Below are 57,671 nucleotides of genomic sequence, written 5' to 3'. Positions count from 1 at the left end.
AAACCCATTGCGCAGCCTGCCATAGAGATAACGCACAAGGGCAAAAACACTTCCCTAACCTTATCGACAAAGAATGGATGTACGGCGGAGATGATGAGGCCATCATTCATTCCATAGCGAAAGGCCGTAACGGTGCGATGCCCGGCTGGGTTGAGGTGATGAGAAAAGACGAAGTGGACAAGATTTCTTACTATCTTGCGTCGCTCAATCAACGCCACAGCAACGTACCTGAAGTGAAGATCGAATTGGGTAAAAACCTATTCGCTCAATACTGTTCTTCTTGTCACGGCGATGGCTCACTTGCCAATCAACAAACTGGTGTTCCAGATTTGTCAGACAGCGTATGGCTTCATGGTGGCAGTATTGAAGAAATTCAACACACCATCAATTACGGTTTAAATAACTTGATGCCAGCGTTTGAAAACCAACTCTCAGAACACGAAATCATGGCGATTGGTGCCTACATCCGCAAAGCCAGCGAAGAGGAAGAGCAGAAACTTGCAGCACTTAACGCTCAATCTGTCGAGCGTGGTGAATATCTGGCACACGCGGGGGACTGCGTGGCTTGTCACAGTGCAGAAGGTGGTGAACCCTTTGCCGGCGGTCTACCGTTTGTTACACCATTTGGCACCATCTATTCGACCAATATTACTCCTCACGCCAGTGAAGGGATTGGTGAATACGACTACGACAACTTCCGTGATGCTTTGGTACACGGTAAAGGCAAGCATGGTTACTTGTACCCGGCGATGCCCTACACCTCTTATCAATACCTCACGGAACAAGATATGACGGATTTGTGGGAGTACATGCAATCTATTCCTGCCGTGGCGCGTCGTAACGATGAAAACCACATGATGTTCCCATCGAACATTCGTCTTGGTCTCCTTGGCTGGAACATTGTCTTTATGGACACCGACCCTATCGACTACAGCCTACCTTCAGAGCTTGAGGGTACGGTGGATGACGTAGAGAAGTGGCAGAAAGGCAAATACTGGGTTGCAGGCTTAGGACACTGCTCTGAGTGCCATACGCCGCGTAATATTGCGCAAGCATTGATTCCTGAGCGCATCTTCCAAGGTAACTTGATAGACGGCTGGAACGCACCTGACATTACCTCTACGGAGCTGTACGTGGGTGGTTGGGATGAAAAGACACTGACCGACTTCTTGCACACAGGTCATTCAGACAAAGGCACTGCTTTTGCCGGGATGGCTGACGTGGTCAAAAACAGTTTGAGTTTAATGACTCGTGAAGACGTTGAGTCCATGTCCTACTATCTGCTCAATGGGGACGTAAACAACTTCATTGCCACAGATGCTGTTCCTTTGGAGCCTAGAGGGTTTGATGAAGCGGCTTACCAAGAGCCAATCTATGCCACCTACAAGCAAACATGTGGAGCATGCCATGGTAACGATGGTAAAGGGCGAGATCCAATAGCACCAACGCTCCTGAACAACGGCATCATCATGCACAGTGACCCGTTCAACACTATTGCGGTAACTGTACGTGGCCTACAACCAACTTACATCGACCCAGAGCGCAACTTCATGCCAATGGCAAGTTTTGAGGACATCCTCTCTGACGCTCGACTGGCAGAGTTGATTACCTTTGTGCGTAAACACCTTGGTGACCAGCAAACGCCAGTCACAGCTGCTGACGTTCGTGATGTGAGGGAAACCTTGGAGGAAGCGGGTTACGCAGGCGGTCTACACACCACACCGGAAATGTACGACAGACGCGACAACAACATACATATCAAGTAACACACCACCGAAAGAACGTGTTGTTTCGCTTAACATAAAAAAAGCCCTTTCCAACCGGAAAGGGCTTTGACTTAGTTCCCAAAATTTTTGCCGTTTTACAGCAGTTCCACCGACTGTTGAGCGATAACCCACTCTTCATTGGTAGGAATAACTAGCGCTTTCGCACCAAGCAACTCAGATGTAGCAACAACACCTGCGTTACCAAATCGAGCGTCTTCGTTACCTTTTACATCTTCAACGAAACCTAGAAGGTTAAGGTTCTTCAGGATTTCACTACGGATTGGCATTGAGTTTTCGCCGATGCCGCCTGTGAAGATGATGCCGTCGAATGAATCAAGAGCAGCAAGGTAAGACGCAATGTATTTAGACACACGGTATGTAAATACTTGGAATGCTAGAGTTGCACCTTCGTGACCCTCTTCCATCGCTTCCAAAATACCGCGTGCATCGCTTGTTAGGCCAGAAACACCTAAGAAGCCAGAAGCTTTGTTCAGAGAGTTGAACACTTTCTCTTGAGACCAACCTTTCTTAAGAAGGTACTCAATGATGCCTGGGTCAAGGTCACCACAACGTGTGCCCATCATTAGGCCAGACAGAGGCGTGAAGCCCATTGACGTATCAACAGACTCACCGTTGTTAATTGCACAAACAGAAGCACCATTACCTAAGTGAACAGAAATGAAGCTAGATTCTTCCACTGGCTTGTTAATCATCTTCGCAGCTTCACGGCTTACGAAGTAGTGGCTAGTGCCGTGGAAACCGTAACGACGTACGCCGAAATCAGTGTAAAGTTCTTTCGCGATTGCACCAGTAAATGCGCGTTGAGGCATTGTTTGATGGAATGCAGTGTCAAATACAGCAAACTGAGGAAGGCTTGGAAACGCTTCGATAGCAGCACGAATACCGATAGCACCTGCAGGGTTATGTAGTGGAGCAAGGTCTGCAAGTTTTTCGATTTCAGCCGTTACTTCTTCAGTAATGCGAACAGTTTGTGTGAACTTCTCACCACCGTGAACGATACGGTGACCTACAGCCACGATGTCTTGAGCCAGACCTAACTCTTCGGTTAAACCTACCAGCTTACCAATAGCGATCTTGTGATGGCTATCGTCGCCTTCGATTGCGACTTCCTTTTTCTCACCGTTGAATTTCCAGCTCATACGAGCGTCTGATAGACCAAAGCATTCGCCCAGACCACTTAGCACAGCATCGCCAGATTGAGAGTCGATTACTGCAAATTTTAGTGATGAGCTACCAGAGTTGATCACCAGTACAAACGAATTAGACATGAAATAGTTTCCTGTTGTGGAGCAGAGGTTGTAATTGCGCTTCCGCGCTGCGTACTTCTTGTTTGTGCCTTCTATTATTCAATAATTTTTTAATCTTTCAACTATCTTTTAGTGTTAGTTGTTCGTTTGCGTAATTTTTGTTGATCTATCGCAAGTTTAAAATTTATTTTAACCGTGAAATATATCGCCTCACTCAACTAAAGTGGAATCAGACACTTAAAAACATCAATAAATGAAGAATAAAGCAAAAATATTACGAATTTTTTTGAATGAGTAGAGTATAGAAGAGCGGAGACAAAAAAGCCGAGCTAAATGCTCGGCTTTCAAATTCAACTATTTTTTAATGCAATAGAGTGCGGATATTATGCGTCTTGCGTGCGACGACCACGGCCGTGACCACGTTCACCACGGTGCGCACCACGGTGATCACCACCACGGTTGCGATCGAAACGACGTTCGCCACCTTCACGGTTACCGTTACCATCACGGTTGCCATCGCGGTTACCACGGAAGCCACCTTCGCGACGACCGCCTTCACGACGTTCACCACCACGGTTGCCGCCTTCGCGGTTGCCACGGTAACCACCGCCATCACGACGACCACCATCGCGACGACCACCGTCACGGCGACCACCACGAGACTCGCGGAAGTCATCGAAGTCACATACTACAGCACCAACATCTTGTTGACGGATACGTAGCTTGCTTAGCTTGTTCGCAGCATCTGAAGTCATTGCTTTAGGTAGCTGAACGAATGTGTGACCTTGCGCTAGCTTGATCGCACCGATAGAACCTTTACCAAGACCTAGTTCATTTGCTAGAGCGCCAACGATGTCTTTAACTTGAACACCTTGCTCACGACCAACTTGAAGCTGGTAAGTATCCCAATCTTGAGTGTTGAAGCTACGGCCGCCTTCACGACCACCTTCACGGCGCTCTTTACGACGTTGCTTGTCACGCTCAATCGCTTCAACCATTGGGTCTTCGCCAATGTAGAATAGAGGACGTTTACCTTGCTGACGCTTAAGAAGCATTGCAGCAAGCATCGCTGGGTCGATCTCTAGAGAAGTTTGTAGTTTCTCTACTAGCTCAGCGAACTTGTCTAGTGACTTGTGCTCTTTCTCAGCTTCCAGCTCAGCTGCTAGCTTACTTAGACGAGCTTCAGCAACTTGGTCACGTAGAGGAAGTTGGATTTCTTCCATAGATGACTTAGTTACGCGCTCGATAGTGCGAAGCATGCGGATTTGGTTAGTGCGAACTAGAAGGATCGCTTTACCTTTACGTCCAGCACGGCCAGTACGACCGATACGGTGGATGTAAGACTCAACATCGAATGGGATGTCGTAGTTAAATACGTGAGTAATACGTGGAACGTCTAGACCACGTGCAACAACGTCAGTTGCAACTAGGATGTCGATAACACCTTGTTTGATGTGATCAACAGTACGCTCACGTAGAGACTGAGGAATATCACCGTGCAGTGCAGCAGCTTTAAAGCCACGTGCAGATAGCCAATCAGCTAGACGCTCAGTGTCTTGACGAGTACGTACGAATACGATTGACGCGTCAGTTTCTTCAGTTTCAAGAAGACGAGACATAGCTTCATCTTTCTCTACGCCCTTCACTACCCAGAACTGCTGTTGAACTTTGTCTACAGTGTGGTTCTTACCAGCAACGTCAACTGTTACAGGTTCACGTAGGAAGCGCTCAACAATGTTTTTCAGCATTGGAGGCATAGTTGCAGAGAATAGAACGCGTTGAGCTGATTCAGGAGCGTGCTCCATGATCGCAGTTACGTCGTCTACGAAACCCATGTTTAGCATTTCGTCCGCTTCATCAAGTACGAAAGTATTTACTTCGTCAAGATGTAGACGTTCACGGTTGATAAGGTCTTGAACACGGCCAGGAGTACCAACAACAACGTGTGCACCGTTTTTAAGAGCACGCATTTGATCGACGATAGATGCACCACCGTAGATTTCTAGAACTTTAAGACCCTTGATGTTTTTACCAAGGTTTTTCATTTCAGCCGCAACCTGGATCGCTAGCTCACGAGTTGGAGCAAGAACGATTGCTTGTGGTTTACGTTGATCAAGATCTAGCTTGTTTAGAAGAGGCAGAGAGAATGCTGCCGTTTTACCTGTACCCGTTTGTGCCTTGCCCAGCGCGTCAGCACCTTCCAATAGGTGTGGGATTGCCGCAGCCTGAATTGGAGTTGGTGACACGAAACCCATTCCGTCTAGAGCAGAAAGGATAGAATCATTCAGAGATAAATCGCTGAATTGAATAACAGAATCTTGCATTGGGATCCTACTTAATTAAACAAAAAAACAGTCCCATATGCTCTTCCAATTCGATACTGATCCATCCAGTTACTAAATCCATTCAGACAGGAATTAGCACAGTACACAACCGCGATAAGCCATTAGGGACGACTAAGGGAGGCGGATTATTCCTTAAATGCATAAAAAAAGCTAGAAAAAATTGAATTACATCACAATTTATTCTCACTAATGGTATTATTCGCATAAATTTCCACCTCTCCCCCGATTCTCCGGAGAGAAAAGCACCAACAAGCTGTTCAATTCATCAATAATTCACAGCGAATTTGTGTGCTTTAGGTAGTAATAATAGTGCGCAATGATTATAGTGTGCCCAATTCCATTGGTAAGTTAAAAAAAGATGTTTCAAGATAATCCGCTATTAGCTCAGCTTAAGCAGCAAATCCAAGAAAACCTGCCTAAAAAAGAAGGCTCAATCAAAGCAACTGATAAAGGCTTTGGCTTCCTGGAAGTGGACAGTAAAACCAGCTTCTTCATCCCACCAGCGTACATGAAAAAGTGCATGCACGGCGACAAAGTAGTTGCCATCATCCGCACAGAAAACGAACGCGAAGTCGCAGAACCACAAGAGCTGCTAGAACAAGCCGTAACTCGCTTTATTGGCCGAGTAAAAATGTTCAAAGGCAAGCTAAACGTAGCGCCAGATCACCCACAGCTGAAAAAGCTTTCTCTTAAAGCGAAATTAAAGAAAGGTCTAAAACCTGATGAATTTGCTGAAGGTGACTGGGTTGTCGCGCATCTTATTCGCCACCCGCTTAAAGGCGATAACTCTTTCTTTGTAGAAATTTCAGAGAAGATTACCGATTCAAACGACAAGATTGCACCTTGGTGGGTAACGCTTGCTCAAAACGATCTACCTAACTCTGAGCCGGCAGGCATTGAGAACTGGGAACTGAAAGACGACGCGGATCTAGAACGCGTAGACATGACTCACGTTCCTTTCGTGACTATCGATGGTGAATCAACCAAAGATATGGACGATGCACTGTACGCGAAGAAAACAGAATCCGGCGATTTCGAGCTGACTATCGCAATCGCAGACCCAACAGCGTACATCACACCTGAAGACGATATGGATAAAGTGGCTCGCGAACGTGGCTACACTATCTACCTACCAGGTCGTAACATCCCAATGCTGCCTCGCGATCTAGCAGATAACCTATGTTCTCTGATTGAAGGCGAAGTCCGCCCTGCTATTTGCTGTACAGTAACTGTAAGTAAAGATGGCGTGATTGGTGATGACATTAACTTCTTTGCAGCAAACATCAAATCACACGCTCGTCTAGCATACGACAACGTATCTGACTGGCTAGAAAATGGCAGCTCAGAGAAATGGCAGCCATCAGAAGAGATTGCGACGATTGTACACGACCTATTCGACTTCTCTCGCGCTCGTGCTGAATGGCGTGAGAAAAACGCAGTTGTGTTCCCAGATCGTCCTGACTACCGTTTCGAACTAAGCGAAGACAACGATGTGGTAGCAATCCACGCTGACATGCGTCGTAGCGCAAACCGCCTTGTTGAAGAGTCGATGATCACGGCGAACATCTGTGCAGGTCGTACTCTGCGTGAAAAGTTCGACACTGGTGTATTTAACACACATGCAGGCCTAAAAGCAGAGAAGATTGAAGAAGTGGTTGAACTGGTTAACCCAGAAGGCACACTAGAATTCACTGCAGAATCTATCGCAACACTAGAAGGCTTTGCAGCACTTCGCCGCTGGTTAGGTGAGCAAGAGACCTCATACTTAGATAACCGCATTCGCAAGTTCCAAACGTACAGTGAAGTAGGTAATCAACCTCTTCCTCATTACGCTATGGGTCTTGATATCTACGCGACTTGGACTTCACCAATTCGTAAATACGGCGACATGATCAACCATCGCATGCTGAAAGCTGTAATTTTGAACAAAGAACCTGTTCAAAAACCAGATGATGAAGTGGGCGAAGAGCTGGCTCTGCACCGCAAACATCACAAAATTGCCGAGCGAAACGTGTCTGATTGGCTATACGCACGCACTCTAGCGGACGAGCCAAACAAGAAAACGTGTTTCACAGGTGAGATTTTCGATATTAATCGTGCTGGTGCACGTGTCCGACTTCTCGAAAATGGCGCAGCAGCCTTTATTCCTGGTAGCTTGATTCTTGATAATAAAGAAAGAATTGAGTGTAACGGCGACAACGGTACCATTTCTATCGACAAAGAAGTGGTATACAAGTTAGGTGACACATTGGAAATCGTTCTAACAGACGTAAACCAAGAGAACCGCAGCATCGTTGCAAAGCCGACCCAGGTATTCGCTGATAAACCAGCACCACAAACAGAAGAAACTGTGAGTGAGTAATACCGATTGAAGTTTAAAGGTGCTCAAATGAGCGCCTTTTTTGTATGTCATACAAGAAAGATAAGAACGAATATGCCGAACATTGAGATCATTCGCTTTAATCACTTCACTGCTCGCAAAAGTGAACGCTACACCGCTACACACAACGGCTTATACGTTGTTGAAGAAGGCTCACTCGTTATTAATCAGCCTAGTGGTGAACAAATTGAACTAAACGCAGGAGACTTTACGCTTTATAACTCCGCAGATTTGCGCAGTGCTGAAGCCAAACCAGGCAATTTCAAAGCACTTGCACTCGTCTTTGATATTAGTTTGTTTAGTGAGTTTAAATCTGTGCATCCTAATGTGCAGTCAGAGACCGAAGAGCGCCGCTTCTACCCTTTCTCTTCAGAAAGCCAATCATCCATTGCACAGCTTAAAGACACGTTAATTGAGTTAGCAGACAATAAAGCACCTCAGTATGCTCAAGGTCATATTGCCCTCGCCCTACTCTCATTGATGGTCGAAGTGCAGCCGGACATTCTGTCAATCATTGATGATGCAAGCAGCCTAACCGCCTCTCAGAAGGCAATTAAGTACATCGAAAAGAACATTGAGAAAGACATCACCTTAGAAGCCTTAGCCACGCACATGAGCATGTCCATCGCGACATTAAAACGTAGGTTGGCCGCGGAAAACCTCTCGTTCTCGCACATTTTGAAGGTGAAACGTATTAACCACGCAGCGACACAACTGCGCGTATCGCAGAAATCGATCACTCAGATTGCATTTGAATCAGGCTTTAAGAGTGCCGCCCACTTCAGTACAGCATTTAAATCGATTTACAGCATTACGCCAAAAGAGTTTCGTAGCCAAATCGCAAAGTAACGATTAGCACGTTACGCACCAGCAGGTTGAGAAATCTGTTAATCCCAGAAACACGCTTGAGGGTCGCTTTCTAATTCGGCGAGAAGCACCTCAAGCGTTTCACTACTCGGTAGCTTTTCATAAGGTACCCAGACCAATTCTTCTTCACGATAGATCGGCACATAAAAGCACCAAAGCTGAGTTTTAGCATCAAATAGAATTTTAGCGATGGGAGACGTGTATTCACTGTGTTGTGAATCAAGTAAGAAGTGCGCATGATAAAGCTCGACACCGTTCTCTACAGGCTCGTATAAGCACTTCCCTAGCGCTTCGACTGGCAAATTTACATTGCGCCTAGCGCAGAGCATTTGAACCAACTTGTGCAAGCGACTGGTCGCCATTTGAGACACGGACATGAGCGTACTCCTGATATGTTGTTCTTAGTATATACCCAAGTGCCTGAGAGAGGCAGAAATCACCATCGGGGCATGCGCCCGCTCAAACCTAGAATAGCATCCCATTTGATGCCGAAAAGCTAACTGCGTCACCTCTTTCGCTTCAAATCAGTAAAACCCACCCACCCGATATTATTGATAGTTATCAACATAAAGCGAGCGCAATCGATCATTCGCTATGGATATCAATCTGCATTCACAAAAGTGTAACCTGAACGAAATATGATGAGCGCTGCTATATACCGTATATGGAGTTAAATATGTTACGTCTTTCTGTGGCGACCTTACTAGCCATGGCTCTGTCCCTTCCTTCTGCTATGGCAAAAGAAGTCAATATTTCAGGTTCAACCTCTGTTGCACGCGTAATGGATGTATTGGCTGAAGAGTATAATAAAACGCACCCTGATGATTACATTGCCGTTCAGGGTATTGGCTCAAGCGCAGGCATCACGATGGTGAACAAAGGCGTGGTTGAGATTGGCATGAGCTCGCGCTACCTAACGGAAAGCGAGAAAGGCGAAGACCTCAACGTATTCCCTATCGCTTATGATGGTCTTGCCGTTGTTGTTAACCGCACTAACTCTGTAGCCAACCTTTCGGAACAACAATTGTTTGATATCTACAAAGGTAAAGTCGACAACTGGAAACAAGTCGGCGGCAACGATCAACCTATCGCCGTGGTAACACGTGAAGCTTCTTCTGGCTCTCGTTACAGCTTTGAAAGTTTGCTAGGTCTTACCAAGATCATCAACAACCGTTTGGTTTCAGACATTAACCCAAACAACCTTGTGGTAAACAGCAACAGCATGGTGAAAACCATTGTCAACCATAACCCACATGCGATTGGCTTTATCTCGGTTGGCTCTGTTGATCGATCAATAAAAGCCATTCAGTTTGAAGGCACGGATCCAACGGCGAGCAACATCGCTAACCACAAGTACAAATTGGCGCGTCCATTCTTGGTTCTGTACAAGGTCGATGGTCTGGATAAAGCCAGCAAAGACTTCGTGAAGTTCCTGAAATCGGAACAAGGTCAAAAAGCGATTGCAGATTACGGCTACACACCAGTAAAAAGCTTTAATCAATAAACCGCAGACATAAAAAAAGAGAGCCAAATTCGGCTCTCTTTTTTTGTTTGAATCTTAGAATGCAATTAGAAGTGCAATTGAATCACTGAAACAACCACAGCGCCTGGTCGACGAATGCCTTCAATTTCTACTTTGATTTCACGCTCAATCTCAAGACCTTTCTTGATTGGCGTGATTTTAGTTAGTGTACTTGACGCACGTACGTTGTTGCCTGCTTTCACTGGGTACGGGAAACGTACTTGGTTCAGACCTAGATTCACCACCAATTTCGCTGTTGGGAACATTGGATTTTCTGGATCAACAGAATCGGTCAACTTAGGCAGAAGTGCCAACGTAAGGAAACCATGAGCAATCGTAGTTTTAAATGGGGACTCTGTTGAAGCACGTTCTGGGTCAGTATGAATCCATTGCATATCTTCAGTTACCGAGCCAAATTGGTTGATACGCTCTTGAGATACATGAACCCAATCACCCACATGAATCACTTCGCCCACTTTCTCGCTTAGCTCATCAAATAGAACTTGCGCTTCAGGTTTTAGGACAATTGGATCTGGTTGAGAAATGACTTCCTCATTTACAGCTGGCTGCTGGTGATCACGCACTTTAGAAAATAAGAAGCTGCTTTGTGCTCGACCTAAAAAGTCACCCCAATAATCGCGTAGCGTTGGAGACATCCAATTCATAAACTCTGATTGGTGAGCGGAAATCGCACCAACTTTGTCTTTAAATAGATTCGTGACTTTCATAAAAACCCTTCGATAAATTCAAGCACAACTGGCTATACCAGTTAATTTTGAATTAACTCACACTATGTTGCAAATACTTTCGGGCGAACACATGTATACTCAAAGTCATTTACTTCTTACTTTTCATAAAGATAGCAATAAAACACTATTTTATTAAGTAACCACAACATAAAGTAAATAATCTACAAAATACTGTAACAACTACCCTTTTTGATGCTCTTTCGTACCAATCCTCTCTATGGATGTGACCACAAAACAAGCAAACAGTTCTTTTTCATTAAAACAATGCTTTACAACGTTTCTACCTCACCCTATTATACGTCCCGCAACGGAGAGATGGCTGAGTGGTTGAAAGCACCGGTCTTGAAAACCGGCATACGTTAATAGCGTATCTAGGGTTCAAATCCCTATCTCTCCGCCACATTCCAGTAAAGAGCCCGCTAAGAGATTAGCGGGCTCTTTCGTATTTCAGTGATTTAAAGGGATTAACCCAAATCCCTCCTTGAATGCAAGCCCAGACTAGGCGTCCCCGAACTCCCCCCACATTTAGAAAGCCCGTTGAGAAATCAACGGGCTTTCGTCGTTTTGAATCTTGTGAAATACAGAACAGCTTGTTCCCTCTTGGTTTGCTCCCCCACTACGTACTCTTACCTTTCACTTTCCTATAGATTTACTGACCAACTCCGCACTTATCGCAATCGACGAAAAAATCCGCACATCAATTCGTTCTATGAAGACTCAAGACTTGTTATAACTAGGAGCAAGATAACAATAAATCATGGAAGACAGACACAATGCCGATTCAATTTCATCAGCTCACTGCAAAGGAAAACACTTCTACTCTCTCTATCGACGATTGGCAGATTGAAGCCGGACAGTCATGGGGTATTTTTAGCTCTGAGGGCGATATTAGTTCGATGCTTGGTGACTTACTGTGCGGAGAAATTAAGCCTGAATCCGGTCAACTGAACATTGAGGGTTGCCATATTACTCAGGTATCCCTTTCCGAGCAACAACGATTGTTGGAACTCGAGATAGAAAAGGACGATACCGACTTTCTTGACTGTATTGACCAAGGCAGTTCCGTTTACCAGTTGATTTTTGAAGTCTGCCAAGATGAAGTCTTCACACAGACTCTGATTGAAGATCTCGACCTTTCACACTTAACTGAAAGCGGTTTTCGAGTGCTTTCAACAGGCGAAACACGACGCATTATGCTTGGCCGAGCGCTTGCGGCTAAACCTGACCTCGTCCTGCTAGATAACCCATTCACTGGTTTAGATATCGCTCACCGTGCGTCATTGGCTACTTACCTTCAAACACTCTCTCAATCAGTACAAATGCTGATTACCTTCTCTCGTGAATCTGACATGCCTGACTGGATAGAGCGTATTGCGCTGTTTAATGGTGGCAAACTCGATAGCACCATGGACAAGCAAAGCTGGGATAAACACCCTATCATCGCACAGATCAAATCCCAGTCTGAAAAACAAAGCGAAGAGATGATGACGTTGATTCGTCAGCATCAACATTCAACGCACTTCGATAATCCTATCTTTGAGATAAAAAACGGGAAAGTGGAATACACCGAGAAGACCATTTTCACCGACCTAAACTGGCGTATCGATAAAGGTCAACACTGGCAAGTGAAAGGACCAAATGGTTGCGGGAAAAGCACGTTATTGGGACTGATCTTTGGCGACCATCCACAGTGTTACAGTAACGACATCCACATCTTTGGTAAAAAACGCGGCACTGGCGAGACCATTTGGGAAATCAAACAACATATTGGTATGGTGTCTTCGGCATTGCACCTCCAATATCGCGTCAATTGCAGCGCTTTAGAGGTGATCTTATCCGGATTTTATGACTCAATTGGTCTCTATTCCCAGCCAAGTAAAAAAGAAATCAACATCGCGAAAGAATGGCTGTCGATTCTCCACATGGAGCAGTACGAGAAAACCTCTTTTAAGCAACTCGAATACGGGCAACAACGTTTACTACTGATTGCACGAGCCATTGTAAAACAACCGACGCTGTTGATTTTGGATGAACCATACCAAGGCTTGGACTACTTGGGGCGAGTGCTGGTGAAAAACACGCTAGAGCTAATTGCCAAAGAGAACCTAAGCCAGCTTCTTTATGTTTCTCACTATCAAGAAGATGGCTTGGATAGCATTCATAACTATCTTGAGTTTAAGTTCGATGATCAAACTCAGTGGTACAAGGGTTACATCGATTAAAGCCCTATTTACTGCCGACCACTTCTGCGTATGGGAGTGGTTTGGCATATAAATACCCTTGATGCAGTTTCACGCCAAGCATGTTTAAATATGCCGCCTGCTCTCGGGTTTCTACACCTTCGGCAATCAAATCGACTCGCAAATCCCCTGCTAAACGCACAATCGCATTTAATACTGTAGAATTCACGCTCTCAATACCAATTGTGTCTATGAAGCATTTATCTATCTTCAGATAATCAACCTTCATGTGTTGAAGTACCGCCAGTGCGGTCTGCCCTGTACCAAAGTCATCAATGAGCACCTGAATACCATGTAGCCTTAACGCTGTAATATGGTTGCGTGCGTTGCCATCAATCAATTGCCTTTCGGTAATCTCAATGCTGAGGTCAACGTTGTACGCTTTCAACTTGCGATGAATCGTTTCAATTTTTCTTATTATATGAGAACCCGTGAAATAGCCCGGAGGGACATTCACACCAAGATGAATCGGATGATCAAACTTTTCCTTTGAGAAGTCCTCACACGCTCTATCCAAGACAAAGTCGGTAAGCAATTCAACCAAGCCGCTCTCTTCTGCCGCAGGTACAAATTCATCAGGAGAGATGAAGCCTCGCAGTTTATGCGGCCAGCGGATCAAGGCTTCATAACCAAACGTCTCTCCCGTACTGGTATCTACTTGAGGTTGGTAATACAACACGAGTTCACGCTTCTTCAGTGCTTTTTTAAGTTCGGAGACAAGACTTCGCTGAGGGTCGATAAAGCGATTAATTATGAAGATCAAAAGGTAAAACGCGAGCAAAATAGGAATGGCAGAAACGATATAAGAAAAGCGTTTTTGCTCAACGTAAAAGTCACTGGCTTCCACTAATGCCTTATAATCAAACAGCTTTGAGGAGCCGAGCGACACGGCATTTTCGCCCTTCATAGAAGCATCTTTAGGTGCAGAATCCTTACCAACAAACATGGCCGAACGCTTTAAACGTACATCACTACGATAGCCAATAGTCGCGCCAAAGTGGTCTCTATCAACGATAGTAACGGCTTGGTATTCCGGAGCATCCTCTTTTGGTGTGATCAGAAATAAGACTTGGTCAGGGTAGCCTGTAATATGGCCTAAAGTGAGCTCTCCTTTACGATATAGCTGGACATAATTGTCCATCGGACGATCCATTGCTCCTAACTTCGAGGAGCAAATAATCTGGCCATCTTTTACAATCAGGGTCTCGTCGATGTGCCTTTCAAACATCAAATTTTTTTGTATCGCTTCACAACTTTCCGGATTAATCAGAGCGGTCCGATTCTCTGTCTCTATTTGAAACAGAATTTCATCCGCAACTTGGAGGTTTTTATCAAGAATATGGTCTAGATTTCGCTGGACGCTTTGATGCGCTAAATAGAACACCTCCGCGACGATAAGAGGTAACGGGAGCAAGTATATGATGGCTTTTTTAAAAAGCTCTTTATTTATCATCTAGAAGTTATCTCTTATCTTTAAGAACAAGGAAGAAGAAAGCCATTAACACTTACTCATCAAACACTTAAAACACTCCAGAGTAAGCAGAGGCATTAATCAGCGCTACAGATTGAGTATGGTTAACAAGCTACAAAGGTGCAAACATAACAATGAGTTATTGATACATGGCTCATTTCAGAGACAGAGTGTATCAACATTCTTGCTTTCATAGAGATGAGTGAAGAGAAATTCACACAAAATTTGCCTATCTCCCTTCTTCCCAAGTCGTTCATAGAGACATGGATACCTTGTCAGTCAGATTCCCGTTGGCACCCAACTCAGGCAAAGAAAACATTAATAGGCTATTTTCTCACTGTGTGAGAATATCCATTTCTAATTATTTTCCTTTTCTCAGCTATTAAGAATTATAGTTGTTGCCTACCCATTATCACGTTACAACACGCTCATGACGACAAACAAAGCCAACGCTAATCAGGTAAACGAAAAGGCGCTGCAATTGCTAATGCAAGTCGCAGTTAGTCAGTTCCCAGTCTCTGCGAAAACGCTCAGTGAACAACTGAATGTACCTTTGAGCAGTCTTTATCGACACTTGAAGCTACTCAAAGAGTGGAACCTGATTGAAGAAAGCGTACACGACAAAACATTTGTAGTTGGTCCTGCCGCCCTGCTGTTAATGCACAGCTATGAAACCGCTCAGCACGGTTTGGATATGGTGGAAACCATCCTTGCTCGCTTGGTTCAACAAACGGGTGAAATGGCGGCTTATATGGTGCCATCTGGTTATCGTGCGCTTTGTGTCAGACAAAAAGAGAGTATGCAGGCGCTTCGATGCAGCTACGTCCAGGGTCAAAGTCAACCATTGCTTCGTGGCGCCTCATCTAAGGTGATGCTGGCTTTCATGCCTCAAAGCCGTTGCGAAAAAATCTTGCGTCATTTTGGGCAAGATCATCGTCTCAGCGAGTGGGAACAAGAGCTCAGCACCATCCGTAAGAACGGATACGCTGTTAGTACATCAGAAATTGATCCTGGTGTATCTGGCATCAGCGCACCAGTCATGAAAGGAAGTAAGCTGATTGGTGCAGTCTCTGTGATGGCTCCGGCCCACCGAGTCGAAAAGGATAAGCAGCGTATCATTTTGCATGTGTTGCAGGCAGCGAGGGCGTTGCCGCCAGAAAGGTAATTCACCATGTTGAGCTTTTTCAAACGTTACAAACTTCATCGAGCTAGTAAACCTATCCACCACTACCCTTTTTCTTTTATGACGGTATGTGAGCATTTAGCCCCGATGAGCCATGGAACGTTTGAATTAGCTGACCAAAGTTTAGAAAATGCCCGTGATTGGCTTTACCAACAACATGATCAGGTCTCTGCCGCTAACCTTGGCCATTTTTCTCATCACCAAATCGATAGTGGTGACTTTCAAGAAGCCCTCAGCTTATCTTTGTCACGCCATTCTATTCCGGTCGTTCTATCAAATTGCACAGAAGCTATTCTGTCGATGTTACCGGTCGTTGTTTGTGATAACGATGAGATAGGTATCATCAATATTGGCCATAAAATAAACCTCAATGCGACACTGGAACCGCGAATTGGCTCAGCCTTTCACTTTGCCTTGTCTCGTTACCAAAACGTCCATCTATTTTTCGCTGGTGTGAGCGAACAAGAAACCAAACAAGAAGCATGGGAATACGCCGAAGACCAAGGTTGTGATTGGGTAACAGACCGAGAGTTTACTTTCCGTTACCGCAACCATCTTAAGCAACATGTGGGCAACTATCTTGATCATTGCGATCAAATCGTCATGTCGATTGATTTGGCATCACTATTAACGAAAAACAATTTAGACGGCACGCCTGCGTTGGATATTCAGATGGTACTTCGTACCATTCGTCTGTGTTTGGTTTCAGGAAAGATAAAAGCGATTCAGTTAATCGGTGATCGAGATCGTCTTATTTACTCGAAGCAAACCAAAGCAATTCTTGAAGAGTTGTATCAAATGGCACCATTGATTGACCACGCCGCTTAGTCAGTTTTATAGAGATAGAGCCATTGTCCGATTTGGCTTAATCTCTAACCTTTAGCTATCACCTCTAAATCACCCTTTCTTATTATTTTCTAACAATTTATTCCCTCAAAAGTGCGACACACTTCAGGCTCAAGACTTGAACTCAGATCACATTCAAGCTTTAATACCTGACATATGAACTTGGTATAACATACGAATAAAAAAACACCGCAGTTCAATAAGTAAGCGACACATAAAATCAAAATAAGAACGCTTATGCCTTTTCTGTGAGTACTTTACTCACTCTCGCTTGGTGCCATTAAGTTCCACTAGATTTAGGATACTTGATGATGCGCTTTATTAGCCTTTTAGGTACAGCACTTCTCTTCCCTGTTTATGGTCAAGCGACGACTTATGACGTCGCTGATCTCACACAACTTAACGTAATCTGCAGTTCAGCATCGGGCTTCACTATTGAAAATGACGGTACTACTTACTCATGTAGTGGCAAGATCGAATTACCTGTTGGGCACGCGATTATTTCATCTCTGCCTACCGCAAGAATTACTCTAAAATCCCATGCGGGTATGACTTTTGAAGGCAACAACAAAATTGGCTCTTCGGACAAACCGATCGACCTTACCGCTCCAGCAGCCGCGATCAAAGTGTTAAACCAAGACGCCAACAATATTGATGACTATCGTGCCAAGCACAGCGTTATCTTCGGTAACCTTAAAGCCTCATACCCTATGTCAATCAAAAACCTACTGCTAGAAGGCAAGATCGATCTTATAGGCTCTGCTTTAACGGTTACCGGGCAATACAACTCCATTATCGGAGATATCGTCACTCATAGTACAACTAAGCTAACCAACACAAACGTATGTGGGAATGTCGAATCTAATGGTCACTTGTTCAAGATGGACACCTCGAATTCATTAACCAAACACTATGTTGTTGGTGATATTGTTGCTCACAGTACCTTAGAGCTCAATGGTGTTACGGCTTACGGCACGGTTCAATCTAAAGGCGCTTCAGCCACGATTGGTGGAGCCGTTTATGATACGGACACTTCGGTTAAGTACTTTCAAACACTTAACTTTTTGGCTGATACCGAATTATGTGGTGACGTACTAAAACTACCAACGGTACCAGGCTTTTCTCAGATTATTAACGGCTCACCTCAACGCTATTGTGGTATTGGGTTATCTAGTTGTGACTATGCTTCTGATGTGTGCCCTATTACCGCAGAAGACATTCCAGTATGTAGCATGCTTCCCCCAACCGAAGATGACTTCGACCTTGTTGTCACACCAGCAGAAGACATGGCGTTAATGTGTGGTGATGAGTTGCCTCAGTTTACTGTAACCACAACCAACAATGGTGAAGTAACCAGTGCTCAGGTGTTAGCTTCCCTTTCCGATCCTGACCTATTCACGCTTGAGATGGTTGAAGGAAAACAGAAAATTGATGATTCCAACTTCATCTCAAAAGACGACGGTACGTTAGTCGTCAAAGTCGAATCTAACGATATCGACGCTATCTCGCTCGATTCAAATTACACCCTCAGTTTTACAATTGTCGATGACATGAAAAAGGCGCAGACGGTGCAGTTTATGTTTACGCCATACATGTTCGAAGCTTATGCAGAGGATCTGAGTTCACTTGATGAAATCCATGTTATTGCTGGTAAATCAAAAACCGTGAACACACGTTTATTGGCTTGTGCTGCAACGGGTGAACAGGTTATTGCGACAAATTACGACGGAACACCCCAAGTCACCCATCCTCTCATCAAACCTGTAGGCGGCAGTGAAGGAAACTTCAGTTACTCTGCCGAGTTCAAAGACGGCCTCTCTAGCCATGGTTTAATTACCAATGAATCAGGTTTGTTCTCCGTCAGGCTCTCCGATACGTTCGAATGTACGGGGTTTCAGGAGTGTCCAGATGAAGGTTCGGTAAAGGTTGAAGGAACATTTGATGTGAAGTCACGACCTTGGACGCTAGCCATCTGTGATGGTTCAACAGCACTGGCCTCCGGCACTTCCGAAAGTGGACCGGGCTTTATTGCTGCTGGCGAACATTTCTCTCTCACAGTGAAACCGATCGTCTGGCAAAGTGGAGGCTCATTAACTAAAGAAGTAAATACAGAAAACTACTGCAGTGCTGACATCACCCATAACTTCATGTTGGAAGATGCCCCAGCAGCCAGTATCGTTTTAAGCAGTAAGCAAAAAACACCCACCGAAACCGCAAGTCAGACGAAGAAGTTATTGGAAAGTACTTTATCACTCACTCGTAGTCATACCGAAAGCGAGAACTCTCAATACACCTTCTCCGACTTGTACTGGGAAGAAGTTGGTAGTTTGAAGATTAAAGCGAAATTAGACAGTCAATATTTAGATATGACAGTCAACACAGGCTATCGAAATGTTGGCCGCTTTTACGCTAAGTACTTCAAGGCGCGTGAAGCCAAATGGACATACCCAACAAAGCAAGACTTCATTTATATGAATCAGCCATTTGAGCGTGTAAGTTATGACGTGGTCGCACTTAATGCAAAGAAAGAAGATATTCAGAACTACGTGTATTTCAATGCCAGCCTTCGTGAACATTTTCATTTAGGTGAACTAAGTAACTACGTTAATCGCTTTATTCCACCAGCTGCTAACTCAGTAGAATGGAACTTGGTCGGAGACGCAAGTATCGGCACGTTCACAATCGAAAAAGCCTCAGGAAATCCGAATTGCGACAATAGCCCTTGCTGGGAAAAAGATGAAACAGACGGAAACTACCCTGATGGTCCATTCAACAAAGACTCGAACTCAACCAAAAGCAAAATTGGTTTAGCGTTTGTTGAAGAGGTTGATGAGATAGATTTCTATGACGATTTACATATCTTAAAACAGCAGCCAGATATCCGTTTTGGCAGACTCAACTTTAAAGACGTTGGTGGCAACCAAGGTATGACAATCAAGGTTCCACTGGACGTCGAAGTATGGCAAGACGGTCGCTTCGTGACCCACTTTGAGGACAGCGCAACCACGGCCAATGGGCAGCATCATACACGCACGCCAATTTGGTCTAATTCTCCGGCTGATAACACTTTATTATCCGGAGAAGGCACCATGCTTGCGGGCAGAACCTACGATATCGTAGCCAGCCAAGTAGATTCAGCACGAGAGCAAGTTCGCTTCCATTTAGACTTGAGCAGTGCAGGCAATAACTTACCTTGGCTCAAGTACAATTGGGATAAGAGTGACGCAGACGAAGATAACCCGCCGACAGTAGTCACGTTCGGAATTCATCGTGGGAATGACCGCATTATTTATCGTGGAGAACCCAACTTCATTGGGATGAACTAAGAGCTTACCAACACAAACAAAAACGCCCCTCTCGTGAGGGGCGTTTTTGTTCGTTACTTAGTTGAACGACGCGCTTTCAGGCGTTTTACCATTGCTAGGCGACGCTCTGCAGAACCTTGATCTGTTGCCGATTGGTTCGGGTTGTTACGACGACCTTGACGGTTCTTGAAAGCTGGTTTTGAGTTTAGCTTTTCAATGTAAGATTCACGTTGCTTTGGTTCATAGCCCGCTAGTTCAATACGACGGATGTGTTGTTGAATTAGGTTTTCAACCTGCACTACCGTTAATTCTTCTTCACGGTTAACAAACGAAACGGCATGACCTTGTTTACCAGCACGACCCGTACGACCAATACGGTGAACATAATCTTCTGCAAGGAATGGCATGTCGTAGTTCACTACGTGCGGTAGGTCTTCTATATCCAAGCCACGCGCCGCGACGTCAGTTGCAACCATCACACGTACTTTGCCTGTTTTGAACTCTTCAAGAGCACGACGGCGAGCACTTTGAGCACGGTCACCGTGACAAACAACCGCTTTAATGCCATCGAGTTTCAACTCTTTTACTACGTCGTTTGCGGTTTCTTTGTAGTTCACAAACACCAATACCTGTTTCCAGTTTTTACGACCAATAAGTTCAGAAAGCAGCTCTGTTTTACGTTCTTGATCAACTGGGTAAAGTACGTGAGCAACGGTTTGTGCTGTTGTGTTCGCACGTTCTACTTCAATACGCTTTGGCTTACGTAGAATATCTCTTGCTAGTACATTCAATTGGGTAGAGGTTGTCGCAGAGAACATCATGATCTGAGGATCGGTATCCACATCTAGCATGATTTTACGAACGGCATTGATAAAGCCCATATCCAAGATTCGATCGGCTTCATCAAATACAAGAAACTCGATGTTTGCTACTGAAACGTTCCCTTGCTCAATGTGCTCTTCTAGACGCCCTGGTGTTGCAACCAGAATATCTACACCGCTCTCAAGAGCCGTAATCTGAGAAGACATTTTACGACCACCAAAGATCGCCGCAACTGAGAGGTTCGTGTACTTAGTGTATGCTTTGATGTTATCTGCGATTTGCTCTGCTAATTCACGAGTCGGAGCCATGATAAGTGCACGTGCTGTCTTGCGAGAAGCATTACGACCACTGTCCAACAAACGTTGAATCATTGGCAAAGAGAAGGCCGCGGTTTTACCCGTACCTGTTTGTGCAGTAGCGAAAATATCATGACCTCGACGAGCCATTGGAATCGCCTTCTGTTGGATTGGCGTTAACTTCTCATAACCGCATTCTGCCAGTGCTTTAACCACTTCTGGCGCAAAACCTTGAGATGAAAATGACATTGAGCGTATTCCTTAAACAAACCACTAGATAGCTTTGAAAATTTAGCCGTGCACTATACCCGAATTCAAGTGATTTATCTCACTTTTTCTTCTTCACATCCTTTAGATATTCACTTCTTTTGAACTTCTAAATTAATCAATAGCCCATCTGTTATTCATAAATTAGCATTTTATAAAATCTTTTTTCATAATGCCTACCACTTGATAAATATCAAACCAGTTGCACATTTAAAGACATACGCTGCGCACTATTTAATCACTAACTCATATACCTTAAGAGAAAGAAACCATGAAATATTATCTATTAGCTCTCGCTGTTTTTTCATTGAATACTTACAGTGCAACTGCTCCACTAACATGGTCTGGCTCTGTGCCTTCAATTGGACAAGCCCCGGCCAATGTTGAATTACAAAAAGATAAGGTGAACTTTGTTCTGTATAGCGAACACGTTGAATTATCAGCAAAGAATTTCGATAAGGAACAGATTATAGTTATGGAGTTAGGCATTCCGACACTATCACTAGATCTATAATTTTCTGCCAGGGATTGGCTACTTTCCTTTCTGCTACTCGCATCTATCCGACAATTAACACATAAGTCTTTAACTTTTTCTCGCTCCCTGTCGCCTCAAATACACACGCCCATTACCAGTTACTCACCTCTAACTGATATCAAATTTATCACTTAAGGATTTTTATTTTCGGTCGATGTAGAATCGTAAGACAAACAAGGAGAGTTATCATGAACAAAAAACTTTTAGCTGCAGTGCTAATGAGCCTTTCAATGAATGTGAGTGCTGCAGGTATAGCATTAAACTGGTCGGGACAAGTTAAGTCGATTGCTACATCCCCTACTAACGTTGAAGTTAAATCTGGTTATGTTGATTATGACATCGACCAAAGTCATGTCCGAGAGAACTTGGAACTAAATAATCCAAAATCAATGAAGAAAGATCAGCTGATCGTCTTCGAATCAATGGTACCGATGTTATCTCTGGCACTTTAAACATCAACACAGAGTCTGTGCCGAACACCAAAGGCGTATAAGGCTTTCCCATCCTACATACGCCTTCTCATTCTGGCTTCAAATAAAGAAGTATTGGTTTTTACCCGCCTTCTTCGCCTCGTACATTGCCATGTCTGCCTGATGCATTAACTCTTCTAGAGTGCAATCTTGCCCTTTTGTGTAACAGCCGCCAATCGAGGTTGTCACTTGATGGAAGGTATCAGGTAACACTTCTATTGGGTCTTGAATCAATTGAATCAAAGACGCCGCATAGTGCTCTGGATTTTGCATATGCTCTTGAGAACTCAACAAGATAGCGAACTCATCACCGCCCAAGCGTGCTAGTAACGCTTTGCTTCCAAATATACGATTCATGACAGATGCGACATGTTCTAAGGTTTTATCGCCTGCGGCATGCCCATATTCATCATTGATGAACTTGAAGCCATCAAGATCAAGATAGACCAAACAAACCTTCTTCCCAGTTTTAACACTCTGCGATATGGTTTCTGTCGCACCAGTTTGAAACGCTGCTCGGTTTAAAAGCCCCGTTAGACTGTCATGATGAGCCAAATGATGAATGCGTTGGTTGTCTACGAATGCGCGAAGCTGAAAACGCGCGATAAAGTAAGCCAGAATAATGCTCATAACCACGCCAACTTGCATTAGCCATTTTCGCTCGTATTGCGAACTGGCGATTTCTTTCCTTTCACTGAAATCGACGTAAGAAACCAACTTCCATGCCGTCGAGCTGTTCTCGCTGACGTGATAATCCTGAAAGCAGTATGGATTTATGCGGTCTACGGCACCAACAGACTCAATCGTCATAATACCTTTATCAGTCTCTATCTGCCCTGACAGCGTATTACGAATTTGTTCCGCCAAATCTGGAAATCTATTGTAGATCGTCTCATCACTTCGATGATCGTACATAAACGCAAATTCGGTATCGCGATGTTCTTTGTTAAACAAGAAGTAACCGTCTTTATTGAGCAGCATGTAGTTGGTGCCCATATCGAGATTAAACAGCGCCATACCTTCCATAAGGTACTTCGCAAGATAGTTAACCATAACGATCCCGCGCTTTTTCCCCTCCTCGTCAAAAACAGGTGTTGCCAGACGAATCATAGGCTTGAGCGGTACTTCAATCTGACCATGCTCGACGTTTAGGTCTAAAGGCGATACGTAGATTTTTCGACAACCTAGCTGCAATGCTTTATTGAAGTAATAGCGATGACGTTTGTTTTGTAGCTGCTCTTCGGGTACAACCTGAGAATGTCCATCGTTAAAGTTGATACGAACCACTTCATTGCCTTCCAAGTCCAAGTAACGAAGTTGGTCATACACCTCTTTTCTTTGACTAACGGCCTCTAAAATTGTGCTTAACCGCGCCAGTTCGTCATCCCTTTTAGCTTCAGGAAGCAACTCAACCATGTTGTACACTTGTCTTGCTTCCATAATGTCGGAGAGCAAAGCGGTTTCTCTTACAACAGAGCCCATCACCCACTCAATGTATTGTTTCTTGCCTTCTAGAAGCGCTTTTTGTTGAACACGAATATTGCTCTTCTCTGCTTCTTCTGACGCAGACTTGTCGTAATGGATAATGGCACCAAATACGGTGACAAGCAGAAAGAAAATCGCGACAAAACGCAAACAAAAGAACTTCAATTCAGAGAAAGTAAAGGCAGGATTCAAGTGGTCTCCGGTTTCTTGTTGTATGAGAAAAGCCGGCGATTATAGTGATACAAATCACATATATATAGATTTGACACGATGATAGTTTTCTATCGTCTCAACAACGAAAATTTATAGAAAAAGACCCAAGCATCTGCTCGGGCCTCGTTTGATATTCGTGCGTGCTTATTCAGCAATGCCACAAAGCTTGAGTAGGATCGCTTCCAACTGCTCCCAAGGCATCAATTGTGAGTCAATCACTTCGATGCGAGACTCAAAACCTTCTAAACTCATCTGATTTACAGATACGATGCCATTCGCAACATTGAATGCGTAGCAGCCTTGGTCAGTATTCATTACGGCTTTGACACGCTCTGCCGTAAGATCAGACAGCATTGAGAACAGTTGGTCGAAGTTAAAGGTGTATTCTGCTCCGAACAACCAACCGCAGCTAAAGTAACCCTGCCCTTTGTTCTCTTTACGGATAAAGGCTTCACCAGGAGGTAATTGGAATTGTGGTTCTTGATGCGCATGGTCGTGATGATGAGCTTCAATGTGGGAAGATGCACTGCCGTGTACGCGTTCGATATCCAACACTTCAATTGGTAGGTCACCATCATGAATCAGTTTGCTGAACACTTTAGAAGGCGTTTGATCGGTTACCCAATCGTTGAACACATCAATGTCATGGCTGGTACACAGGTCAACCTTGCTACCGATAACCACATCAGCGCTGTCTAATTGATCAACAAAGTTCTTGTTTGAAAGGTACTTTTCGTCACTTAGGTTACGTGGATCCACCAGCGCGATCGTTGCTTTAAGATCAACGTAAGGCAGATATTGCTCAGACGTTAACGTCGCAACTACTTGCTTTGGATGCCCCAACCCCGTTGGCTCGATAAGAAGGCGATCTGGATTTTGACGTAGCAAAGCCGTGATACCAACAGACATAGGAACGCCCGCTGTACAACACATGCAACCACCCGGAACTTCTTTAATCATCGCTCCTTGGTCAGTCATCATCGCCCCATCGATACCTATCTCACCAAACTCATTCACTAATACAGCCCAGTTTTCGTTTTCTGGTTTGTTTTTCAGTAAGTTCAGAATAGTTGTGGTTTTACCGACGCCCAGAAATCCCGTCAGTATGTTGGTAGGTACTCGATGTGACATGCTTTTCTCCGACAAGCTTGTGCTTTAAATGCTTTGCCAAAGTATACGGAGAATGTGACATGCTTCAACGCTTTTTATCGCGAGGGTCTAAGCCTTTATGCAGTGCTTTCGCTTTGGTTTGTTGTGATTGTTGGTAATAACCAAATGCATCCGCATTTTTAACACCAGAGAGGTGCATGCTGGTATGAATCACGCAGGTAAAGAATGCGACAATCGCAACGAGGATAGGAAGTAGTCCGAGGGTGTTTTCGAATTTTAGAGCGGCAATAGCCAAAGCAAAAACAACCGCAGAGGAAAGGGCAATGATCTTACTTCTATTGCTTTTCATGATAGTTCGCCTTTTTTATTGAACGAGAGTTCCAAGTGAATACATGTGACTTTTCACTTTATAGCTCGATGCTACTCCTTTCATAACACACAAAATTTGAGCGACTTAACAGATACAAAAACACCGAGCTTGATGGTGCTCGGTGCTCATCTAAGGATTTGAATTTTGCTTGTGTATCAACAAATTTGGCCAGCGGTGACGGTGATGTCAGATTCGTTATCAATCGCAGCTTGAGCTAATAGCGCTAACCCTTCGACGATGACATCTAACGACATGGTTGGCTGGTTGCCTGAAGCATCTTGTTCTGGCAAAAGAGGAATATGCACAAAACCATGACGTACCGATTTATCACGCAAGTAATGCTGGATACCATAAAACAGGTGATTGCACACAAACGTCCCTGCCGTATTTGATACTTGGCATGGAATGCTCGCGTTCTGTAAAGCGTTTGCCATCGCCTTGATGGGTAGCGTTGTAAAGTAAGCGTCTGGACCATCTTGAACCACTGGCTCATCGATTGGTTGATGACCGCCATTATCAGGAATACGGAAGTCGTCTACATTGATTGCCACACGTTCTGGTGTAATCGCAGCTCGTCCCGCGGCTTGCCCTACTGTGATGACAATGTCTGGTTGGTATTGCTCGATAGCCTTAACCACGGTGTCAATGGATTCATAACGGGTTACTGGCACTTGGCAAATCACCACTTCACCACCGTTGAGCTTTTTGCCTTCTAATCGTTTTACCGCTTCTAATGCAGGGTTAACTGACTCGCCACCAAATGGCTCAAAACCGGTGATTAACACTTTCTTCATCAATGTGACTCTTTGTAATTTTTGTTCGACGTATGATTGGAATTCGAATTTACAACAATTTAGCGTGACAACGCCAAGCATTATTGTATGCAAATCCTTCCTTGGTTTCTGCAAGCAACTTAGGTAGAGTACGCGACCATTGAATATCGACAATTCGAAGAGATTGAAGACGATGAACATTGATAATCACGTAATCGAAACATTGGAAGAGCTAGAAGCTTTCCTACACCTAATTGAAAGTGGCGCACTAGGTCTTGAAGGCGTAACAGGTGTCGCATTGGCTACAACCAACACCGATGGCCGCCCTTTCGTCGCTGTATTAGGTGACCAACACCAACTCATCATGGGTCGCTGGGTTTCTCAGCACGTTTACGACAACGGTAAAGACATCGTTCGTAACGGCCCACAACGCAAACATTAATTCGCGTTTCTGACCTGTCCTGATATGGGTTGACATTTTTAGTTAAAAAGCTCGCTCAAGTAGCGAGCTTTTTTTATGCCATTTGTAAGTGTATTAAGCGCATTCCTACAACGCTCGCCTGCTTTATAAGCTATTGTTCAAAAATAAAAAATAAGCTTGTCAGCATGGTATCGAGTCGTGACATTTTGCTGACAAAACCGGACTAGAAACTCCTAGAATTTATCTCGGAAGCGATGCTAATTTTCGTTTCCGGACACCATCGCAGAGCAGTTATCCTAGTTGCTCTGTTTGCCCCGTTTAGCCCGCTTGACAGCCTTGGACTAAACGGGGCTTTTTTAGAGGCATCTATCTACTTGTTGTTGCAACTTACTGTCGGACGCAAGCGTATCTACAGTTGGCTGGCTAAATGTCAGTAAATGGCGCAGAATTATCGCCTTTAACAACTAAATTTCTCCGACGCTCTGCAACTGATAATGATAGAATCCCCGCATCAAAATTATCGAGCAACTCTATGTTTATCCATCATGTTAACGGCATCGACTGGCTGGTGATTACAGCCTTTGAAGAACTGAAACCTATATTCATCGAAGACGCTGGTGCGATCCCCTCTTGCTTCTCTATCGACAGTGAATTGAGCCTGATTGATCAAGCCAAACGGACTTATGGATATTTGCCTGCACTCGACGGTGTAATCACGGATACCGGCACGTTTGAAAGCCAAGCTAACGAAGAAGATTTAAACCCACAGCTAGCATGCTTAGTCGAGGGACGCGGGCGAGTGTTTATCTATCACGGCGGATTTGTTGCTTTTGTGGATGATGAGCAGACGTTTATAACCCGAATGAACTGAAAATTATTCCATGAGAAGGGCAATGCTGCGGTTAACTGGCGAGCAGTATTACTTGCAATCGAGGGGTAAAAAAGAGTCAGCCTGCTAGTCTGACTCTTTTGTATGAAACTGAGGGTATTACGAGAAAGGTTGAAGGCAGTTGAATCGGTTGAATCCGCTTATTATTGAGGCTGGTGACCAGTCTTCTTTGCAAACTCCTGCATCGCTTCAGCAAACGTTGTGGTCCCGCCTTTAGCTTGAACCTGTATCACCTTGTACCCCATCTTTTCCAGCGCTTGGCGTTCTGCTAAAACCGCTTTGTCATCTTGCTGACTGCCCTTTGCAGGTTGATGAAGGTAGCACCCTTCTAGTTGACCATCTTCGACCAGTTGGTGGTGTTTCAGTGCATTAATATCAAAATTCATGGTAATTCTTTAAATCAAAAATAGGGAGTTTCTGTGGCAGGTTACATGCGCTTTAAAGGCTTAACAACACTATCTAAGCCTTCAATTTTAAGTGCTAGGCAGAGTTTTAGCAGTTCACCTAGCTCCCCTTCAGGAAAGCCTTTTTTATCAAACCAGAGTAGGTATTCTTCTGGAAGATCAATCAGTACTCGCCCTGCGTATTTGCCAAACGGCATTTGCATTCGAGCGAGTTTGATTAAATTTTCTTTTTCTAACATGGCGTTTTGTCTAACGACCTAGATTTGGGTAACTTGGTTGTCGAAAGTAACAAATAATCGATTAACCCACCAGTCGATTGCGTCTTTCGCTCCACTTAACCCGTCAACAATGTTATCCAAATCTTTATCGCCAACATGTCGGTCTATCACCGCAAAGATAGGTTCCGCCATTTTAGAGTCGCTTACCAGTAATTCAATGGTCGCCTCTCCCACATTGGTGTGCTCGCCCGTTGTTAGCTTGGATATTGTAGAAACACCAATACCAAAAGGCAGTACAGAGCTTGTTACCGCTAAGATCGGATTGGGCGTTTCCACATTACTGATCGCGATACTCAAACGAAGTGTTGAGTCACTTGGCTCATCCACAATGCGTTTATTGGTCGAGATCTTCTCTTTGAGCCTCATCACCATGTAGTCAGACAACTCATTAATGCTCTCATCATCCAACTCAGCATCTTTCACCACCACAAAAACACGATCCACCAGTACGCTGTCGTATTTATCTAGAACGGCTTTTAATGTTTGCGCATCTTTAATGTCATCTCTTGCCCACACTAGATCGACTCTGCCTTCAGGACCCGGTCGAAAATCCTCATACGACGTAAATTTCGTCTCATCGACTTGTGGACCTCTGGCACAACCAGCCAAAAGAACGATAAAAACAGACAAGGTGATGCACTTAAAATACAGTTTAAACATGATGCCTCCAACAATTGAATATACAGTTTATCATTCCATATAAATTTGACCAGTATTTATTCACTCAATGGATATTTTGTTGAATCAAGTATTGAGCTTCCCGCTGCACAATTTCATGTTAAAGTACGCCGCTTATTGGAAAGCATAACGAGAAGAATAATGAAGTCACCTTGCCGCGCAGCCTGTAAAAACAACGGCGGAATCTGTTCTGGCTGTCACCGAACCATGGAAGAAATCGTGCAGTGGAAAGATAAGTCTGATGCTCAACGAGACGCGATCATCAAGCAATTGGTTGGAAATGATTCAACCCACTCTTGTCCTGAGTGTGGCACGAACGCGCACTGCGATATTGCTGCGGGGAAAGAGACGTGCTGGTGCTTTGATATTGAGACCAGAGATTTACCAAAACCAGATGCGGGGCAGCTTTGTTTGTGTCGTAAATGTTTGGAGAAAAAGCCAGTCGCCTAGCCTATCGAATATAGGGGATAACGGACTGGCTATCATTGAAATGAGGGTGAGTTCTGCGAACTATTTCTGCGCTAACGCGTGGGATTCGAACTTCACACCATCCCAGCCTGTCACCATAAAGTTACGAATGTTTTGATGGTCGTTGTTCTCTGGATGTGCTAATACGTCTTCACGGTAGAAGCGACCAAAACACGCCAACGTTGCTTCTTTGCTTAGGTTGTTCAATTGACCAAACGCGAAGATCTTGCACGAGCCGTTGTTCTCACCGGCATTATTTTGCGTTTCACCATTCACAAAAGCCGCTGGCGTAAACGCGTAGTTTGCCTCTATTGCTGCCATTGTCGTTTCAAATTCTACTGTCTCAGGTGATGCCGCTAACGCATCCAAAAATTCTTTAAGTTCCATTATTTCTAGTTCCTAGTGTCTTTTCATCTTAGGTGTTCGACATACGTTCAGATTAAAACTGACACATTTGTTTCATCAAAAGCCAATATAAGAGTCATAAATCATAAATATATTCAGAGCCTTATTTAATAACACATCAATCAATGCGATATTCCTCACTGTTGTAGTGAATGAATAGATATCTAACTTAGGTGCATTGAGCAACATTGTATCTGCTTAATAAGGAAATATCATGACCACCCCATTTAAGGCAATAGGCGTATTGGCATTATCTTCACTTGCCATCGCATGTTCATCTCAACCTGACGATTCTCTCTCTTCGTTTGCAGCCCAATGTAAAGCATCGCTAGCACCTGTTGCTGGAGAGACATCCATCCAGGGTTTGACCTTTATGGGAACGTCTATCGCTGACGCACCATTCGATACATCGGCAGCAGAAATCGTTCAATATGATGCGTGTACTGACAAGCTTTACGTGGTCAACGCTCAAGCAAAACGTGTCGATGTGCTTTCTATGGATGACAACGGCGCACCAACGCAAACTGCATTCATTGATCTCAACAGCGCAGGCGAAGCGGCAGGCGTTGAAATTGGCGCGGCAAACAGCATTGCAGTCTTTAATGGTTTAGTCGCTGTAGCGATTGAAAACAGCAATAAGCAGGCGAATGGCATTGTTGGCTTGTACCGCTCGGATGATTTGTCGCTTATCACCACCTTCCCTACTGGCGCATTGCCAGACATGGTTGGCTTCTCAAAAGATGGCAGATACATTGCGACAGCAAACGAAGGTGAGCCAAATGGTGACTACAGTGTCGATCCAGAAGGCAGCATCACATTAATCGACGTGAGCCAAGGCGTAAAACAAGTAGAAGTCACGCAGATTGGTTTCAATGAGTTTGATGGTGCACGTAAGTCTGAGTTACCTGCAGATGTTCGAATCTCAGGTCCAAATGCAACAGTGGCGCAAGATCTAGAACCGGAATACCTCACCTTTGCTGACAACGGGAAAATCTACGTTGCGCTGCAAGAAAACAACGCGATGGCAATTGTAAACCCTGAAAGCAAATCGGTAGAGAAGATTGTGGATCTGGGCGAGAAATCTTGGTCGGACTCAAAACTGGATGCTTCGAACAAAGACAAAATCATTGGCAACTTTAAGAGCTACCCTCAACTGGTTGGTCTGTACATGCCAGATACCCTCGACAGCTACTCGGTAGGTGGCAAAACTTACATCCTCTCTGCCAACGAAGGTGACGGTCGTGAATATGGCTTCAAAACAACACAAGCTCTATGTGACCAAGCAGGCTTTAAGTGGGATGAAGACGATTACCTCGGTACAGATGAATATACTTCTGAGCAAGGCACCTGTTTAAGCCATATTGATGAGGTGCGCGGTAAGAAGCTGAAAGTCGCAGCAGATCACCCGCTGGCAGAGGCGCTAAAAGACAACAAGCAACTCGCGCGTCTAAAAGTGATTAAGCCAGAACAAACGCTTTCTGCGCAGGACAATGTTCAAGCCTTTGGCGCGCGTTCGTTCTCTATTTGGGATGAAAACGGTGAGTTGGTTTTCGATAGTGGTGACGATTTCGCGACCATCGCATTAATGAATGAAAGTAAGAACTTCAACAGCACCAACGATAGCAATGACAGTGGCGATGACCGCAGCGACGACAAAGGCATTGAGCCAGAAGCGATTGAAGTAGCACAAATCAATGGTCGTCATTATGCGTTCATCGGTTTGGAGCGCCAAGGTGGCATCATGATTTATGACATCACAGACCCGAAACAAGCGCAGTTCCTGCATTACGTAAACCGTCGTGATTACAGCCAACCAGTTTGTACAGAGGTGGAAGATGGCGAATGCACGAACGACACTTACAATCCAAAAGCAGGTGATTTGGCTCCAGAGTCAATCAACTACTTTGCTCGTAACGGACAACACTTTATCGCGGTTGGTAATGAAGTATCAGGTACGACATCTGTGTTTCGAATTGAGCTTTAATACCCACTCTTCAAGAGAACAAAATAAAAAAGTAAAGCGCCCGAACTTAAGTCCGGGCGCTTTTTGTTTATAACGAGTGAGCATTGTTTGGCATTGAGATTCCCGACTCGCTCCTTCGTCGCTCTCGAGAATGACGAAAGCTAGCCTAACAAAGAACATCCTGCAGCTCCGAGTAACCTCACACTATAACGTCATTCCGGAATCTCTCTTTAATCACTCAGCTCTATTCTTCAATAGCCAATGCGTCGCACTTCGAAGCACAGATAAAGTCGTTCTTATGCAGACCTTTAATAGAATGGCTCCACCACGTGATGGTCACTTTGCCCCACTCCAGCAAGATAGATGGGTGATGGAATTCATCTTCTGCAAGCTCGGCAATCTTGTTGCTAAACGCCCACGCTTGTTTGAAGTTCTTAAACTTGTAGACCTTCTCAAGTTGAGGAATCTCATCTCTCTCAATGATCTGCCAATCAGACAATTGCAGCAGCAAAGACTGTTGTTCCTCTTTACTAAGTGCAATGGCATCGATACTACAAGCTTCGCATTTTTGTTCATTCAACATGAGCAGGTTCCTTTGGTTCAAAAAGTGGTGGAAGCAATCCGGCTTCAATCGCTAGATCGGCTTGTTTCAATAAATTCAGTTGGCTAATTTGGAAAAGCTGGGACAAATCTTCAATCACGTAGTATTTCGGCTGCATGATGTCGATGCGATAAGGGGTTCTTAGCACAGTTTGCAGGTCAAACTCGTCTCTAATCGCGATGTCGCTTTCCAATGAATAGATGGTTTCTCCCGGAGATGAAAGGATGCCGCCACCGTAGATCTTGGTTTTGTTACCCTCTAGAACCAAGCCGAACTCGACTGTAAACCAATATAGACGCGCAAGGTACCCTCGCTGCTTTGGTGTCGCGGCTTGTCCAAGCTGTCCGTAGTGCTCGGTAAAGGCGGCAAAATCAGGGTTGGTGAGCATGGCACAATGACCAAAAATCTCATGGAAGAAATCTGGCTCTTGTAGGTAATCAAACTCTTCTCGCGTTCTCAAAAACGTCGCGACTGGGAAGCGTTTATTGCCAAGCAAATTGAAGAAACGATCAAAATCGATCAACGCGGGTACTGGCTCCACTTGCCAGCCCGTTGTTTCCATCAAAACACGATTAATTTCGGGCAGTTGTGGCACGCGGTCATGAGGTAAATCGAGTAACTTGAGTCCATGCAGATACGCGTTGCATGCACGGTCTTGAATCACGCTCATTTGTCTTGTTACCAAGTCGCGCCAAATGGCATCTTCTTCATGGCTCCATTCTACCCTTCCATCCTGAGCGACGGGTTTTGAATGATACTGAGTCATTGCACATCTCCGTTAACAAATCCTTTACATTAAGCCTATCTACACTCTTTTGTCCTTCCAATCCCCTGACCATTTTCCACTCAAAATTCAGGTGTAACATTTTCTTTACATTGACACCTAACGCATTGATATACATAAGGAGCCAGTTTCTCCAACGAGTTTGACTTTATTTCTGGTTCACCTCAGACTAAAAACGTTAAAACTTTGTTATAGAGGGAGCTATGCGCGAGAGCAACAAAGTCTGGCAGCCGACGGAAGATCGAATCGAGCAAGCCAATATCACGCAGTTTATCGAGCACATTAATCGGCAGGGTTTCGAGCTCAAAAACTACTCTGATTTGCACCAATGGTCTTTGGAGCATAATGAGTATTTCTGGAAAGAGGTTTGGCAGTTTTGCGACCTAATTGGCACGCAAGGCGATACCGTTAAAGCGCAAGGTGAAAGCCGTTGGCAATCACCAATGCAAAATCGAGATGCCGTGTGGTTCCCTCAAGCTCAAGTTAACTACGCAGAGAACTTGCTCAGTTTGTCAGAGCAACAAGCGGATGAGCTGGCAATTTGGTTTGAAAACGAGCGCGGTGACAAACAGATTTACACATGGAAACAGCTTTGTGATGAGGTCTCGAGCGTTCAGCAATGGTTAGTCGAATGTGGCATCAAGCAAGGTGATGTGGTTGCAGGTTATTTACCACATATGCCACAAACCGTTATTGCAATGCTTGCTACCACCAGCTTAGGCGCGACTTGGACGTCCACCTCCCCTGATTTTGGCGTAGAAAGCGTTATTGAGCGCTTCGGGCAAGTGAAGCCAAAGGTTCTCTTTACCTGCGATGGTTATACCTTTAATGGCAAAACCTTCGATATGTCGGAGAAGAACCACCACATCGCGGATCATCTTGATGGACTGAAACAAGTGTGCCAGATCGGTTACCTCAAACCGCATGTGTTCGAATGCGATGTTTGTACTCACGATTGGCAAAACATCATTAATCAGTATTCCCCCGCTCCGTTGCATTACACTCGCGTGGAATTCAATAGTCCGCTGTTTGTGCTTTATTCCTCTGGCACGACGGGCAAGCCTAAGTGTATCGTGCATTCTGTTGGCGGTACGATTCTTAATCATCTTAAAGAACATCAACTTCATTCAGATATTCAGCCTAAAGACCGCGTCTTTTACTACACAACTTGTGGTTGGATGATGTGGAACTGGCACGTATCTGCTCTAGCAAGTGGCGCGTGCTTGGTGATTTTCGATGGTAGCCCGGTTTACCCAGCACCTCACGTATTATGGGATTTAGTCCAGCGAGCAGAAATAAGTCTCTTTGGTACTGCCGCTAAGTATCTTGAGGCGATAGAAAAAGCCGGAATGTCACCTATCAAAGATTACTCACTCCCAGCTTTAAGAACCCTATGCTCTACGGGCTCAGTGCTTTATCCAGAGCAGTTTGATTACGTGTATCAACACATCAAGCAGGATTTGCACTTGGCTTCTATTTCAGGCGGAACAGACATCTGTGGCTGCTTTGTATTAGGCAACCCTATCTCGCCTGTTTATCGTGGTGAATGTCAGTACGCTGGCTTGGGGATTGATGTTCAAGTGTTTGACTCGCAAGGTCAAAGCGTCAATGAACAACGTGGTGAGCTCGCCTGCACCAACTCTATGCCTAACTTCCCTGTCGGTTTTTGGAACGATACAGGGGAACGCTACCACAAGGCGTACTGGGACAAGTTCGATGATATCTGGCATCACGGTGATGATGTCGAACGCAGCGCCAAAGGTGGGTTTATTTTTTACGGTCGTAGCGATGCATTGTTGAATCCTGGCGGTGTGCGCATCGGCACAGCGGAGATTTATCAGCAGGTAAATGCCATTGAAGGTATCGTCGATTCCATTGCCGTTGGTAAAGAGATCGAGCGAAACGAACAAATTTGGCTGTTTGTTCAGACCGCTTCGGGTGTCACGTTAGATCACGGATTAGTATCAGAGATTAAGTCGCGCCTCAAAACGTCCTGCTCGCCAAGGCACGTGCCAAGCCAAATCTTCGCCATCAGCGATATTCCTAAAACGCGCTCGGGAAAGTTGGTAGAACTTGCGGTCAAACAAGTTATAAATGGTAAGGAAGTCGAGAATTTAGGTGCGATTGCGAACCCGGATGTTTTAGAAGAAATTCGACAACTCACGTTTGTCTAGCAAATCAAAGGAAGCAAAAAAGCGAGCTAAATAGCTCGCTTTTCTTATGTTCTTTGTCGGGGATTAACGGCGACCTACGCCCATTAATACTGACATTGTGTGACCGTCTGACGTGATTTCGAAGACCTTCTTCGTTTCTACCTCAGTAAAGCCTGCTTTGATGAGTGCGTTCTCTGATTTCGCTAGCGTGAAGCCTTCTTTTGCTGAATCTGCGATCCAATCAAAATGCACGAAGTGACCACCAGCGTTAAGTAATGAGTGAGCAATCTCTAGAGACGTTTCGTAGTCTTCGATAAAAGCCAGAACTGAAGAAGCAACGACTAAGTCAAACTGACCACGGAATGCTGGGTGCTGAGCAACTAGACCACGCGTCAATGCGTCAACAACTGGTTCTACATTCTCTAACTCTTTCTTATCAAGCTCTTCAATCATGGCTTCAGATGCATCCAGCGCCACAATCTCTTTTGCGGATGGCGACAACAGTTGGCTTAACTGCCCTGTCCCACATCCAAAATCCAATACTTTAATGCCATCAAGCTGAGTAAGCTGTTGTAACTGTGCAAACACCGACTGAGCAAATTGATCTGTTGCTGGGTTAGATTCCCAATTCTTTGCTAAGCCGTCCCAATCTTGTGCCATCGTGGCCTCCATGTTCACTTCTTGTAACTCCCATAGATTACCGCAAAAACGCCAAAACACCAAAACACCAAAACACCAAAACACCAAAACACCATAGACTTATCTGGCGAATCCGTGTTTTTTTCGATAATCTTTCTAAGCGTCAGTACGCTCATTCATCTACGTTATCGATTCTCATCTTTTTAGTTTAGGTCTTTTTTAATCATGAACTTAACTCAAGTCGAAGCTTTTTGTACCATCGCCGAATATGGCTCCGTATCGGAGGCTGCGCGTCAACTCGATTGCAACCGCACCAAACTCAGTATGGCAATTAAAGCGCTTGAGAAAGACTTAGACGTCGAGCTATTCACTCGCACAGGCAATCAACTAACGCTCTCGGAAGCGGGGAAAGCCATCTTCAAAGACTGCGAAAACCTGCTCGTAACCGCACAACGAATCAAAAAGACCTGCGCTCAAGTTTCTGACGGCTTCAACGCTGAGGTCTGGGTGGCACGTGACGACTCGCTGCCAGACGAACTGTGGCAAGAGCTATCTCATACTCTAAACAATCGCTTCCCATCCACCACATTCAACCTGATTCTCGCTTCCAGTGGTGACTTAGCTAATTTGGTCAGTACTCAACAGGTCGATTTTGCATTTGGTGTTGATTACGAGCGCGTGGATGACCCACACATCGTTTACAATCCACTTGGTAAAATTCGTATGATGTCGGTCTGTAGCTTCGATCACCAACTCAGCAAAATGCGTCGCGTCACCGATGAAGATTTGCGTAACCAGATGCAAGCTTTGATGGTGTATTTGAATGAGAAAGACAACCCCGAGCTACAACCCTTTTCTACTCGATACATTGGCTTCTCCAGTTTTGACTACATGCTGAACACTATTTTAGAAGAAGATGCATGGGGCGTATTACCAGAGCCATTGATCCGACATTACTTGAGACATCAGAAACTTGCGGTGATCAAACACACCTATGGTTTGACGCAAGAAGACTACTGTATGTTCGTACCAAATGGACAAACAGAGCACCCTGCAATGAGTTGGTTGGCCGATAAGTTAAGCGAGTATTTATTCGACTTCTAAACATATTGCAGTGAGCGTCAATTATATTGACAGCAAAATTTAATGTTAAGTCATTGAAAAATAAAAGCATAATTCAAAACCAACATTTTATCGTTTAAATGTCACACAGTTTTCATTTGCTTAAATTTGCCCTAAGGAGAAGAATGTAAGGGTGTAATAATTTAAGGCATCTTTTATGTGTGACAGGACAAGCAAAAACGAAAACCGTATCCTAACCTTCTCAGCCCTTTTAGCATCTGGGTTTGCAATTGGAGGGATGGTACTTGGCTTGCTTGTTGGGTCGATCGTCATCGTTTTTGACGGTGTTTATTCTCTAGTCAGTCTGCTGTTAACTTTATTGTCACTGGCAGCTTCTTACTACATCAGCAAGCCATCAAAATCTATTTTTCCTTTCGGCAAAGCTGTACTTGAACCTATCGTTATCGCTATTAAAGCCGCTGTTATTTTAGTGGTGGTTTCTTTCTCATTATTTTCAGCGGTAACCGCGTTGATGACAGGCGGTCGTGAGGTAGACGCTTCCATCGCAACCATCTTCGGTGTCGTTAACGTGATTGGTTGTGGTTACGCTTGGTGGTTTATGGCGAAGAAAAGTCGTCGTTTCTCATCAGGTTTGATCGAAGCCGAGAAAAAACAATGGCAAATGGATACGTTGTTAAGCGTGGCAGTAACGGTTGGTTTTATCGCTGCATGGCTAGTATCGCTAACACCATACGCACACTACGCGGTCTATGCAGACCCTATGATGATGGTCTTGATGGGCTTCTACTTCCTTAAAGTACCATTTGATATGCTAGTTGGTGCCCTACGCGAACTGTTAATGATGACACCAAGCAAAGAGTTGTGTCAGAGCGTTGGTAAAGACGTTCTTGAGATTGAAAAAGTGACTGAGCACCAATTGAAACTGGCTGGCGTAACTAAAGTTGGTCAAGAACTGCGAGTAAATGTGGACGTGCATGTGGATGACGACACGCTAGAGCTTGATACGCTAGAACACACTCGTAAGCAGCTTACTAAGCGACTATCGAAGCACAGATTCAAGCTTCAACTGCACTTGAACGTCGCTTATTAGAGCGCCACCAAACAATCATTAGAACTCAAAAGAAAAGCTCCCAATCTCGGGAGCTTTTTTCTTGCTTTGATTTGAACCTGAAAGACACTCAAGCGTGCTCTACATATTTCTATACCAGCGTTCATCCCGCCGCTTCGCGCTTCTCTTTGGTGACCAGCCAACACATCAGCGAACCAACCGTTACCATTACGACTCCTTGCCAGAAGCTGTGGCTTAGAGTGACGCCTAGAATAAGAGAGGAAAACAGAGCAGAAAAAATCGGCGTAAAGTAAGACAAGGTTGCGAGAAACACCATATTGCCGCCCACAATCGCGATGTTCCACAATCCGTAACCACCCGCCATTAAAGCTGCAGAAGCCACTAAGTACCCCATCGCTTGCCAGCTGAATGCCATTGGCGGCTCATCAGTAAAGGCGTATTTGATCCACAAAGAGATGGCTGTCGCGATAAAAAACAAAGTAATCGCGTTGTGCTTCGATTGTTGTCTTTGAGTCAGATTGCAATACACAGCCCAGATGACTGCGCCTGCAAATGCCATGAAGTAAACAATCGGATTGCTACTGATGTTCGCCACTAACTGCGTCGGTGATAAACCGCTATCACCACTGACCGTCCACGCGACACCAATGAATGCCAACATAACTGCCGGGTACAGTAACCAGTTCGGCTTTTTGTTACTGCCCAATACCGCAAACAAAACGGTTAGTGCCGGCCATAGATAATTGACGATGGAAACTTCAATCGCCTGAGAACGAGAATTGGAGTAGCCCAATGCCAGCGCGAGGAATATCTCGTAGCAAACAAACATCGCTCCACCCAGAACTAAATACTTGGGTGAGAAATACGACAGTTTTGGGATGCCAACCACAATCAACAGAAAAATGGAGCTCAGAGAATACAGCATGGCTGATCCACCCACGGGTCCCAAACTTTCTGTAACCAATCTTGCGATGCCTAACAAACAGCTCCAAGAGAGAATGGCGATACAACCATAAAGGGTGAAACGAAACTGATAGGATTGCATGTTATCTATGTGACCTACTGCTCATGAATGCCAAAGGAAACTGCAGCTTAACTCAAAAATGATCCGCTTCAACGTACTCTTTTTCCAAAATCGGTATAAAAACCACTCTATTAAGCGGTTGGAGTCGATATGAAACATTTTCTGCCTTCGAGTGTCATGCTGACACCCTTTGTTGTGCGCTACTATGAAGAAGACGACGAGAGTGAAAACGTTGAAACACATTCGGAAACGCATGGTCTAGATAGTGAAGAACAATCTAAGGAACGTTCAGAGTAAAGGAATCCAATCATGAAAAAAGTCGCAGTCATTTTAAGTGGTTCAGGCGTTTACGACGGTTCTGAGATCCACGAAGCAGTATTGGCGCTCTACGCCATCGAGAAGGCAGGTGCAACTTGGCACTGCTTTGCACCTAACATTAACCAACTCCACGTCATCAACCACCTAACTGGTGACGAAATGGATGAAACACGCAACGTCTTGATCGAATCAGCTCGTATCGCTCGCGGAAACATTGACGATGTCGCCAAACTTAACGTTGATGAATACGATGCCCTACTACTTCCAGGTGGATTTGGTGCCGCGAAAAACTTAACCGACTTCGCCGTTTCGGGTGCGGAGTGTTCGATTAATACTCACGTTGCCCAAGCGTGTCGTGCATTCGCTCAAGCGGGCAAACCTGCAGGGTATTTATGCATCGCACCAACTATTATCCCGATGATTTACGATCAAGGTGTAAAAGGCACCATTGGTAACGATGAAGCCACTGCAGCAGCATTCGGTCATATGGGGGGCGAGCACGTCAATTGTCAGGTGGATGAAATCCATTTCGATGAAAAACACAACGTGCTTTCAACACCAGCTTATATGTTAGCGGAGAATATCTCCCAAGCCGCGTCAGGCATTGAAAAACTAGTAGATAAGTTAGTTAAAATCACCTAAATAGAAAACGTTTGCTTAAAACACACCATTCCAATCCCCATTGATAGACTACATATTAATGGGGATTTTTTATACTTTAGTCTAATTGAGAGATAAACCGTACGAAACTTGTTATTTTTACCAATCGTTTGCGTAATAAATAAATCATTTCCTATCTGTTGCTTTAATGTTGCACCAACAGGGTGTGCAACAAGATCCATTTCACACTTTAACTCTTAGCACTACTACTTAGGGGGTAAAATTGCGCTAGATCAAATAGGAAACTTCGTCAGGTATGCAAGAGTAAATGACAGATTAAGAAAGATTATTAAAAATAACGACGGAGCAATGTTATATGACAAGTGCATTTTTTATCCCTACTGTAAACCTAATGGGCGCTGGTTGTTTGAAAGACGCAGCAGACAGCATCCAATCTCAAGGCTTTAAAAAAGGTTTGATTGTTACGGATAAGATTCTTAACCAAATCGGTGTAGTAAAGCAGGTTCAAGATCTACTAACAGAACGCGACGTAGCAACTGTTGTGTTCGATGGCACTCAACCAAACCCTACTATCAGCAACGTTAACGACGGCTTAGCACTTCTTACTGATAACGAATGTGACTTCGTTATCTCTCTAGGCGGCGGTTCACCACACGACTGTGCGAAAGGTATCGCGCTTGTGGCTTCTAACGGCGGCAAAATTGCAGATTACGAAGGCGTAGACCAGTCTGCAAAACCAATGATGCCACTTATCGCAATCAACACGACTGCGGGTACTGCATCTGAAATGACGCGTTTCTGCATCATCACTGACGAAGAGCGTCACATCAAGATGGCTATCGTTGATAAGCACACAACACCGCTTATCTCAGTAAACGATCCAGAGCTAATGCTAGCTAAACCTGCTTCGCTAACTGCGGCAACAGGTATGGATGCCCTAACTCACGCGATTGAAGCTTACGTATCTATCGCGGCAACACCAATCACTGATGCGGTAGCAATCAAAGCGATTGAGCTTATCCAAGCGTACCTACGCACAGCAGTGAAAAACGGTGAAGATCTAGAAGCTCGTGAACAAATGGCATACGCACAGTTCATGGCGGGTATGGCGTTCAACAACGCGTCTCTAGGTTACGTACACGCAATGGCACACCAGCTAGGTGGTTTCTACGACCTTCCACACGGTGTTTGTAACGCGATTCTTCTACCTCACGTACAGCGCTACAACGCGCAAGTATGTCCTGAGCGTCTACGTGATGTAGCAAAAGCAATGGGTGTAAACGTAGAAGGCATGTCTGCTGAAGCAGGTGCAGCGGCAGCAATCGACGCTATCGTTACTCTAGCGAAAGATGTGGGTATCCCAGCAGGTATCAAAGAGCTTGGTGCGAAACTAGAAGACATCCCAACACTAGCAGACAACGCACTGAAAGACGCTTGTGGTTTCACTAACCCTAAACAAGCAACTCACGAAGAAATCTCTAAGATCTTCGAAGAAGCGATGTAATCTCGCTACATAAACAATTCTCTAGCCTTAATTCAATCCCCGATCTCGTATCGGGGATTTTTTACATTCTTATACAATCCATGCTCTGCAAAACGTTCTCTTTTAGTGTTAGCTTTTAAGCATTAATACGATTCATATTGGAAGGAACCATGAGAACGATTGCTGCTGCCCTACTCGCTTGTTTATCCTTTTCTGCCAACGCTGCCGAATACCGCGCTAACGAAGTGGCGAATGGATTTCAGATCCCTTGGGGGATCGAGTTCTTAGATAGCCAACGCGTTATCGTCAATGAAAAGAACGGTACGGTTTCGCTGCTGGATATCACATCAGGCAAACCTCAAAAGCTGTTTAACGTCCCCGATGTGAATACCAATGGGCAAGCTGGCTTATTGGATGTCGCGCTCGCACCGAATGCCGATACGCAAAATCCGCAGCTCTTCTTTACCTACAGCAAGCGCACGAGTAAAGGCAATACGGTGGCGTTAGCGACGGCGCAATTGCAAAACAATCAGCTTGTAGGTTGGAAAGATCTCTTTGTTGCTGATGCCATCACCGACACGGGTCGCCACTACGGCAGTCGAATTTCATTTGTAGACGACAAAGTTTACTTCTCAATCGGTGACCGTGGTGAACGTGATAATGGGCAAGACACTCAAACCCATGCTGGCAGTATTCTGCGCCTTAACCTTGATGGTTCGGTTCCACAAGACAACCCATTCAAACCTTCCGAAGCTCGTCCTGAGATATGGAGTTACGGACACCGCAACCCACAAGGTATGTTTTACGACGAAGCAACAAAACAGCTGTGGTCGATTGAACATGGACCACGCGGCGGCGATGAAATTAACCTAATCAAGAAAGGCGCAAACTACGGCTGGGCAAAAGTCTCTCATGGTAAAGAATATTGGGGACCGTTGGACGTTGGGGAAGCTAAGTCGTTGCCGGGAATGGAAGATCCAAAGTTGGTATACATCCCTTCTATCGCACCCAGCAATATGATTTTGTACCGTGGCGATAAATACCCAGAGTTGGACGGAAAAATCCTCGCCGGTGCATTGAAACTAGCGCACATCAACGTGGTTTCTATTGAGAATGGCAAGCTCACCGAATCAAAAAGATTGATGGAGAATCTTGGTGAGCGAGTAAGAGATATAACCATCAGCCCCGATGGTTATATCTACTTTTCTACCGACAGCGGCAAAATCTTTCGTCTTGAGGAGAAGTAGTTTTCTCTCAAGAGCTAGTCAAAAAAGCTAGCTCTTTAAACTCACTGTCACCGTTTCATTGTCAAAGTCGAGCGTCATGGTCGAGCCCAATGGAACGGTGAGCATTGGGTGGGTATGACAGCTATCAAAATCATACAAAATCGGCAGCGGTTGACCGTTAAGCACTTCTAGCAACACATCTATAGGTGCTCGTCCTGTGCCTTTATCGTTGAACTTTTCATGCTTGCCAAGAACAACTGCACTGACTTTTTCAAACACGCCAGAAAGCTTGAGCAGCGCAAAAGAGCGTTCGACCGTTTCAATACCCTGCAAGCAATCTTCCACCAGCAAAATATCGCCTTGTTCGATACTCGGCATAAACTTGCTTGCCCAGATGCCTGTCATGGTATTGAGGTTGCCGCCAATCAAGCGTCCGGTGATCTTGCCTTCGCCTTTAAAGTGCCACTGGTTCGCTAGCGTGTGCTTTGCGCGGTCTTGCTCGCCCCACTCTATCCATTCATCTGTCCACCCTAGTGGCATTGTGTATTGATGATCCAAGCCGACTAATGTATTCACTATCGATTCGAACGAAGCGAAGGTCTCGTCCACCAGTGGCGGGAATTCACCCAGAGATGCCACTAAAGCGGGACCATAGAAAGTAACGATGCCGGTTTGTGCATAAATGCCCATGAGTAGAGCCGTCACATCCGAATAGCCAACAATGATCTTGGGATCTTTCTTCAATGCCTCGTAATCAATGTAAGGCAGCAATGAGTTACTGTTGTAACCGCCAATGGTCGACATAATACAGCGCACTTCAGGATCACGAATCAGCGCATTCAATTCTTCTACTCGCTCTTGAATCGAACCCGAGCGATATTGGTCAGTTTTGCCCGTTAAGCTGCCTGCTTTTAGCTGGTAACCATGAGATTCCACGTACGCTTTGGCACGCTCAAAACGCGCTGGTGCAAATACCGTGGCTGGGGAGGATGGCGAGAAAAAGCCGATGGTGTCGCCTTTTTGTAATGGTTTAGGAATAATCATGCGCGTCCTTGTTTTGTGATACATGGTTGATTTATTTTCGTACAATCTAAGCAGAAGAATCTAAACTTAACAATAACCTTTTGTTTTTTAAAACGATAGTTCGGTTAAGTTGTACGAGGTCATTATGATTCCATTCCCTTTACAGCTCGATAAAATTAAAGCCGTGGTGTTTGATTTAGACAACACCTTGGTGAGTTCTGATATGAACTTTGGCGAATTGCGACAACAGCTAGGTTGTCCGCAGAGTGAAGATCTATTGGATTTTGTCGACGCACTTGAGCACCCTCATCATCGAGAGCACGCTCATAACGTGATATTTGATTACGAGATTTCTGATGCTGAGCAGTCTGCTCCAATGATTGGCTGCCATGAATTGCTCGCCCACTTGCATCAAAATGAAATCAAAACCGCTATCGTGACACGCAACTGCCAAATCGCCACGCAGCGCAAACTAGAACACAACCAAATCTCTGTGGAGCGAGTCATCACTCGTGAATGCTTCCCGCCCAAGCCAGATCCATTGTCTTTGCAGGTGTTGGCGAAAGAGTGGCGTTTGATGCCGGATGAAGTGCTTTATGTCGGCGATTACCTTTACGACTTGCAGGCAGCGTATAACGCTCAGATGCCCTCTTGCCTTGTTCATCACGGTAATCAAGAAACCTTCAATGATTCAGCCTCGTTGGCGCTTAATGAACTCAGTGATTTATTGAGCCATTTCGAATCCTTACCACGTAAATAAAGCACACATATAAAATACGCAAACAAAAAAAGGGGCACCAACGTGCCCCTTATGACTTATTCCCGATTGTTTCATGCGTTCCCAAGGATTGCTTGAGTGATGCGTTGCTTAGCCTTGTAGGTAAGCGTTAAGCATCCACATTAATTTTTCTTGCTCACGGATGTAGTCACCCATCAATGCCGCTGTACCTTCGTCATCTGCTTCACCCGCGTTTTGTAGAATCTCACGCTGTTTTAGAAGTAGAACGCTAAAGCCTTGAACCAGACCTTGTACACACTCCTCACCAGAAGTCGCGTTTTGATGTTCTTTAATTTCACTTGCTTCCAAGTAGTTGCTGAATGCGTGCGCTGGCGTATGACCCAAAGTTAGAATACGCTCTGCAAGCTCATCGATTTTTGTTTGTAGATCAGTGTAGATCTCTTCAAATTTTACGTGCAGTTCGAAGAATTGCGCACCTTTAATGTTCCAGTGGTAACCGCGAGAGTTCATGTACAACACTTGGTAATGCGCTAGCAGTTGATTTAACTGTTGAGCTAGTTGTGCTGATTGTTCGCTGTCTAGACCAATTAGGCTTACTTGTTTGTTCATAATCTTGCTCCTAGAAGGATGATACCAATCGTAGTAACGAACGATTCTCTTACCGGGATTGGTATAAAGTTTAAAAATTCTTTTGCAGTATTTGCTGCCGATGGAGTCATATTACGACTCCGGCTCGGCGAAGAAAATTTGGTTTTAGCTATGATTTAAATAGCCAAATCCAATGAGCAAGCAGACGAATATCGGCGTATCATCCAACAAAAAGCCCCAACCCTTTTTGTGTAAAAAGGATTGGGGCTTTTTTACTATTTGGTTAACGTTCAAAAGTAGATGAACAGACGTAAACCTTATCTACGCCGTTTTAAAAGTTGCCATCTGTTGATTCAGCTCAGTAACTTGCTCTTTTACTTGCAATGATGTCTCTGATGCACGTTGGCTGTTATTCGAAACCTCATCCACTGATTGAGTAATACCGGACATCAATCCAGTGATCGAATTGGTCGCATGAGATTGCTGCTCTGCCGCTGCCGCAAGCTCTGCCATTTGTTCATTCAAAGAACCAATTTGCTCGGTCGTGACAAGCAAACGAGTTACCGCTTTTTCAATGTGCTCAGCGCCCTGCTCCGCAAGTGATTGACTGTGTTCAATCTCCTCAACCACCGAATTGGTCGAGCGTTGAATCGCGTTGATAATGCCGTTGATTTCTGTCGTCGATTGAGTGGTGCGAGTTGCTAACATACGTACTTCGTCCGCCACAACCGCAAAGCCTCGTCCTTGGTCACCCGCACGCGCTGCTTCTATCGCGGCATTCAATGCCAGTAAGTTAGTTTGTTCTGCTAAGCCTTCAATCACCTCTGTAACTCGACCAATGGCTTCGCTCTCTTTACTTAACTGCGTCACTTGCGTACTCGCGGTTTCAATGCTGCCATGTAAGCTTTCCATAGTGACTTTGTTTTGCTCTAAAGCATCACGACCTTGTTCAATCTCGCCTTTTGAATCAGAAAGCTTCTGCACCGATTGGTTGGCTTGATCTAGGGTGTTACGCGCGGCTAAAGCGATTTCATCCAATTGGCTTCCCATTTCAACAATGCTGGTCTGTTGCTGTTCCACATTCGATGAGGTGACTTGCGCCGATTCCAACAAAGCCCCCATACTGGTATCCACTTGGTGCGCTTTCTCACTCACCCCTGCCACAATGCTCGCTAACGATTGGTTCATGCGGTTAATCGAATCGGTAAGGTCTGCCAATTCATCTTTCCCAACAACGGTGAGCGGAGGCTGAGAAACGTCCCCTGAAGCGATCGTCTTTGCTCGCTCCGATAAGTTTTTCACTCGGCGACCAATGGTGTTGCCCATGTATTTTGAAATCGCTACTGCGGCAAACAAAACTAATGCCGATGCAATCAACATAGTGGTCAGTACGTTCTTGATCGACTGATTAATACCCTTTCCACTTTGATCAGCACGACTTTGCTGAGCCAATACGATCGTTTCTAAACTTTGGTCTAGTGCATCCGCTGCTGGCAACAGTTCATTCGCCATTAACAAGTTTGATTCGTTCCATTCTGGCGATTGACGCAATGCAATCACCTGCTCTGCTAAAGGAAAGTACAGTTGCTGCATTTCTTTAAATAGTGACCACAGTGATTGGTCGTTATCGGTCAGTCTGTCGAGTTTGCTGTCAATTTCCGCTACAGACTGATTATGGTACTTAATCAAGTCGTGGTATTTGTCCAAATGATCTTGCTGCCCGTACAACAGGAAATCTCGCAGAGCAGACAGTGCATTGGCGAGCGAGGTATAACTGTCGGCGTAGACTTTAAATAGACGTTTTCTGTCTCCACCAAATGGGTTTCCCGACTCTTCATTGATTAAGCTTTGAAGCTGATCAAGTGCCACTTCTGCAATGGGTGCCGCTTCGTTAATAAAGAGGTTGTGCGCGGGTAAGCTCTCGTCACTGTGGCTAAGTTCAATCAGCTTGTTCAAAGAGACTTTGACCGCATCCCACTGGTTTTGAATCGCTTGAAAATCCTGTTCAGAGATCAAAGCCTGCAACGTTGGAAGCGACTCGTCTGTAGATGCCATGATATTGCGTACGTCCTCACTCAGACGTGCGCTAGCCTCTTCATCGCCACCTAGCAACATGTAGGCTCGAATAGAAGACAGAGACGCTTGAACGGACTGTTGGATACCGCGACTGGTGTCGACGGTCGGTAAATCGGATTTAAGTAACGAAGAGGCGTATTGCTCTACGGTGGTGACGTTGCGATACGTGAATACCGCTGATGCCATAAAAAGTACGGCTAGCAGCACAAAACTGAGCTGCAACTTCCCTGATATAGTAAGGTTCATCCATAAACTCCTGACAACGATGAGCCTTAAATATAACGATGTTTACAAAAATGTTAAATACAGGTATCAAAAGTTACTAAGAAAACCATGTAAACGACTATTTCAAGCCAAGAAATGGGACTTATTCGAAGTATGGTATGCGCTCACTACGTAAAATCAGATAATTAACGTAAGTGGTTTCTAAGCAGTCTTGCTCCCACAACGAAAGAATCCGCTTGGTGGCGAAGTAGTAATCTTTATTACGCAGTAGCACGCCCACCGTACGGCTGAGCTGCTCAAAGCGCTGTTGCTCATTAGCAGAGATGAAATTGTCTTCATTCTGAATGATGGGCGCCAATCCATCGGCAAACCAATTGTTCAGAATTTCACGCATCTCTAGTTCTGACTCCGGCACATCCATACACGACAACTCACGATGCAGTGGCGGCGGTACTATGTACTTTGACGCTTTTGGCGAACTGACATAACGGTACATGTCGCTCCTCCTTGTAACTCACTCTTTAACTAGCTAAGAATACTTTTTTCAATTTCCAAGTTTTTTTCTAGAGCTCATAGAAAGAAGACCAACAAAAAAGCCATGCAAAGTAGGCTCTGCATGGCTTTGGTTTGGGCAGCAATGACACTGCCCTCGTCTAGGACTGGTTACATTGAGCTTTGATCGAAATCGTTGCCTTGGTCAGTACCCGTTTGAGTATCCGAGTCGAAGCTGCCAGAGTCATCCGTGAAGTCAACACCTTGATCTTGACCTCCCGCACTTGTCCAGTCGCTGCCACCAGATTCCATCCCCGCCATATCTGGTTGCTGATCTTGAGCAGAACCTTGCATGGTGTATTGATCATCGACTTCAACTTCAACTGTGCCACTCGCACCTTCTACCGCGCTGCCCAATTCGTCGTAACCTTGGAATTGGATTTCGCTCGTACCTTCGTAACCTTCTGGTAGGTCAACCGATACTGGTTGGTTCAGGTTGCCACTTAATGTGAAGCTGCCATCGCCGTTATCCAGTGCGTTGCTTACTGATGCACCATCAGGTAGACCGGACATTTCTGCATAATCCACCGATTCGTTACCACTGACCTCATCTGGAACCGAGATAGAAATGGTATCGCCTGGTGCTGCAGTCACATCAGCTGCGCTCTCCTCTTCACTGTCTGCACCGTTTGCTGCTTGCTCTTCAGGCTGTTGCGCTTCGCCGACTTGCTGCTCTGATGATGCTTGAGCAGTTTGGATCTGTGGTTCGTCGCTTTGCGCTGAATCGTCTGCAACTTGGATGCTCAGATTCTGAGTCGATACTTCACCGTTGTCGTTGACCTGAACATCCATAGCCAAATTGCCATCGAAGTCATCGTTCGGCCAGTATGTCCACTCTTCATCACCTGATTTCGCAAAGAAACCAGCATCGTTTGCATCAGCGACATCCAACACTTCTGCTGAAGGGCTAATGCCAAGCTCATCAATCAACTGTGCTTCCGTTAGTGTTAGTGAACCATCATCAGCGAGTGCGTAGCCTTCGCTGGTTGTGGTTTCACCTTCACCTTGGATGTCGACATTAAAGAAGCTCTCAATGCGGTTTTCACCATCAGTTGCAATGAAGCCAACTTGAACATCTCCGGTGTAGCCTTCTGCTGGTGTGAATTGGTAGTTACCTTGGTTATCGGTCTCTATCACACCTTGACCTTCCATTAGGCTCACTGACTCAATGCTCAAGCTGTCGCCTTCTGCATCGCTCAAGGTCGATAGCATGTCATCATTGGTGAACGACAAGGTGCCATCCGCAGCCATTTCTGTGGTAGAAATGCTGTCGATCTCTGGAGAAGCATTCTCTTGTGGCGCATCTTCTTTCACGACCACACCCGTTTGCTCATCATGAAGCACACCGTCTTTATCAATCACGTAAGCGATATCCGCTTCACCAGTAAAGCCTGGTGCTGGATTGAATGTCCATGTGCCATCACCGTTATCGACAATCTCACCTTGGCTGCGATCAGCTAGGTGAACGAATTTCACTTCATCACCCGCGTCAGCGTCTACGTGCTCTGCCAATCCGATTAGGTCATCTGCGGTTAGGATAACAGGTTCACCCGCTAGGGTTTCGAAGTCACCTGAATCGATGCCATCTTCGAACTCTTCTGGCTCGTCACCATAATCCACCGTTGTTGCGGTCACGGTTACGAAGAACTCGCCATTAAAGTCAGCCGGAGGCGTCATTTGCAGGTCTGAAATATCCCACTCGTTCAAGTCGATGTATTGACCCGGTTCCGTAATGGTAATGGTGTTCACACCATCCGTAACTTCGAAGCCAACAGGGAAACCAGTCATCACTAGGTTACTTAGCGTTTCTGAATCGTCGATTAGACCGACATTCAAGCCTAGGTGACCCGTTTCGTCCTCACCGAACACTAACGGACCATCATGGTCGGTTGTGATGACCGCGCCATCCGCAACAGGGCGAACAAACACTGGCACATCAAGTACTGTTTCAAACTCACCATCACTTACCACAACTTGCAAGTCAGAAACCCCTGCAAAATCGCCAGTCGGTGTGAATGTCCAAGTACCGTCACCGTTGTCTGTTACCTCACCACCATCTTCACCTTCTGCGGTGATAATGCGTGATACGACTAGGTTTTCAGTGTCGATGTCGCCGAACAAGTTCATCAGGTCGCCAGCGTCGAAGGTGAATGCGCCATCTTCGTCGGTTGCCATAAAGGCATTACCCACATTGAATGGAGCATCGTTGACTGGAATGACATCCACATTCAACGAGCCTTCAACCACTTCTTCACCATCCGTCGCGGTGTAGCCCAGTTCCACCAAACCATTGAAGTCTTGAGTGGTTACCAAGTGGTACATACCATCTGGCTGCTGAGTTAATGTCGCGTTTGCAGGCGCACGAACCGTGATGCTTTCTACGCTGATTTCGTCACCATCAAGATCCGTAACTTGATCAGCGATGTAAGCTGGGTCAATCACCATGACCACATCTTCTTCGCCTTGCATCTGGATGGTTGGTGCTTCTGGTGCATCGTTAACCGCTTCGACGTTTAGATTGCCTTCAACCGGCGTAACTAAATCACCATCGCTGACGCCGAACGACATTGGCACATCACCGTTGAAGTTCTCAGCTGGAGTGAATGACCAAGTGCCATCACCGTTGTCTAGCAAGTCACCGTATTGCTCATCAATCACTAGGTCGACAGCAGACAGTTCATCGTAGGTGTTGTCGATGTCTGTCGCGTTAGCAAGCAACATGTCCTGCGTAATAAGAATGGTAGTATCTTCGGTACCAGCAATATTCACTGGTGTTGATTGCGGAGCATCGTTAATTGGGTTCACCGTTAGGTCGACGCCCACTTCCACGCTCGCACCATCGTTATCAATCAAGTCGAAGCTTAGGTCGATATCGCCATTGAAGTTCGCATCAGGCGTAATCGTAAAGCTACCATCTTGGTTCTCAACAACGGTTGCATTGGCTACCGCGGTTAAGTTCACTGCTTCTAGATTATCGCTGTCTACGTCACCCGCTTGAGCCAGTAACTGCTCTTGACTCAATGTGATTGAACCGTCTTCATCGACGCTGTAAGCCAAATCGCCAGATACCGGAGCATCGTTGACTGGCAATACATCAATGTTCGCGTTGGTTGTCGCAGTGGCACCGTCTTCATCAGCGACAACTACGTCTAGGCTTACGCCACCGTTGAAGTTTTCATTTGGCGCGAAGCTGTAAGTGCCATCGTCATTCGCCGTTAGAATGCCGTCGCTACCACTGTAAGAGACGCTCTCTAGGCTCACGTCGCCTTCCACATCGCTTGATTGCGCTAGCAGTTGCTCTTCCGTGAAGATAATGACTTCGTCTTCATTGACAGAGTAACTTGTCGCACCTGCGATTGGTGGATCGTTCACCTCAAGAACGGTAATACCCGCAGTGGTTGAGTCTGTCGCACCCTCTTCATCGACAACTACAACGTCTAGGCTAACCTCGCCATTGAAGTTCTCGTTTGGAGAGAAGGTGTACGTGCCATCGCCATTGTCTTGGAAGACGCCATCGTTGCCACTGTAAGTCACACTGCTGATGGCTACGTCGCCTTCAATATCCGACGAATTAGCCAGTAGTTGCTCGTCACTAATGGTGATCGAGTTGTCTTCATGCACAGTGTAAGACGTGCTGCCTGCCACCGGAGGATCGTTCTCTGGCGTCACACTCACATCAATGTTGGCAGAGGTTGTATCCGTACCGTCTGATACATCAAACGTGAAGTTCACGTCACCGTTGAAGTTCTCGTTCGGTGCGAAGCTGTAAGTGCCATCGCCATTATCGGTTAGGACACCGTCTGCACCTGTGTAAGTCACGCCTTCAACAGTTAGGTTGTCACCTTCTACATCCGTCGCGCCTGTTAACAAGTCCGCATCGGTGAAGGTAAGAATACCGTCCTCACCCACGGTGAACGCTTGATCTTGTGGCTCTGGAGCGTCATTGACTGGTGTAACGGTTAGGTCAAGACCAGCCGCAACCACTTCTTCGCCATCCGTGACATCGTAACTAAACTCAATGTCGCCGTAGAAGTTCTCGCTTGGAGTAATGGTGAAGCTGCCATCCTCGTTCATTTCAACCGTTGCATTTTCATCATTGGTGCTTAGGTTGATTGCACTTAGGTCATCGCCATCGATATCAACAGCGTGCTCCAGTAACTGCTCTTGAGTTAGCGTAATGCTATTGTCTTCGGCAGTGACTGCGCTGATATCCCCCGTCACTTCTGGTGCATCATTGGTTGGCGAGATATGAATCGTCACATCTTGCGTTGCTGTTGCTGTTGTACCTGTATCTACATCCGTAGAGGTTGCGTTCACGGTTAGCGTCACATCGCCATTGAAGTCTGCAGAAGGAATAAACTCTAGCCCTTCTAGCTCGCCTGGTTGTAGTGACCAAGTACCGTCGCCATTATCAACACCAGCCGATAGTGCGCTACCTTCTGGCACATCTTCAATCAAGATAGAGAGGTTTTCTGAGCCATCGGTATCGGTTAACGCTGCATCGATATCAAGCGGCACTGGTGTATCTTCGGTACCAATGATTTGGTAATCCGCGTCCGCTACCGTGATTTCGATGTTGTCGATACCAAACGATTCATCCCAAACGTCTTGATTCAAGGTTGAACCGAAGCCAAGTTGCAATTCACCATCCTCGACAGGAACCGTCAGATTGATTTGGTGAGCTTGGTCGTTCCAACCACTGAAGCCTTCACGTTGAGAGGCTCCGTGGATAACTTCACCCACTTCGTTACCGTCAGAATCGTAAAGCGTTGTCGTACCATCTTGAGTACGGAACGCGGAGTTTTCCAAGGTGGTTAGCTGTTCACCGCCGACAAAGATTTGGAACGACTCGCCATCCCAAGAATCGATTTCGTAGAAGCTAAACGATATATTCACTTCATTAACATCGCTTGGGATATCGTAAGTTTTGCTGACCGCTTCATCACCGCCAGTGCCACCAATACGACCCAGCATGTCGCCCGTTTCGAAGCCTTGTGAGCTCTCAGTGTTCGCGTTCCAACCGTTCGAGCCAGACTCGAAGTTATCAGACGCAATCACCAAGTCTGACGCAATCGACAGCTCTGGCATATCAACCACAGATTGAACGTCAATGTTCGCTTCTGCTGGCACGGTTGCGGTGCCATCGTTGACATCAAACGTCACGTTCACGTTGCCATCGAAGTTTTCGTTTGGCGCAAAGGTGTACGTGCCATCACCGTTATCAACCAAGGTACCGCTGTCAGAAGCAACGTTTTCAACCGTTAGGTTATCACCATCGATATCACCTGCATTTTGCAGCAATTGCTCTTCGGTAAAGGTGAAGCTGGTGTCTTCTTGCGTAACAAACTGTGGCTGACCAACCGTTGGCAAGTCATTCACTGGGTTCACAGTCAGATCGGCAGTGGCTTGAATGGTTGCATCACCGTCCGTAATGTCGAAGCTCAAGTCAATGTCGCCATTGAAGTCTGCATCTGGTGTGATAGTGAAGCTACCATCGTCGTTCGCAACAACGGTCGCATTGCCGTCAACAGTCAAGTTCGATGCAGTAAGGTCATCACCATCCACGTCGCCGGCTTGAGCAAGAAGTTGCTCTTGGCTGAGAGTGATAGCACCATCTTCATCCACGCTGTAGGCCAAATCACCTGATACCGGAGCATCATTGACTGGCAATACATCAATGTTTGCATTGGTTGCTACCGTTGCACCATCTTCATCGGTCACAACTACATCTAGGCTGACATCACCGTTGAAGTTTTCGTTTGGTGCGAAGCTGAATGTACCGTCGCCATTGTCAGTAAAGATACCGTCAGAGCCGCTGTAGCTGACGCTATCAATCGCCACCTCACCTTCAACGTCAGAAGCATTCGCCAATAGCTGCTCAGAGCTGATGGTGATGACTTCGTCTTCGTTGACTGAGTAGCTAGTTGCGCCGGCAATTGGTGGATCGTTCACCTCAAGTACCGTGATACCTGCGGTGGTTGAATCCGTCGCACCGTCTTCGTCTACCACAACAACATCTAGGCTGACTTCACCATTGAAGTTCTCGTTTGGCGAGAAGGTGTAAGTACCATCGCCATTGTCTTGGAACACGCCATCTGCGCCACTGTAACTCACGCTATCAACCGAAACATCGCCTTCAATATCTGACGAATTCGCTAGTAATTGCTCATCGCTGATGGTGATTGAGTTGTCTTCGTGTACGGTGTAAGACGTGCTACCTGCCACCGGTGGATCGTTCTCAGGCGTCACGCTTACATCGATATTCGCCGTCACGGTATCTGTGCCATCGGAAACATCGAAGGTAAAGTTCACGTCGCCATTGAAGTTCTCGTTTGGCGCGAAGCTGTAAGTGCCGTCACCATTGTCGGTTAGGACACCATCAGCACCTGTGTAGGTCACACCTTCTACCGATAGGTCATCGCCATCGATATCCGTTGCGCCATCAAGCAGATCTTCATCAGTGAACAACAAGACGCCATCTTCGCCAATGGTGAACGCTTGATCTTCTGGCTGTGGTAGGTCGTTAACTGGATTAACCGTTAGATCTGCCGTCGCGACCAAGGTGTCAGAACCATCACTGATATCAAACGTAATATCAATGTCACCATTGAAGTTCGCATCAGGCGTAATGGTGAAGCTGCCATCGTCGTTAGCAGTTACTGTCGCATTACCATCTACAAGCAAGTTTTCAGCAACAAGGTCATCGCCGTCCACATCGCTCGCTTGAGACAACAATTGCTCTTGGCTCAATGTAATCGTGTTATCTTCATCTACGTTGTAAGCCAAGTTGCCCGATACTGGCGCGTCGTTGATTGGCAATACATCCACTGTGATATAGGTGTCGACTTCTGCGCCATCTTCATCACGAATAGTCACGTCTAGCGATACTTGACCATTGAAGTTCTCATTCGGTGCGAAGCTACAAGTGCCATCGCCATTTACTGAGAAGATGCCATCTGGACCGTCGTAGCTGATGCTTACAAGCTCAACATCACCTTCGACATCCGAAGCATTCAGAAGCACTTGTGATTCACTGAACGTTAGAACTTGGTCTTCATCAATGGTGTACGCAGTTGGACCTGCAATTGGCGGATCGTTCACCTCAAGTACCGTGATACCTGCGGTAGTTGAATCCGTCGCGCCATCTTCGTCGACTACAACAACATCTAGGCTCACTTCGCCATTGAAGTTTTCGTTTGGCGAGAAGGTGTACGTGCCATCACCGTTGATTTCCAGCACACCATCGTTACCGCTGTAGCTCACGCTATCAATCGATACATCACCTTCAATATCCGATGAGTTCGCTAGTAGCTGTTCGTCACTGATGGTGATCGAGTTGTCTTCATGCACAGTGTAAGACGTGCTGCCTGCCACCGGAGGATCGTTCTCTGGCGTAACACTCACATCGATATTCGCGGTCACGGTGTCCGTGCCATCAGAAACATCGAATGTAAAGTTCACATCACCATTGAAGTTCTCGTTTGGAGCAAAGCTGTATGTGCCATCGCCATTGTCAGTTAGGACACCGTCCGCGCCAGTGTATGTGACACCTTCTACCGATAGGTCATCACCATCGATGTCCGTTGCACCATCAAGCAGATCTTGGTCAGTGACGGTCAACACGCCATCTTCACCAATGGTGAACGCTTGATCTTCCGGCTGCGGCAAGTCATTAACTGGGTTAACAGTAAGGTCCGCCGTTGCAACAATAGTATCGCTGCCGTCGTTGATATCGAACGTGATATCAATGTCGCCATTGAAGTTCGCGTCAGGCGTAATGGTAAAGCTACCATCGTCATTAGCCGTAACCGTCGCATCACCGTCAACCACTAGGTTAGAAGCGGTTAGTGCATCACCTTCTACATCCGTTGCTTGTGCCAACAATTGTTCTTGGCTTAGCGTGATTGAGTTGTCTTCGTCGACACTGTAAGCCAAGTCACCCGATACTGGAGCATCATTGATTGGCAGAACATCAATGTTTGCCGTCGTCGAAGCGGTCGCACCATCTTCGTCCACGACTACAACATCAAGATTCACTTCACCATTGAAATTTTGGTTTGGTGCAAAACTGAACGTACCATCACCATTGTCGGTAAAGATACCTTCGCTGCCACTGTAGCTCACGCTATCTAGTGCTACCTCACCTTCAATATCGGAAGAGTTTGCCAACAACTGTTCTGCACTGATGGTAATGACTTCATCTTCATCAATGGTGTAACTGGTTACGCCTGCGATTGGTGGATCGTTCACCTCAAGAACGGTAATACCCGCTGTTGTTGTATCAACCGCGCCGTCCTCATCAACCACGACAACATCTAGGCTAACATCGCCTGTAAAGTTTTCGTTTGGTGAGAAGGTGTAAGTACCATCTCCATTGATTTCTAGCACACCGTCGTTACCGCTGTAACTCACGCTGCTGATCGCAACATCACCCTCGATATCCGACGAATTAGCCAATAGTTGCTCGTCACTAATGGTGATCGAGTTGTCTTCATGTACTGTGTAAGACGTGCTGCCCGCAACTGGTGGATCGTTCTCTGGCGTCACACTCACATCAATGTTGGCAGAGGTTGTATCCGTACCGTCTGACACATCGAAGGTAAAGTTCACATCGCCATTGAAGTTCTCGTTCGGTGCGAAGCTGTAAGTGCCATCACCATTGTCGGTTAGGACACCGTCTGCACCTGTGTAAGTCACGCCTTCAACTGTTAGGTTGTCACCTTCTACATCCGTCGCGCCTGTTAATAGGTCTGCATCTGTAAAGGTAAGAAGACCGTCCTCACCCACGGTGAACGCTTGATCTTGTGGCTCTGGTGCGTCATTGACTGGCGTTACCGTTAGGTCGAGACCAGCCGCGACCACTTCTTCCCCGTCAGTCACATCGTAGGTGAACTCGATGTCACCGTAGAAGTTCTCGCTTGGAGTAATGGTGAAGCTGCCATCCTCGTTCATTTCAACCGTTGCATTTTCATCATTGGTGCTCAGGTTGATTGCGCTTAGGTCGTCACCATCGATATCAACGGCATGCTCAAGTAACTGCTCTTGAGTCAACGTAATGCTGTTGTCTTCGGCAGTTACCGCCGTGATATCACCCGTCACTTCTGGTGCATCATTGGTTGGCGAGATATGAATCGTCACATCTTGCGTCGCTGTCGCCGTGGTTCCGGTATCTACATCCGTAGAGGTTGCATTCACGGTTAGCGTCACATCGCCATTGAAGTCCGCAGAAGGAATAAACTCTAGCCCTTCTAGCTCGCCCGGTTGCAGTGACCAAGTACCATCACCATTATCAACACCCGCTGATAGCGAGCTGCCTTCTGGCACATCTTCAATCAAGATAGCGAGGTTTTCTGAACCATCGGTATCGGTTAACGCCGCATCGATATCAAGCGGCACTGGCGTATCTTCGGTACCAATGATTTGGTAATCCGCGTCCGCTACCGTGATTTCGATGTTGTCGATGCCGAATGACTCGTCAGGAATACTTTGGTTTAGCGTAGAACCAAAGCCTAACTGAAGCTGACCGTCTTCCACCGGAACGGTTAAGTTCACTTGGTGTGCTTGGTCGTTCCAACCACTGAAGCCTTCACGTTGAGAGGCTCCGTGGATCACTTCACCCACTTCGTTACCGTCAGAGTCGTGAAGCGTTGTCGTACCATCTTGAGTACGGAACGCGGA

General features: G+C 45.6%; 45 protein-coding genes and 1 tRNA gene (2 of these 46 running past the window's edge). 23 read left to right on the top strand and 23 right to left on the bottom strand.

From position 1 onward, the window contains the following. Window positions 1-1,766: the 3' portion of a c-type cytochrome gene (locus H735_RS23640; RefSeq protein WP_020197233.1), read on the top strand. The gene continues 391 nt to the left of window position 1, outside the view; the window shows 1,766 of its 2,157 coding nt (coding positions 392-2,157); its start codon lies beyond the left edge, outside the window; its stop codon occupies window positions 1,764-1,766. A 95-nt stretch (window positions 1,767-1,861) separates the two neighbouring features. On the opposite strand, the gene H735_RS23635 is transcribed toward H735_RS23640, so the two are convergent. Further along, window positions 1,862-3,055 (bottom strand): acetate/propionate family kinase, encoded by a 1,194-nt coding sequence (locus H735_RS23635; RefSeq protein WP_020197232.1) that lies wholly within the window; start codon window positions 3,053-3,055, stop codon window positions 1,862-1,864. Window positions 3,056-3,417: 362 nt separating this feature from the next. Continuing rightward, window positions 3,418-5,358 carry a DEAD/DEAH box helicase gene (locus H735_RS23630; RefSeq protein ID WP_020197231.1) on the bottom strand — a complete coding sequence of 647 codons (1,941 nt, stop codon included), beginning with the start codon at window positions 5,356-5,358 and terminating at the stop codon, window positions 3,418-3,420. A gap of 379 nt (window positions 5,359-5,737) precedes the next feature. Here H735_RS23630 and rnb point away from each other — a divergent pair, with 379 nt between their 5' ends. Together rnb and H735_RS23620 are read left to right on the top strand one after the other, a co-directional pair. Next, window positions 5,738-7,741 carry an exoribonuclease II gene (gene rnb / locus H735_RS23625; RefSeq protein WP_020197230.1) on the top strand — a complete coding sequence of 668 codons (2,004 nt, stop codon included), beginning with the start codon at window positions 5,738-5,740 and terminating at the stop codon, window positions 7,739-7,741. A 72-nt stretch (window positions 7,742-7,813) separates the two neighbouring features. Next, window positions 7,814-8,608 carry an AraC family transcriptional regulator gene (locus tag H735_RS23620; RefSeq protein ID WP_020197229.1) on the top strand — a complete coding sequence of 265 codons (795 nt, stop codon included), beginning with the start codon at window positions 7,814-7,816 and terminating at the stop codon, window positions 8,606-8,608. A gap of 38 nt (window positions 8,609-8,646) precedes the next feature. Here H735_RS23620 and H735_RS23615 read toward each other — a convergent pair whose 3' ends face one another. Continuing rightward, a complete protein-coding gene (locus H735_RS23615; RefSeq protein ID WP_020197228.1) occupies window positions 8,647-9,003 on the bottom strand; it encodes a DUF3024 domain-containing protein in 357 nt (118 codons plus the stop codon). 299 nt (window positions 9,004-9,302) lie between these two features. On the opposite strand from H735_RS23615, the gene H735_RS23610 reads away from it, so the two are divergent. Beyond that, a complete protein-coding gene (locus H735_RS23610; protein ID WP_020197227.1) occupies window positions 9,303-10,130 on the top strand; it encodes a phosphate ABC transporter substrate-binding protein in 828 nt (275 codons plus the stop codon). A 65-nt stretch (window positions 10,131-10,195) separates the two neighbouring features. Here the strand turns inward: H735_RS23610 and H735_RS23605 are convergent, their stop codons facing one another. Further along, window positions 10,196-10,876, bottom strand: coding sequence for a MaoC family dehydratase (locus H735_RS23605; protein WP_005440645.1), 681 nt, complete (start codon window positions 10,874-10,876; stop codon window positions 10,196-10,198). A 330-nt stretch (window positions 10,877-11,206) separates the two neighbouring features. Between H735_RS23605 and H735_RS23600 the strand changes: the two genes are divergently transcribed. Continuing rightward, window positions 11,207-11,297 (top strand) — tRNA-Ser (locus H735_RS23600). Between the two features lie 373 nt (window positions 11,298-11,670). Beyond that, window positions 11,671-13,119, top strand: a complete 1,449-nt coding sequence (modF, locus tag H735_RS23595; RefSeq protein ID WP_020195294.1) for a molybdate ABC transporter ATP-binding protein ModF — start codon at window positions 11,671-11,673, stop codon at window positions 13,117-13,119. Window positions 13,120-13,123: 4 nt separating this feature from the next. On the opposite strand, the gene H735_RS23590 is transcribed toward modF, so the two are convergent. After that, window positions 13,124-14,590, bottom strand: a complete 1,467-nt coding sequence (locus tag H735_RS23590; RefSeq protein WP_020195295.1) for an EAL domain-containing protein — start codon at window positions 14,588-14,590, stop codon at window positions 13,124-13,126. A 448-nt stretch (window positions 14,591-15,038) separates the two neighbouring features. Between H735_RS23590 and H735_RS23585 the strand changes: the two genes are divergently transcribed. From H735_RS23585 to H735_RS23575, 3 genes are all read left to right on the top strand, one after another. Beyond that, on the top strand, window positions 15,039-15,773 hold the full coding sequence (locus tag H735_RS23585) for an IclR family transcriptional regulator (protein WP_005442559.1): 735 nt from the start codon (window positions 15,039-15,041) through the stop codon (window positions 15,771-15,773). A 6-nt stretch (window positions 15,774-15,779) separates the two neighbouring features. Then, entirely contained in the window at window positions 15,780-16,619 is an 840-nt protein-coding gene (locus H735_RS23580; RefSeq protein ID WP_020195296.1) for an arginase, read from the top strand. 326 nt (window positions 16,620-16,945) lie between these two features. Continuing rightward, window positions 16,946-19,963 (top strand): DUF6701 domain-containing protein, encoded by a 3,018-nt coding sequence (locus H735_RS23575; RefSeq protein WP_020195297.1) that lies wholly within the window; start codon window positions 16,946-16,948, stop codon window positions 19,961-19,963. A 53-nt stretch (window positions 19,964-20,016) separates the two neighbouring features. Here H735_RS23575 and H735_RS23570 read toward each other — a convergent pair whose 3' ends face one another. Continuing rightward, the gene (locus tag H735_RS23570; protein ID WP_020195298.1) at window positions 20,017-21,309 is read right to left on the bottom strand and encodes a DEAD/DEAH box helicase; all 1,293 of its coding nucleotides are present in this window, start codon (window positions 21,307-21,309) and stop codon (window positions 20,017-20,019) included. A gap of 289 nt (window positions 21,310-21,598) precedes the next feature. On the opposite strand from H735_RS23570, the gene H735_RS23565 reads away from it, so the two are divergent. Together H735_RS23565 and H735_RS23560 are read left to right on the top strand one after the other, a co-directional pair. Next, on the top strand, window positions 21,599-21,841 hold the full coding sequence (locus H735_RS23565; RefSeq protein WP_020195299.1) for a hypothetical protein: 243 nt from the start codon (window positions 21,599-21,601) through the stop codon (window positions 21,839-21,841). Between the two features lie 209 nt (window positions 21,842-22,050). Continuing rightward, complete coding sequence (locus tag H735_RS23560; protein ID WP_020195300.1) at window positions 22,051-22,314, top strand: hypothetical protein; 264 nt, start codon at window positions 22,051-22,053, stop codon at window positions 22,312-22,314. Window positions 22,315-22,392: 78 nt separating this feature from the next. Here the strand turns inward: H735_RS23560 and H735_RS23555 are convergent, their stop codons facing one another. The 4 genes from H735_RS23555 to pcp form a co-directional block, all read right to left on the bottom strand. After that, entirely contained in the window at window positions 22,393-24,009 is a 1,617-nt protein-coding gene (locus tag H735_RS23555) for a sensor domain-containing diguanylate cyclase (RefSeq protein WP_020195301.1), read from the bottom strand. A gap of 165 nt (window positions 24,010-24,174) precedes the next feature. Then, on the bottom strand, window positions 24,175-25,161 hold the full coding sequence (locus H735_RS23550; RefSeq protein ID WP_020195302.1) for a CobW family GTP-binding protein: 987 nt from the start codon (window positions 25,159-25,161) through the stop codon (window positions 24,175-24,177). Window positions 25,162-25,225: 64 nt separating this feature from the next. Next, a complete protein-coding gene (locus tag H735_RS23545; RefSeq protein ID WP_009704690.1) occupies window positions 25,226-25,489 on the bottom strand; it encodes a hypothetical protein in 264 nt (87 codons plus the stop codon). A 176-nt stretch (window positions 25,490-25,665) separates the two neighbouring features. After that, window positions 25,666-26,304 (bottom strand): pyroglutamyl-peptidase I, encoded by a 639-nt coding sequence (pcp, locus tag H735_RS23540; RefSeq protein WP_027726622.1) that lies wholly within the window; start codon window positions 26,302-26,304, stop codon window positions 25,666-25,668. A gap of 172 nt (window positions 26,305-26,476) precedes the next feature. On the opposite strand from pcp, the gene H735_RS23535 reads away from it, so the two are divergent. Together H735_RS23535 and H735_RS23530 are read left to right on the top strand one after the other, a co-directional pair. Then, on the top strand, window positions 26,477-26,725 hold the full coding sequence (locus H735_RS23535) for a hypothetical protein (protein WP_005442576.1): 249 nt from the start codon (window positions 26,477-26,479) through the stop codon (window positions 26,723-26,725). Between the two features lie 511 nt (window positions 26,726-27,236). Continuing rightward, window positions 27,237-27,575 (top strand): hypothetical protein, encoded by a 339-nt coding sequence (locus H735_RS23530; RefSeq protein WP_005442578.1) that lies wholly within the window; start codon window positions 27,237-27,239, stop codon window positions 27,573-27,575. A 161-nt stretch (window positions 27,576-27,736) separates the two neighbouring features. Here the strand turns inward: H735_RS23530 and H735_RS23525 are convergent, their stop codons facing one another. From H735_RS23525 to H735_RS23515, 3 genes are read right to left on the bottom strand one after another with little or no spacing between them, the layout of a single operon-like run. Further along, window positions 27,737-27,979: a hypothetical protein gene (locus H735_RS23525; protein ID WP_020195304.1), complete on the bottom strand. Its 243-nt coding sequence runs from the start codon at window positions 27,977-27,979 to the stop codon at window positions 27,737-27,739. A 41-nt stretch (window positions 27,980-28,020) separates the two neighbouring features. After that, window positions 28,021-28,236, bottom strand: a complete 216-nt coding sequence (locus H735_RS23520; RefSeq protein WP_005433583.1) for a DUF3820 family protein — start codon at window positions 28,234-28,236, stop codon at window positions 28,021-28,023. An 18-nt stretch (window positions 28,237-28,254) separates the two neighbouring features. Beyond that, window positions 28,255-28,935 carry a DUF3313 domain-containing protein gene (locus tag H735_RS23515; protein WP_020195305.1) on the bottom strand — a complete coding sequence of 227 codons (681 nt, stop codon included), beginning with the start codon at window positions 28,933-28,935 and terminating at the stop codon, window positions 28,255-28,257. A 159-nt stretch (window positions 28,936-29,094) separates the two neighbouring features. Between H735_RS23515 and H735_RS23510 the strand changes: the two genes are divergently transcribed. Continuing rightward, window positions 29,095-29,403, top strand: a complete 309-nt coding sequence (locus H735_RS23510; RefSeq protein WP_020195306.1) for a cysteine-rich CWC family protein — start codon at window positions 29,095-29,097, stop codon at window positions 29,401-29,403. A 60-nt stretch (window positions 29,404-29,463) separates the two neighbouring features. On the opposite strand, the gene H735_RS23505 is transcribed toward H735_RS23510, so the two are convergent. Continuing rightward, window positions 29,464-29,808: a HopJ type III effector protein gene (locus H735_RS23505; RefSeq protein ID WP_020195307.1), complete on the bottom strand. Its 345-nt coding sequence runs from the start codon at window positions 29,806-29,808 to the stop codon at window positions 29,464-29,466. A 232-nt stretch (window positions 29,809-30,040) separates the two neighbouring features. On the opposite strand from H735_RS23505, the gene H735_RS23500 reads away from it, so the two are divergent. Continuing rightward, window positions 30,041-31,810, top strand: coding sequence for a choice-of-anchor I family protein (locus H735_RS23500; RefSeq protein WP_020195308.1), 1,770 nt, complete (start codon window positions 30,041-30,043; stop codon window positions 31,808-31,810). A gap of 223 nt (window positions 31,811-32,033) precedes the next feature. On the opposite strand, the gene H735_RS23495 is transcribed toward H735_RS23500, so the two are convergent. Next, window positions 32,034-32,372: a 4a-hydroxytetrahydrobiopterin dehydratase gene (locus H735_RS23495; protein WP_005433587.1), complete on the bottom strand. Its 339-nt coding sequence runs from the start codon at window positions 32,370-32,372 to the stop codon at window positions 32,034-32,036. Beyond that, window positions 32,362-33,156 (bottom strand): phenylalanine 4-monooxygenase, encoded by a 795-nt coding sequence (gene phhA / locus H735_RS23490; RefSeq protein ID WP_027726624.1) that lies wholly within the window; start codon window positions 33,154-33,156, stop codon window positions 32,362-32,364. Before phhA ends, H735_RS23495 begins: the two co-directional genes overlap by 11 nt. Window positions 33,157-33,377: 221 nt before the next feature. Between phhA and H735_RS23480 the strand changes: the two genes are divergently transcribed. Continuing rightward, entirely contained in the window at window positions 33,378-35,348 is a 1,971-nt protein-coding gene (locus H735_RS23480) for an acetoacetate--CoA ligase (RefSeq protein ID WP_020195311.1), read from the top strand. A 63-nt stretch (window positions 35,349-35,411) separates the two neighbouring features. Here the strand turns inward: H735_RS23480 and H735_RS23475 are convergent, their stop codons facing one another. Then, window positions 35,412-35,987 carry a class I SAM-dependent DNA methyltransferase gene (locus H735_RS23475; protein ID WP_009696080.1) on the bottom strand — a complete coding sequence of 192 codons (576 nt, stop codon included), beginning with the start codon at window positions 35,985-35,987 and terminating at the stop codon, window positions 35,412-35,414. A gap of 204 nt (window positions 35,988-36,191) precedes the next feature. Here H735_RS23475 and H735_RS23470 point away from each other — a divergent pair, with 204 nt between their 5' ends. Then, on the top strand, window positions 36,192-37,070 hold the full coding sequence (locus tag H735_RS23470; protein WP_005453726.1) for a LysR family transcriptional regulator: 879 nt from the start codon (window positions 36,192-36,194) through the stop codon (window positions 37,068-37,070). A 175-nt stretch (window positions 37,071-37,245) separates the two neighbouring features. Further along, a complete protein-coding gene (locus H735_RS23465) occupies window positions 37,246-38,139 on the top strand; it encodes a cation diffusion facilitator family transporter (protein WP_020195313.1) in 894 nt (297 codons plus the stop codon). Window positions 38,140-38,260: 121 nt separating this feature from the next. On the opposite strand, the gene yddG is transcribed toward H735_RS23465, so the two are convergent. Then, window positions 38,261-39,163 carry an aromatic amino acid DMT transporter YddG gene (gene yddG / locus H735_RS23460; protein WP_017819219.1) on the bottom strand — a complete coding sequence of 301 codons (903 nt, stop codon included), beginning with the start codon at window positions 39,161-39,163 and terminating at the stop codon, window positions 38,261-38,263. 129 nt (window positions 39,164-39,292) lie between these two features. Between yddG and H735_RS31470 the strand changes: the two genes are divergently transcribed. From H735_RS31470 to H735_RS23440, 4 genes are all read left to right on the top strand, one after another. Next, entirely contained in the window at window positions 39,293-39,439 is a 147-nt protein-coding gene (locus H735_RS31470) for a hypothetical protein (protein WP_005453721.1), read from the top strand. 12 nt (window positions 39,440-39,451) lie between these two features. After that, window positions 39,452-40,102 (top strand): isoprenoid biosynthesis glyoxalase ElbB, encoded by a 651-nt coding sequence (gene elbB / locus H735_RS23455; RefSeq protein WP_020195316.1) that lies wholly within the window; start codon window positions 39,452-39,454, stop codon window positions 40,100-40,102. 334 nt (window positions 40,103-40,436) lie between these two features. Then, window positions 40,437-41,585 (top strand): L-threonine dehydrogenase, encoded by a 1,149-nt coding sequence (yiaY, locus tag H735_RS23445; protein ID WP_005442614.1) that lies wholly within the window; start codon window positions 40,437-40,439, stop codon window positions 41,583-41,585. 149 nt (window positions 41,586-41,734) lie between these two features. Continuing rightward, window positions 41,735-42,811, top strand: a complete 1,077-nt coding sequence (locus H735_RS23440; protein WP_020195317.1) for a PQQ-dependent sugar dehydrogenase — start codon at window positions 41,735-41,737, stop codon at window positions 42,809-42,811. A gap of 27 nt (window positions 42,812-42,838) precedes the next feature. On the opposite strand, the gene H735_RS23435 is transcribed toward H735_RS23440, so the two are convergent. Further along, on the bottom strand, window positions 42,839-43,834 hold the full coding sequence (locus H735_RS23435) for a S66 family peptidase (protein WP_020195318.1): 996 nt from the start codon (window positions 43,832-43,834) through the stop codon (window positions 42,839-42,841). A 124-nt stretch (window positions 43,835-43,958) separates the two neighbouring features. Between H735_RS23435 and H735_RS23430 the strand changes: the two genes are divergently transcribed. Then, the gene (locus H735_RS23430; RefSeq protein WP_005442617.1) at window positions 43,959-44,573 is read left to right on the top strand and encodes an HAD family hydrolase; all 615 of its coding nucleotides are present in this window, start codon (window positions 43,959-43,961) and stop codon (window positions 44,571-44,573) included. 108 nt (window positions 44,574-44,681) lie between these two features. Here the strand turns inward: H735_RS23430 and H735_RS23425 are convergent, their stop codons facing one another. From H735_RS23425 to H735_RS23410, 4 genes are all read right to left on the bottom strand, one after another. Continuing rightward, window positions 44,682-45,161 (bottom strand): Dps family protein, encoded by a 480-nt coding sequence (locus H735_RS23425; protein WP_005388254.1) that lies wholly within the window; start codon window positions 45,159-45,161, stop codon window positions 44,682-44,684. Window positions 45,162-45,461: 300 nt separating this feature from the next. After that, on the bottom strand, window positions 45,462-47,462 hold the full coding sequence (locus H735_RS23420; RefSeq protein ID WP_020195319.1) for a HAMP domain-containing methyl-accepting chemotaxis protein: 2,001 nt from the start codon (window positions 47,460-47,462) through the stop codon (window positions 45,462-45,464). A 121-nt stretch (window positions 47,463-47,583) separates the two neighbouring features. After that, window positions 47,584-47,937 (bottom strand): hypothetical protein, encoded by a 354-nt coding sequence (locus tag H735_RS23415; protein ID WP_020195320.1) that lies wholly within the window; start codon window positions 47,935-47,937, stop codon window positions 47,584-47,586. Between the two features lie 167 nt (window positions 47,938-48,104). Next, on the bottom strand, window positions 48,105-57,671 hold the 3' portion of the coding sequence (locus tag H735_RS23410) for a tandem-95 repeat protein (protein WP_042980473.1). 13,143 nt of this gene lie beyond the right edge of the window; the window shows 9,567 of its 22,710 coding nt (coding positions 13,144-22,710); its start codon lies beyond the right edge, outside the window; the stop codon is at window positions 48,105-48,107.

The organism is Vibrio owensii CAIM 1854 = LMG 25443, from assembly GCF_000817815.1.
GTDB classification, from domain to species: domain Bacteria; phylum Pseudomonadota; class Gammaproteobacteria; order Enterobacterales; family Vibrionaceae; genus Vibrio; species Vibrio owensii.
The sequence above is the reverse complement of the archived record's forward strand: the minus strand, read 5'-3'. Positions and strand labels throughout refer to the sequence as shown.

Bases quoted from the DNA above. Each gene is read 5' to 3' on its own strand.
- H735_RS23635 (WP_020197232.1), bottom strand. From the start codon at position 3,055: ATGTCTAATTCGTTTGTACTGGTGATCAACTCTGGTAGCTCATCACTA.
- H735_RS23630 (WP_020197231.1), bottom strand. From the start codon at position 5,358: ATGCAAGATTCTGTTATTCAATTCAGCGATTTATCTCTGAATGATTCT.
- rnb (WP_020197230.1), top strand. From the start codon at position 5,738: ATGTTTCAAGATAATCCGCTATTAGCTCAGCTTAAGCAGCAAATCCAA.
- H735_RS23620 (WP_020197229.1), top strand. From the start codon at position 7,814: ATGCCGAACATTGAGATCATTCGCTTTAATCACTTCACTGCTCGCAAA.
- H735_RS23615 (WP_020197228.1), bottom strand. From the start codon at position 9,003: ATGTCCGTGTCTCAAATGGCGACCAGTCGCTTGCACAAGTTGGTTCAA.
- H735_RS23610 (WP_020197227.1), top strand. From the start codon at position 9,303: ATGTTACGTCTTTCTGTGGCGACCTTACTAGCCATGGCTCTGTCCCTT.
- H735_RS23605 (WP_005440645.1), bottom strand. From the start codon at position 10,876: ATGAAAGTCACGAATCTATTTAAAGACAAAGTTGGTGCGATTTCCGCT.
- modF (WP_020195294.1), top strand. From the start codon at position 11,671: ATGCCGATTCAATTTCATCAGCTCACTGCAAAGGAAAACACTTCTACT.
- H735_RS23590 (WP_020195295.1), bottom strand. From the start codon at position 14,590: ATGATAAATAAAGAGCTTTTTAAAAAAGCCATCATATACTTGCTCCCG.
- H735_RS23585 (WP_005442559.1), top strand. From the start codon at position 15,039: ATGACGACAAACAAAGCCAACGCTAATCAGGTAAACGAAAAGGCGCTG.
- H735_RS23580 (WP_020195296.1), top strand. From the start codon at position 15,780: ATGTTGAGCTTTTTCAAACGTTACAAACTTCATCGAGCTAGTAAACCT.
- H735_RS23575 (WP_020195297.1), top strand. From the start codon at position 16,946: ATGATGCGCTTTATTAGCCTTTTAGGTACAGCACTTCTCTTCCCTGTT.
- H735_RS23570 (WP_020195298.1), bottom strand. From the start codon at position 21,309: ATGTCATTTTCATCTCAAGGTTTTGCGCCAGAAGTGGTTAAAGCACTG.
- H735_RS23565 (WP_020195299.1), top strand. From the start codon at position 21,599: ATGAAATATTATCTATTAGCTCTCGCTGTTTTTTCATTGAATACTTAC.
- H735_RS23560 (WP_020195300.1), top strand. From the start codon at position 22,051: ATGAACAAAAAACTTTTAGCTGCAGTGCTAATGAGCCTTTCAATGAAT.
- H735_RS23550 (WP_020195302.1), bottom strand. From the start codon at position 25,161: ATGTCACATCGAGTACCTACCAACATACTGACGGGATTTCTGGGCGTC.
- H735_RS23545 (WP_009704690.1), bottom strand. From the start codon at position 25,489: ATGAAAAGCAATAGAAGTAAGATCATTGCCCTTTCCTCTGCGGTTGTT.
- pcp (WP_027726622.1), bottom strand. From the start codon at position 26,304: ATGAAGAAAGTGTTAATCACCGGTTTTGAGCCATTTGGTGGCGAGTCA.
- H735_RS23535 (WP_005442576.1), top strand. From the start codon at position 26,477: ATGAACATTGATAATCACGTAATCGAAACATTGGAAGAGCTAGAAGCT.
- H735_RS23530 (WP_005442578.1), top strand. From the start codon at position 27,237: ATGTTTATCCATCATGTTAACGGCATCGACTGGCTGGTGATTACAGCC.
- H735_RS23525 (WP_020195304.1), bottom strand. From the start codon at position 27,979: ATGAATTTTGATATTAATGCACTGAAACACCACCAACTGGTCGAAGAT.
- H735_RS23520 (WP_005433583.1), bottom strand. From the start codon at position 28,236: ATGTTAGAAAAAGAAAATTTAATCAAACTCGCTCGAATGCAAATGCCG.
- H735_RS23515 (WP_020195305.1), bottom strand. From the start codon at position 28,935: ATGTTTAAACTGTATTTTAAGTGCATCACCTTGTCTGTTTTTATCGTT.
- H735_RS23510 (WP_020195306.1), top strand. From the start codon at position 29,095: ATGAAGTCACCTTGCCGCGCAGCCTGTAAAAACAACGGCGGAATCTGT.
- H735_RS23505 (WP_020195307.1), bottom strand. From the start codon at position 29,808: ATGGAACTTAAAGAATTTTTGGATGCGTTAGCGGCATCACCTGAGACA.
- H735_RS23500 (WP_020195308.1), top strand. From the start codon at position 30,041: ATGACCACCCCATTTAAGGCAATAGGCGTATTGGCATTATCTTCACTT.
- H735_RS23495 (WP_005433587.1), bottom strand. From the start codon at position 32,372: ATGTTGAATGAACAAAAATGCGAAGCTTGTAGTATCGATGCCATTGCA.
- phhA (WP_027726624.1), bottom strand. From the start codon at position 33,156: ATGACTCAGTATCATTCAAAACCCGTCGCTCAGGATGGAAGGGTAGAA.
- H735_RS23480 (WP_020195311.1), top strand. From the start codon at position 33,378: ATGCGCGAGAGCAACAAAGTCTGGCAGCCGACGGAAGATCGAATCGAG.
- H735_RS23475 (WP_009696080.1), bottom strand. From the start codon at position 35,987: ATGGCACAAGATTGGGACGGCTTAGCAAAGAATTGGGAATCTAACCCA.
- H735_RS23470 (WP_005453726.1), top strand. From the start codon at position 36,192: ATGAACTTAACTCAAGTCGAAGCTTTTTGTACCATCGCCGAATATGGC.
- H735_RS23465 (WP_020195313.1), top strand. From the start codon at position 37,246: ATGTGTGACAGGACAAGCAAAAACGAAAACCGTATCCTAACCTTCTCA.
- yddG (WP_017819219.1), bottom strand. From the start codon at position 39,163: ATGCAATCCTATCAGTTTCGTTTCACCCTTTATGGTTGTATCGCCATT.
- H735_RS31470 (WP_005453721.1), top strand. From the start codon at position 39,293: ATGAAACATTTTCTGCCTTCGAGTGTCATGCTGACACCCTTTGTTGTG.
- elbB (WP_020195316.1), top strand. From the start codon at position 39,452: ATGAAAAAAGTCGCAGTCATTTTAAGTGGTTCAGGCGTTTACGACGGT.
- yiaY (WP_005442614.1), top strand. From the start codon at position 40,437: ATGACAAGTGCATTTTTTATCCCTACTGTAAACCTAATGGGCGCTGGT.
- H735_RS23440 (WP_020195317.1), top strand. From the start codon at position 41,735: ATGAGAACGATTGCTGCTGCCCTACTCGCTTGTTTATCCTTTTCTGCC.
- H735_RS23435 (WP_020195318.1), bottom strand. From the start codon at position 43,834: ATGATTATTCCTAAACCATTACAAAAAGGCGACACCATCGGCTTTTTC.
- H735_RS23430 (WP_005442617.1), top strand. From the start codon at position 43,959: ATGATTCCATTCCCTTTACAGCTCGATAAAATTAAAGCCGTGGTGTTT.
- H735_RS23425 (WP_005388254.1), bottom strand. From the start codon at position 45,161: ATGAACAAACAAGTAAGCCTAATTGGTCTAGACAGCGAACAATCAGCA.
- H735_RS23420 (WP_020195319.1), bottom strand. From the start codon at position 47,462: ATGAACCTTACTATATCAGGGAAGTTGCAGCTCAGTTTTGTGCTGCTA.
- H735_RS23415 (WP_020195320.1), bottom strand. From the start codon at position 47,937: ATGTACCGTTATGTCAGTTCGCCAAAAGCGTCAAAGTACATAGTACCG.